Source organism: Streptomyces bugieae, assembly GCF_036352915.1.
GTDB classification, from domain to species: domain Bacteria; phylum Actinomycetota; class Actinomycetes; order Streptomycetales; family Streptomycetaceae; genus Streptomyces; species Streptomyces endophytica.
In genome coordinates, this window is the sequence record NZ_JAZBJP010000001.1 from 336,335 (window position 1) to 392,414 (window position 56,080).

Here is a 56,080-nt window from a genome sequence, read left to right on the forward strand (position 1 = left end):
CCGAGGACCTGCTGGAGATCTCCCGGCTGGACGCCCGGGTCGAGCAGGTAGACCTCGCCGTCCACCAACTGGGGCCGCTGGCCGAGCGCGCAGTCCAGGCCACGGGGCTGGAGGTCGACGTCGACGTCGTACGGGACGCGCAGGTCGAGACCGACCGGCGCCGTCTCGAACGCGTCCTGGGCAACCTGATCACCAATGCCCACAAGCACGGCCGCGCGCCGGTGGTGCTGACCGTCGACGGCCCGGTGGTCACCGTACGGGACCACGGCGACGGCTACCCGGAAGACCTCCTCGACCATGGCCCCCAACGGTTCAAGACCCGTTCGGGAAACGGCCGGAAGAGCGGCCACGGCCTGGGCCTGACCATCGCCGCCGGCCAGACCCACGTCCTCGGCGCCACCCTGCACTTCACCAACGCACCCGACGGCGGCGCGGTCGCCACCCTCCGCCTGGTGGACGGGCGGCAGCTACCGCAGGACTGAAACCTGTCCCGGGCACGCGGGGTCCGTGACCAACGGCGTGACGGTCGGCGGGACGAGCGCACACCCACGCACGGCACACGGCACACCCTGGCCACTGGTCGACTGGTCGACTGGTCGACTGGCCGACTGGCCGACTGGCCGACTGGCCGACTGGCCGACTGGCCGAAACGGAAGCGTCTAGCCCTTGTGCCGGTAGACGATCAGGTAGGGGACATTGCCCTCCGCGTGGTTGAAGATGCCGACACCCGCGAAGTCGGCGATCGGTACGTCGGAGTTGTCGGGGAGCGCCTTCGGCGCGCCCGTGGCCAGTGAGAGCTGGACCGGGGCCTTGGTACCGGTCAAGCTGCCCTTGGTGAGTGAGTTCCCGTAGGCGATACCGTCGTCGGTGACGGCGTCGAAGGTGAGGGGCTTGCTGCTGTCGGTCTCCTCGAAGCAGTAGCCCTTCTTCGACTCCAGGTCGAAGGCGAGGTGTTCCGAGACGAGGTAGCGGCCCTTCGGGGAAAGGGCGGAGTCGGGGTCACTGCCCGGCCCGATGAGCGGCTTGGCGCACAGCACCGACGCCCGGACCTGACCCGTCTTGCTGTCGAGGACGGCCCACACATTGTGGTCGCCCCCCTTCTTCTGCTCCCAACGGGCGATGAGGTTCCCGCCGGTGCTCGGCCACACCGCGCCGGTGGCGGGATCGGCCTCGGCCGGGGCGATCCGGCTGCTGTCCCAGGAACCGGGGACACCGAAGGAGCCGGCCCCCTCGTTGGACACCACCGGGTCCTGCGCTGTGAGGGCGACGATCTCGTTGCCGTAGGAGCACGACGAGCAGTGGTCGGGCGCCTTGACCGAATCGGTGTCGTAGGGGGTGATTTTGCCCGTGGTCACGTCGAGGGCGGCGATGCGCTTGTCCGTCTCGGGTATCAGCAGGCGCTCCCCGCCGTCGATGATCCGGCCCTTGCCGAAGTCGCTCGCCGGGAGCTCGATGTGGCGGGCGGGGGCGACCCCGCCGCCCGAGCCGTCCGCGGAATAGACATCTACCGCATAGACCAACTTGGCCTTGGTGACGGCATCCTCGCCCTTCTCTCCGCGAGACCACGTGACCAGGTATTCCTTGTCGCCTACGGTGGACACGAAGATCCCTGGTGCCTCGCCCTCGGCCAGGTCCTTGAAGGATTTGCCGGTCCAGCGGATCTCGCCCGTCGCCGCGTCACGAACGGTCACCCGGTAGCCGGACTTCGTGCCGGTCATCACGGCCACCGCGCCCGCCTTCGGCAGCACAGCGTACGTTCCGACCTGACGGCCGGAGAGCTGCCAGCCGTGTGACGTGTCGTACGTGGCAGGGACCTTGAGCTTGAGCGAGGGCGCCGGCGCCGAGTCGTGTCCGGACGGCTTCTTGCCACCGCCGGAGGTCTCCGGCGCCCCTTTCGACCCTCCGCCGCCGCACGCTGCGAGCGATCCGATGGCGATGACCGCGACGGCCGCCTTGGCCAGTCCCTTCCTCATACGCTGTCCCTCCGATGCTGGAGGACAGCCCGCACGTCGAACCGCCTCCCCCGATGGCGTGATCTTGGTCGTAAGGCTACCCGTTGACCGCGGCCGGCACGGCGATAGCCGAAGCGAATGCCACGCACTCGGCGCGTCAACTGCCGCCGTACGGCGGGCCGTAGTGGCCCGACCTCGGCGATCCGGATGGTGGAGGCCTGCTTCGCCACCGCCACCGACGTGGATGCAGGCATGGAGCTGGGCCACGCCCACCCATGGGCCCGGGCTCATCCCCGTGCGCCGCCCGGTCGGGCGCCCGATCCGGCACCCGATCCGACCGGCCGTTACGATCCGGCACGGGCAACCAGCCCGAACCGAGGAGGACAGGTGCCGCAGGAGCCGATGACCGCGGTGCTCGGCCGCGCCGCCGCCGTAGGGCCGTTCTTCTCCGTACGGACCGATGCCGGAGTACCCCGCGAACAGGGCTTCATCCCCCTCGCGGAGCTGTACCGAGAGGGCGACTCACCCGCACTGCGCAAGCGCCTGGAGACGGTGGCCACGCGGCTCGGCACGGCAGAGCGGCGGGTCGCCGCCTCGCTCGTCCAGCAGGGACTGGCCGGGCGCCTGTGGTCGGTCGCCCTCGGGCCGGCGGCGCTGGCCGGACGCGTCCCCGACCTGGGCGGCGACGCCCTGTGGTGGCATCCGGACCGGAGCACACCCGACGAACTCTGGCTTCCCTCCCCCTCCTCCCCGCGGTCGGCCTCCGGGGAAGACGTCACAAGCCTGCTACGGGCAGCGGTCCTGCGCGACCACCTGGTGCCGCTGCACCACGCCATCACCGCCGCATCACCGATCTCTCCCCGGGTGCTGTGGGGCAACGCGGCGTCGGCGCTGGTCGGCACCCTCCGTGTACTGCATGGCTGGTGCCGCAGCACGGGGAGGGGGGAAGCCGCGGAGCGCGCCGTGGCACTGACCGCATCCCTGCTCGACACCCCACCGCTGCGCGACTGCGGAACCCTGGACCCCACCGTCCCCGCATTCTCACGACGCAGCTGCTGCCTGTACTACCGCGTGCCGGGCGGTGGGCTGTGCGGAGACTGCGTGCTGAGGCGCATGTGATGGGGCGGATGCGATGGGACGGATGTGATGAGTCGGACCGGGCGATCGCGGACGGCCGGCACCACCTGGCCGTGAAAGGCTGGCCGGCATGGATTGGCAGTCCGAAAGCCCCGAACTCTGGGCATTCCTGGGGTCACTGCACCGCGGCGAAATCCTGTCCGGTGCGGTCGCGACGATAGAACGGTTCGGCGTATTCGTGGCTCTGGATGATGGCCCGGAACATCCGGTCTTCCCCGGCGTCGGATTCATCACGGTCCCCGAACTGTCCTGGCGGCGCTTCGAAGCGGCTTCCGACATCGTGCAGATCGGACAGCGCGTTTCTTGCGCGTTCCTCCAGTTCGACACCTGGAACGCAGAGGCCAGGCTGTCGTTGCGCGCAACGCAGCCCGACCCCTTCCCAGCGTTCGTCCAATGCACTGCCCCAGGCGAGGAACTACAGGGGAAGGTGACCAAGTTGGCGCCATTCGGCTTCTTCGTTCAAGTCGCCGACGGGATCGAGGGTCTGGTCCCTTTTCCAGAGCGCTCCTCGACGTCCACGGAAGCACCAGCTCCGGAAGGCTTCGTCCAGGTCGGTGACGACGTCACGGTCATCGTCACCGAAGTCGACCGCGAACGCCGCAGGCTCACCTTCTCCCAACGGCAGGGCACCCCCGACCGCTGAACCCGTGCGCTCGCCTGCACCGACGCGGCCCGACGGAAATCCTCCGAGCGTCACTGCCCTGAGCGTATCTGCCCTCCGCCGGCTTCGTTCCCGGTCAGCCCAACCCCCCTACGAGCGCCGGGACATCGGCGAATCCGGCGTCCGCCGGCTGTCCGCAGACCTTGCCCGCCGTCTCACCGGCGAAGCTGAACACTCCGGCCAGTTCCGGGCCGCGCCGTCCCCAGATGACCAGCGGACTGCCGCTGTCCCCGAAGCACATGGTCGTCCGGCCGCCGGGCACATCACGTGCGCAGAGGACCGACGCCTCGTCCACGACGGCCGGTGTCTGGGCGGCGCACTGCGCATGGGTGCGGACGGTGAGATCACCGCGCCTCAGGACATCACCGCGGATTTCCCGGCCCGGCCGGGACGGGTCCGGGGCCGCCGTGGTGCCGTGGCTGAAGATCGACACGTGAGTGCCGGGGCCCGGCCGATGCGGGGCGATCCGGAGCGGCGTGACACCGCGTACCGGGGCGCTGAGCCGGATCTCCGCGATGTCGGAGGCCGCCGACGACAGTGCGGGGTTATGGGGATCTGCGGGTGAGGGCAGCAGCTTGTACCCCGGGTGCAGGGTGACCGCGCGGATATCGCGCACCGTGCCGGCATCCCGTGACAGGACCGACGAGCCGATGTGCACCTCCGCCCGGCGGAAGTCCTGGCCGTCGAGGCAGTGGGCAGCGGTGAGCACCCGGTCCGGGGCGATGAGGGCCCCGCCGCACGAGGCGCGGTCCAGCAACGGGGCATCGCCCTTCACCGCGAGCGTGGCGAGCCACGGTGCCGCCCCACGCTGCGGCAGCTGCGTGCCACCCGACATGGCCTGTGCCGCACCGGCCGTGCTCATGACGGCGGCCACCCCGACCACTACCGCGCCGAAGACCGCCCCCGTATGCGACCGGCGGCGACGTCGCGCCCTTGGCCGCCGGGCCACCACGTCCGCCACGTCCGCCATGTCCGTCGCATCCGTCGCATCCGCCAGTTCGCTGCTCATACCGCTCCCGTACCTCTCGCCTGCCGCATGGATCTGTTACCAACGGCCGAAGGTAGCGGCGGGAGTTGGCGAGATCGTCAGACCACGGTCGCGTCAGCCGTCGTCCTGGGGGCTGATCGGACCCTGATGTCTCTCAGGGTCGGCCGGGCCGGTTGAGGTTCACTCCACGCACAGTTCGCGAGCGGAATCCCACCCTCGCATGGGCGCATCCAGTCGGAGAACACTCAACCACCCAAATAACGCCTTTCTTTAGCAAGCGCTTCCCGTGCTAGAAACGACTGCACTCGTTCGACGGGTTGGCGGCGCGGTGTACAGCGCCACAGCAGGGGGGATTTCACGATGGGTAGCTCGGCAAGGGGCACAGGCGGCCACCGTCGGCACCTCGATATTGACCGCCCTTCGCTTTAGCCCGAAGACCGGGTCGAATGCGATGTCGGCAGGAGCCGACGTATCAGCAGGTGCCAGCAGGTGTCGACAGCGGCGCGTCGGCATTCCCCGCGGCCGCATGCGGGCAGTACGGCCACTTCTGCTCTGCACCACTCCGGAAAGGAAACTCAGTGAAATCCAGCCGTATTTTAACGTCGGGAGCCGCCGTTCTGGCTTCCACCGCTGTCCTCCTGACTCTCGGGCAGGCCTCCGCATCGGCAGCCGGTGTCACGGCGGCGGGCGCGGCCGTCCCGTGGAAGGCCACGCACGGCACGGCCACGGCATCCGGCACCAGGTCGTTGCAGCCCAAGAACGGCTCCGTGTTCTCCAAGCTCGTCATCAAGGGCGACTTCAAGAACACCGGCAGTGACTGCTATTCGGTGTGGACCCAGTGGACCTATGACCTGGTGCCCAGGCCGCCCGTCAAGCAGGCGACCCTGTGCGGCAAGGGCACCAAGTCGGTCGACTTGAGCCTGGCCAGCTACACCTTCACCACCACTGGCTCGGTCTTCATCTGCCGCGGCGACAAGGACACCAAGGACTGCGGCGAGCAGGAGTCCCTGACCAGCTGGCCTGTCAACCACACCCGCTGACCGGACCGGCCCCCTCCGCGATTCGCGACACCTTCAGCACGTTGGGTTGTTGGGGCAGTTGGGATCGTTTGGGTCGTTGGTGCAGCCCAAGGAGTGGGCCTCGCAGACGGCTGCCGGTACGGCGGGCTCGCCGGCCGTACCGGCATCGCCCGGTCACGTCCTCGGAGACAGTCGCAACCCCGTGACCAAGTCCGGGCGGATGCGTAGCGCGTAGGACATCCGCCGGTCGGCCCAGGGATGCAGCAATGCCTGGTAGTGCGCCAGGTCGTCGGGGTCGGTCACCAGGTGGCAGTAGCCGGTCACCACCACGCTCCAGCCGCAGTGGGTGGCCGGGTCGATGGCGTCGGCCTCGTAGGCGACGACCACCCCCTCGGCATCCGCGTGTTGGGTCAAGCTCTTCAGCGCCGCGCCCTCGTGGGTGCGGATGATGACCTGGCCGTGGTGGAGGAGGTGGTTGACGGGGCGGATGGCCGGCAGGGCGTCCTGGGTGAAGACGATCCGGCCCAGCGAAACGCTGCCCAACAGGCGGAGGGCCTCGGCACGGTCCAATTCGGTGCCGCGGCGGGACGCCTCGCGATCCGCCCAGGTCACCAGCGCGGAGTCGGCGGCAGTGACAGTGGCAATGGCAGTCCGGGCGGAGTCGGTGGCGGCCCCGGAGTCGCTGGCGGCCCCTCTGGTGTGCCGGGCCGGGATGTCGTTCACGGCGTGCTCCCTCTCCTTTTGACGCTGCTGGGCACTGCTGGACTCTGCTTGACGCTGCTGCACCCTGCTCACGCACTGAGCTGCCGGCCAGTAGAAGGCCCTCGGCAGCCGCCCGCCAAGGGCCGTTCGGCCCGTCTCGGGACCGCACGGCCTGTTTCCGGGCTCGCTGGGCGTCACCCCGCCGCTCCGGTCATCCCGCCACCCCAGTCACCGCCCCCTCCGCTTACCGCGCCCCCGCCCTCCGCGCCTGCCGGGTACGCCGCTCAGCGACCGGCCGGCGGGGTCAGTGGGTCCGGCACCGGGTCGTGGCGGATCCGGTCGGCCTGCAAGCCGGCCGCGGTCAGCCGTGCGACGGTGGCGCCGACCATGGCCGCCGGACCGCTGACGAAGGCCAGGTGAGGCGTCCACTGCCCGTCCCGCGCCACCGCCTCGGCCAGCGGGCCGAATCCGGCCGACAGGTCGTCGCTTCCCGTGGCGTTTTCGCGTGCACCGAGCTCCGCCTGGCGGTCGTCGCTTCCCGGGACGATGTCCTCGTCCAGCACCCGGACCACCCGCAGCCGGTCGTAGCACGCCGCCAACCGGTCCAGTGCCGCGGCGTCGTACAGGTCGGCGCGGCTGCGGGCGCCGACGAAGAGGTGGACCCGGCCGGCCGGGCGCGGCGGAAGTCCGTCGGCTCCGCGGCGACGGCCCGCCCACTCCTCCAGCAGTGCCTTGATCGGCGCCCAGCCCGTGCCGCCCGCCACCATCAGCAGATCGCGGGTGCGGTCCTCGTCCTGGAGCGTCATCGTGCCGTGCGGCGGGCCCAGCCGCAGGAGGTCGCCGACCCGGGTGCCGTTGACCAGGGCCTCGCTGACCCCGCCGGGGCCGGTCCGCCGGACGTGGAACGCCACCTCGCCGTCGGGCCCCGGCGCCGACGCGAAGGAATAGTGCCGCCAGGCCTGGGGCATCAGCGGGGACTCGACGGCCGCGAACTGGCCGGCCCGGTACGGGTACGGCTCGTGCAGCCGGACCCGCAGTACCGCGAGGTCCGGGCGGCGCCGCTCGTGGGCGGTCACCGTGCCCTGCCAACACGGGGGTTCGGCGAGCGCGGCGTCGGCGCCTTCGACCATCGACGCGACGGCGAACCGCACCATTCGCACCCATGCCTCTTCCACCGCCTCGACCCAGCGCGGCCCGGCGGTGCGCCGCAGCGCCGCGCGCAACGCGGCCTCGAACGCCTCGTAGTGCGCGGGACGCACCCCGAGCTTGCGGTGGTCATGGCCGAGCTGCCGGAAGTAGGCGGCCACCTCGGCGGGGCGGTGCAGGTTCTCGATCAGGTACCAGAAGGCGCGGGCCAGATGCGCACGCTGGAAGTCCATGGACGCGGGGAACAGCGACCGCAGGTAGGGCCACCGGGCGAACATCTCGTCGTAGAGGCGGCCGATCAGGTCGCCGAAGGGGGTGACCAGGTCGAGGTACTGGGTGATCAGCCGCTGGTCCGCGGCGCCGTCGTAGGAGGCTGCCGTTAACTCCCGCGCGGGTGCCCGGCCCTGACCGAGGATGCGCCGCCGCAGCCGCATGGCGTCGTGCCGGGCAAGCAAGGCGTGGTACTCGCCGCCGACGGTACCCGCGACGGACCGCCCGGACGGCACAGGCAGTACGGACGGCACAGACGGTGCGGACGGCCCGGACCGCACGGACGGAGCGGGACGCGCGGGCTGGTAGGACTGCGGCATGGGATCGACCTCCTGAACGGGGGCGCCAGTATCGCAACGTGCTGCCCTGCCCGAAGGGCCCCGCTCCCCCAGGGCCGTTCGGCCCTTGCGCCGGCCGCCGGGCCCGACGAACCTCGTGGTCGGGACCGTTGCGCCCCGTCGATCCGCGAGAACCACAGAGCGAGAGTCCATGAACCACCAGCCCGTCCACCCTGCCCCCGGCACGCCCGCCGCCGCCCCGGACACGCCGCTGCGCGTCTTCATCCTCGACGACCACGAGGTCGTCCGCCGCGGTGTGCGGGACCTGTTGGAGGCGGAGGAGGACATCGTGGTCGTCGGGGAGGCGGGGGACGCCCGGCAGGCCCTCGCCCGGGTGCCGGCGGTCCGGCCGCAGGTCGCCGTCCTCGACGTCCGGCTGGGCGGCACCGACGGGCCCGACAGCGACCACGAAGGGATCGTGGTCTGCCGGGAATTACGGGCTCGCGTGCCGGATCTCGCCTGTCTGATGCTGACGTCCTTCGATGACGACGAGGCGCTGTTCGACGCCATCATGGCCGGGGCGGCCGGCTATGTGCTCAAGCAGATCGACGGCTCTGCGCTGGTGCATGCGGTCCGTACGGTCGCGGCGGGGCAGTCGATGTTGGATCCGCGCACCGCGACGCGGGTGATGGAGCGACTGCGCGACCCGGGCCGGGGCCAGTCGGCCGGCGCGGGAGCGGAGGCAGAGCCGTCCGAACTCGACCGGCTCTCGCCGCGCGAACGGGAGGTGCTGGACCTGATCGGCCTCGGGCTGACGAACCGTCAGATCGCGGACCGGCTGTTCCTGTCCGAGAAGACGGTCAAGAACCGGGTGTCCGCGATCCTGTCGAAGCTGGGGGTGGGCCGCCGGGTCCAGGCGGCGATGGTCGTCGAACGACTGAAGGGGCCACGGCCGTGACCGCGGCACCGGGAGCCCCGAGGCGCTGTCGGACGGTGAGCCCGCCACCCGCGCCGGCCGCGGCCGGCGCCGGAACCGTTCGGGTCAGTCGGACAGCGGCACCCGCCAGACGATGCGGGTGCCACCATCCTCCGGCCGTTCGACGGCGAGCCGACCACCGTGCATCTCCGCGCGGGCCCGCATGTTGGCCAGCCCTCCGGTGTGTGGTGCGTCCCCGACACCCGTCCCGTCGTCCGCCACCGTCAGCGTCACCGTGTCCGCGGTCACCGACAGCGTCACGTCCAGGTGGTGGGCATCGGCGTGCCGGGCGGCGTTGCTGAGGGCCTCGGCGGTCACTGCCAGGAGGTGCGGGGTCAGGTTCTCCGGGACCGCTGCGTCCACCGGGCCGTCGATCCGAAGCGCCGGGGTGAAGCCGAGCGGGCCGGCCGCCCGTTGCACGACCTCGGTCACGTCACGGCGCAGACCGCGGCCGTCCTTGCCGTCCCCGGTGGTGCGCAGTCCGAAGATGGTGGAGCGGATGATCTTGATGGTGGTGTCCAGGTCGTTGACCGCGCGGCCGACCCGTTCGGCGGCCTCCGGGCGGTCGATCAGCCGGGTCGCGCTCTGCAGGGTGATGCCGGTGGCGAACAGTCGCTGAATGGCGAGGTCGTGCAGGTCCCGGGCGATCCGGTCACGGTCATGAAGGACCGTCAGCTCCTCGGACTCCGCCCGCCGGCGGGCGAGTTCCAGGGCGATCACGGCCTGGTCGGCGAAGCCCGATATCAGGGTGACCTCGGCGTCGTCGAAGGCGGGCCGCCCGGCCAGGCGGCTCAGCCGCAGTGCACCACAGCCGGCGTCCACCTGCAGCGGAACCGCCACCGTCGGCCCGTCGACCTCACCACGGTCCCCACTCAGCGCGTCGCCGTTCACCTCCTCCCCCGCGGACGGCTTCTCCGCGGACGGCTTCACCGCCCCGTTCCCACCCGCGTCGGGGCCGAGCGGATACGCCCGTGGGTCGGACCGTAGGTCGGCGCTGACCACCGGCCGGCCGCCGCGGACGGCCATCCCGGGCAGGGAACCGTCAACCGGCACGGCCAGCCCGAGGATCCGGCTCGCGCCCGTACCGCACGCCACCGCCACCGTCAGCCGATCCGCGGACGCGGGCACGGACACGGACACGGACGACGCAGACGCAGACGCAGACGCAGACACAGGCACAGGCGCGGAGGCCGGGAGCAGGACCGCCGCACAGTCCGCGCCCGCGACCTCCTGCGCGCGCTCCGCGATCAGCCGCAGCACCTCGTCGGCATCGGTGCCGGACAGCAGACTGCGGGTGATCTCACCCAGCGCCTCGAGCCACCGTTCGCGGCGGCGGCTCTCGTGGTACATGCGGGCGTTGTCGATCGCCACTCCCGCCGCGGTGGACAGCGTGGTCAACACGGCCTCGTCGTCCGCGTCGAACGCGCCGCCGCCCCGCTTCTCGGTGAGGTAGAGATTGCCGAACACCTCGTCGCGCACCCGGACCGGCACCCCGAGGAAGGTCCTCATCGGCGGATGGTTGGCCGGAAAGCCATAGCTGTGCGGATGCCTGGTCAGGTCGGTGAGCCGCAGCGGCGCCGGGTTGCGGATCAGCTCCCCGAGGATGCCGCGGCCGCACGGCGTCCGGCCGATCAGCCCGATGAGCTCGTCGGACATCCCCACGGGCAGGAACTGCGACAGCTGACCGTCCCCGACGACGCCGAGCGCCCCGTATTCCGCGTCGGTGAGGGTGACCGCCGCCTCCACGATGCCCCTGAGCACCTGTGGGAGTTCGAGCCCCCGCCCCAGGCTCATCACGGCGTCGAGCAGGCTGCGCATCCGGTCCGGCTCGTGGAGCTGCGGCCCGCGCGGACCGCCGGCGACCGGTGCGTACTGCTGCGATTCGGACATGACCGTGCTGCTCCAAAGATCCCGTACGTCTGTGCGGCAGCGTACGTGATCAGCGCCGGAGCACCGGCGGGCACCGATGCCGTCCGGCCATCCGCAGGGGCCTGCACAGGGGCCGACCGTCCCGCCCCTGCGAGGGCCGGTTGCCGTGCGAAGGAGGGCCGTTCGGCCCTGAAGGCCGCAACGGGTCCCGGCTGACGATGTGTCCGCCGGGAAGGGCCGGTCTCCCCCGTGTCCATGGCTCTTCCCGGCTCCGGCCGTTCCCGCCCGGGTCACGGCCCCGATGCATGGCCCGGTTCGAGGCCCGGCTCACAGCCTGGCTGAGGGCCCAGCTGACGACCCGGCTGACGAAGCGGTTCGCGTTTCCGCGATGGAGGAGGACACAGCACCGTGGATGATGGGGAAGTACGTACGTCGGCGGTCAGGGAACCGCTGCGCCGCCGGGTCACGGTCCGGCCGCCGCGCCGGCGCAAGGTGGTGCAGTGGCTCACGACCACCGACCACAAGCAGATCGGCACGCTCTACCTCGTCTCGGCGTTCGCCTTCTTCCTCGTCGGCGGTCTGATGGCCCTGCTGATGCGTGCCGAACTGGCCCGCCCCGGCACCCAGATCCTCTCCAACGAGCAGTTCAACCAGGCGTTCACCATGCACGGTTCGGTGATGCTGCTGCTGTTCGCCATGCCGCTGTTCACCGGCTTCGCCAACTGGCTGATGCCGCTCCAGATCGGCGCCCCCGATGTGGCCTTCCCTCGGCTGAACATGCTCGCCTTCTGGCTGTTCCTGTTCGGCTCGCTGATCGCCGCGGCCGGCTTCCTCACCCCGCAGGGCGCCGCGGACTTCGGCTGGTTCGCCTATGCGCCCCTGTCCGACGCCGTCCACTCCCCCGGTGTGGGCGCCGACATGTGGATCATGGGAGTGGCACTCTCCGGATTCGGCTCGATCCTGGGCGCGGTCAACTTCATCACCACCATCGTCTGTATGCGCGCCCCCGGCCTGACGATGTTCCGGATGCCGATCTTCACCTGGAACGTGCTGCTGACCGCGGTGCTGATCCTGATGGTCTTCCCGGTCCTCGCCGCCGCGCTGTTCGCCCTGGAGATGGACCGCAAGTTCGGCTCCCACGTCTTCGACGCGGCCAACGGGGGCGCCCTGTTGTGGCAGCACCTGTTCTGGTTCTTCGGCCACCCCGAGGTGTACGTCCTCGCCCTGCCGTTCTTCGGCATCGTCTCCGAGGTCATCCCGGTCTTCGCCCGCAAGCCGATGTTCGGCTACCTCGGCCTGATCGCCGCGACGATCTCGATCGCGGGCCTCTCGGTGACGGTCTGGGCGCACCACATGTACGTCACCGGCGGCGTCCTGCTGCCGTTCTTCTCCTTCATGACCTTCTTGATCGCCGTCCCCACCGGGGTGAAGTTCTTCAACTGGGTCGGCACCATGTGGCGCGGCTCGCTGTCCTTCGAAACCCCGATGCTGTGGGCCACCGGATTCCTGGTCACCTTCGTCTTCGGCGGCCTGACCGGCGTCATCCTGGCCGCCCCGCCGCTGGACTTCCACGTCTCCGACACGTACTTCGTCGTCGCGCACTTCCACTACACGCTCTTCGGCACCGTGGTCTACGCGATGTTCGCCGGGTTCCACTTCTGGTGGCCCAAGTTCACCGGGAAACAGCTCGATGAACGCCTCGGCAAGATCACGTTCTGGACGCTGACCGTCGGCTTCCACCTCACCTTCCTCGTCCAGCACTGGCTCGGCGCCGCCGGCATGCCCCGCCGGTACGCGGACTACCTCGCCGCCGACGGCTTCACCACCCTCAACACCCTCTCCACCATCGGCTCCTTCCTCCTCGGTCTCTCCTTGCTCCCGTTCCTCCACAACGTCTGGAAGACCGCCAAATACGGCACCGAGGTCGGCTGCGACGATCCCTGGGGCTACGGCCGCTCCCTGGAATGGGCGACCTCCTGCCCGCCCCCGCGCCACAACTTCACCTCGCTGCCCCGGATCCGCAGCGAATCGCCCGCCTTCGACCTCCACCATCCCACCGCGGACGGGTCCGCCGCGGCCCCGTCCAGGAGGTGACGGCGGCCCCTGGGTCAATACACCTAGGCGAAGTCGACGGCCGCCAGCACGGGACCGGCGAAGGCCAGCGCGTACTGCAGCCGTACGGCTCCTCGTCGCGCTGCGTAGCTCACGACATCGCCGGGCAGGCAAAGCGCCGACAGCCCCACGATTGCGGACAGGCCCATCGCCCACTCGGCCACATCCAGCAGGGGCCCGCTCGCCCCGTCGCCGCTGTAGGCCTGGTGGAGGACGATGATGATGAACGCCCCGTAGGCGACGACGAGCAGCACGAGGCCGAGGGCGGCGAACCCGCGGAGTGCCGACGTGGACGGCGCGAACGGGTCGGTCTCCGCCACGGGCGCCTCAGGGACATGCGGATCGGGTGCGTTCATGCCCGCCATCCTGTCCCGCCCGGGCCACCCAGGCATCGTGGTTCGTACTCACCTCGAAGAGCGCAGGTACTCAAGGTCTCCGTAGCGCTCCACGTCCACAACCTCACTGTCTCCAGCCGAGCGGACGATACTGGCGTACGGCTTCCGCATCGTACGATCCGCCGCCGCGTCCCCAGGGCCTTCTGCCGCGCCGAGCAGTACGACGCAGCCCGGATCAGGAGTCGTACCAAAGCAAGCTTGGGCTTGCCATGGCATGCAGCGGCACAAGCGCGCAGCGAAAGCCCGCAATCCCAGGCCGCGCTGCTCATGTGCCATCGTGCTCGCCATGAAGTCTGAGTCGAGCGGTCCGGTACGTCACCTCGACCGGGGGCGGTGGCTGGCGCAGTTCGCCGGCCGGATTCTTGTGGTGTGCCCGCGGTGCGGGGGCCGTGCTCTCGTCGTGCCCAGGCCGGGCCTTGAGGCGCCTCGGTTCTTCAGTGAGCTGATGTTCATGCCGCGCCGTCTCGTGTGCGCGGCGTGCGGGGCCACCGACGAATGGCAAGCCGAGGTGCAGGGCGCCGCCCTGGTGGGGGCGGCGCTGGGCGGCACCGAGGATCCGTTCTTCCGGCGGCCGCTCTGGCTGCAGACCCGTTGCGTCGGGCACATCCTGTGGGCCTACAACGAGGAGCACATCGATGAGCTGGCCGCGTACGTCAGCGCCGTGCTGCGGCAACACCGCGCTTCGCCGACGATGGCGATGATCCCGAGGCTTCCCGTGTGGATGAAGCGGGCCGACAACCGCCCCGAAGTCCTGGTCGGCCTGGGGAGATTGCGGGCACTGGCCGAACGCTCCGCAGCGGGTGAGCGGTCTGATGCCGCGCATCGCAGGGACGACCGGCCGCGTCTGCGCGGGAGCAGCCTCTTTCGGGGCGGGCCCTACGAGTAGTGCTGCCGCGCACAACTCCGGTACACCGCAGGCGACTCTGCGGCGCGGGCCCCCGTCGCGCGCCCCTCGTACTGTCAGTGCCCGGCGCTACGGTCCGGAGTATGAATCGTGAGCACAAGCCGAAGCTGCCCCGCATGGACGCCGTTCCCGTCCTCCGGACCGACTTCTCCGACCCCGCCGGCTGGGACCGCCTGGTGCAGGTCCTGGAGACGCCCGTCACCTTCGACGAAGGCTCGGAGGACCCCTTCGCCTACGAGCGTGCGACCTCGTACGTCAACCCGGTCGGAAAGGAGAAGTACCGGGGCCTGCTCGCCGACATGGTGCTTGCTGCGGCTCCCTACACCGGGCACGACCTGCCTTACGACCACCTCTATCTGGCCGATGCCGAGACCTTCGCCTCCGACGATCTCCCGCTGCTGGGCATCGACATCCACCTGGACGAGGAGGACGACGAGCCGTGGCCGCGTGAAAAGCCCTTCCGCATACCGGCCCTCCATGTGGCCGGCGTCGAGATCAACGACAGCATCGCCAACCTGTTCTTCCGCGAGAACCACGACTTCGACTGGTCGGGCTTCGAGGTGTACGTGGCGAAGCCGGGCACGGCTGTCTATGAGGAGCTCCGTCGGATGGAGCTGGATCAGGAGGAGGACGAGGAGGGCGAGGAGGAGGACTGAAGGGGCCTCATGCCCGGCGGCGCGTCATTCGACAGCGGCGGCCGTCAGCTTCCGGATCGTCATCGGCTCGGCGAGGATCAGGTCCAGCACGTGCTTGACGTGGTGGAAGTGGGGCGTGGTGAAGTGTTCGGCGAGGGCCTGAGGGTCCGTCCATTCCTCGACGATCACCATGCGGGCGGGCTGGTTGAGGTCGGTGTAGGGCCGGTAGGCCAGGCAGCCGGGTTCCTCCAGGGAGGGTTCGATCATTGCTTCCAAGGCGGTGCGAAGGCGGTCCTCCTGGCCGGGTTCGGCCAGGCACTCGGCGACGACGATGAGGGACATAACGGGTCTCCTGGTATGAGGTGGACGGTTACGGGCGGGCGGGGCCGGTTCCCGCACCGGAGCGGCTGATCGCGGCGGTGATCGCGTCGAGGTCGGCCGGGGTCAGGTGGACGGCGCCCGCCCCGATCCAGCCGTCGACCTGGGCGGGTTGGCGGGCACCGACAATGGCCCCGGTGATACCGGGCCAGGCCAGTACCCAGGCGAGGGCCACCTCGGCAACGGAGGCACCGTGCCGCTCGGCGACGGGACGCAGGGCATCGGCCAGACGGAGGTTGGCCGCCAGCCCCGTGGTGAAGTCGTGGTGCGAAGAGCGCCAGTCATCGGCGGACAGGTTCGCGGCGCGTTCGGCGGAGAAGGCGCCGGTGAGCAGCCCGGACTGGAGCGGGGAGTAGACGATCACGCCGGTGCCGTGGGCGCGGGCCCAGGCGATCTCGGGTGCCGCGGAGCGGTTGATGGCCGAGAACGGCGGCTGGATGACGTCGACAGGGGCGATCTGCTCGGCGGCCTGAAGCTGCTCGGGCGAGTGGTTGGACAGTCCGATCGCTCGGACCTTGCCCTCCTTCTTCAGATCGGCCATGACCTGCCAGTACTCCTCCAGCGGAGTGGCGTTCGGCGAAACGGCGCCGCTGCCGTCACCGGCGTACTCCAGGGACGCGCCGGTGTCCGGCCAGTGCACCTGGTACAGGTCGATGCGCTCGACGCCGAGGCGCCGCAGTGAGTCCTCGATCTCCCGGCGCACACTGTCGGGCCTCATGCTCCGCCGGGGTGCGGCGTGCGGGTCGGCCGAATCCCAGACCAGCCCGACCTTGGTGAAGACGTACGGGCGCTCGGCGTCGGACAGGCCGGCGACGGCCTTGCCGACCAGTTCCTCGGCATGACCGAGTCCGTACACGGCGGCGGTGTCGATCCAGTTGACACCGGAATCGACGGCGTGGCGGATCGCGGCGATCGACTCGGCATCGTCGGTGGCACCCCAGCCGAAGTGCCATCCGGAACCCGCCACCGCCCACGAGCCGAAGCCGAGGCGGGTGATGTCCATGCCGGTGCTGCCGAGGGGAACGGTCGGCAGGTCGTGGTGGGTTGTCATGTCGGAGAACTCCCCGTGAGAGCGGATCACCAGGTGCCGCGGGGCAACCGGTGGACCGGAACCTTTCCGGTGCCCACCACTGTCGTCGCCCGCGGACGCCCCACCCAGGGCCTGCCGGTGCCTGGGCACGGCATGACCAGGCTTGCGGGGCCGCGGGCGGGAGCGGGGCGGGGATACTTGCCCCATGCCATTGGACAGACGTGCAGAACTGGGTGAGTTCCTGCGATCCCGCCGCGCCCGGCTGCAACCGGAGAGCCTGGGGCTGCCGCACTACGGAGGCCGTCGCCGGGTCCCCGGGCTCCGCAGGGAGGAACTGGCCCAGCTGGCCGGGGTGAGCGTGGACCACTACGTCCGGCTGGAGCAGGGCCGTACCCTCCACTTCTCCGAGGCGGTCCTGGACGCGGTCGCCCGCGCCCTGCGCCTGGACGCCGTGGAGCGCGAGCACCTCTACCGGCTGGCACGCCCCTGGTCCGAATCGGACCGCACGGAAGCAGCCGCCCAGCCCCAGCAGGTACGGCCCGGGCTGCGCCGGCTGCTGGATTCGGCAGCCGACGTCCCGGCCTACATCGTCGGGCGGAACACCGATGTCCTGGCCTGGAACCGCCTTGCCGCAGCGCTGATCACCGATTTCGGTGCCCTGCCACCGCGGCAGCGGAACCTGGCCCGCCTGGTGTTCCTGGACGAGGGGATGCGCAGCCTGTACGCCGACTGGCGCGGCAAGGCCGGCGATGTGGCCGCCTACCTCAGACTCGATGCGGGACGCCACCCCGATGACCCGCGCACGGCGGATCTGCTGGACGAACTCTGCGACGCCAGCCCAGAGTTCCGGGAGGCCTGGGCAGAACACGAGCTCAAGGACAAGACCCACGGGCGGTACACCTACCTCCATCCCGTGGTCGGCAAGCTGGACCTCGGCTTCGAAACCCTGCGCCTCCCCGACGACCCGGACCAGGCCCTGATCGCCCACACGGTCGAGGAGGGCTCCCCCTCCGAGACCGCCCTCCATCTGCTGTCTGCCTGGGCTCAGGAAGGTTCACCGGTGGGTTGATCCACGATCGGCAAGCGCCGGTCCACTGGGACAACTCCCCGTACGGGCAGGGTCATTGGCGGCTGACCGTGCGGGTCACGCCCGCGACGATCGTCGTCGCCAGGATCCATCCGGTGATGATCAGGGCGTACGACAGCCACTGGTGCCAGCCGGCAGGGGCGAACGCCGACTCCTGGCCGAAGTTGATGATCGGCAGGAGCAGGTCGAGGGTGTAGAAGACGGGATTGAAGTCGGGGGCCTCGTCCGCCTTGACGGGGCGCGGATGGTCCAGGCCGTACGCGATCGATCCGATGGCCATGAGGGACAGCAGCCAGACCGCAGCCCGCAACGGGCGGAAGCCGTAGCCGACGGTGGCGTCCTGGACGTACCCCCACAGGCGTCCGTACCAGGTGAGCGTGGTGCGTCGGCGGCGCTGCTTGGCGAGTTGGACGAGCCGGGCCGCGTCGTCGTCACCGACGTGGCGGTAGGCCGCCAGCAACTGCTCGTAGCCGTGCGGATCATACGGCTCGCCGTCCCGCTCCAGCATCGGCAGGCGGCGCTCGGCCGGCTCGTGCGGGGTGAGCACGGTGTACGTGAGATTGCTGAGGAACACCTGGTCCGGCAGCATCTCCGGTTCAAGGGTCAGGATCTCTATATGGGAACGCCGCAAGTTCAGGGCGCCCTCGATGCGATCGCCCCTGCGCAGCCAGAGTTCGCCGATGACACAACTGCTCGCCCGCAGTGCCGTGTCGCCCGGATGCGACAGGTGGGCGTGGAGCAGGTCGAGACGGCCCGAGATGCGGGAGCCGCGGAGTTCGACCCGGCCCTGCGCCCGTATACACCGCGCCCGTACATGGCCTCCCACATTGAGGTTCTGCGCGTCCAGCGCGGTGCCATGGGAAGTGGTGAACTCCGCGTCCTGCACGTTGATCCGCCCGGCGACGGAGGCCCCGGTGAGCCGTACCTGTCCGTGTGCGCGGATCTCCGGCGCCCACAAGTCGTCCCCGATCGAGGCCTGGTTGAGCTGCAGCACCGGTTCGGAGTCGTCCGGCGCCGTGAATTCCGCCCGTTCCATGAACAGCGCCCCGGAGATCTGCGCCCCGCCGAGCCGCACCGGCCCCCGCATACGGCAATCCGTCATCCGCAGCACCCCCTCGACCCGCAAGGTCGCCGAGGTCAGGCCCGGCAGAACGGAGGCACTCAGATTGAGCTGCCGCAGCTGGGCGCCGTACAGGTCGGGAACGTCGTCGAAGTGGCAGTGGCTCAACCGGATCGCCGCGTCGATCGTGGCGTACTTCAGGTCCAGTACGCCGGTGATCCGCGCCCCCGTGATCTTGAGCGCGGCAATCTCCCCGTCCTCCCGAGGCGCCTTGAGCAGCAGCGCCCGCAGCACACTCGCCCGTACGGTCCGCTCGGCGCCCCAGGCATCGCCGAGGGCCGGATCCTCGTTCTCGGCGGCACGGAAGTCGACGGACTCGCCTCGCGGAAAGGCCCGCCGGATACGTTCCTCGGCCGGCGTCAGATCGTTGGTCGCATTCACGCCGGGACTGTGACGTGCCGGGTTCCGGCTGTCAACTGCCGTACGGAGAAGACGTCATGGCACGATCCGATGGTCTTCCCGCTCCGCCTGGAGCCATAGCCCCCGGAGGTACCGTTCCGGGACTTTCCCCGTGGCAGCGCGGAAGAATTGCGTGAGAGGTCGAGACGAGAGGCAGGGGACGGCAGGGTGACGGCGTCGAGGGCCGCGATCGGGCGGCACGACCTGCGGGTGAAGATCGCTGTGCAGCGGGTGCGGCTGGGCGGCGAGGAATTCCGGGTGATCCGCCCGGCGGCGCCGCTGAACAACGGGGCGCTGTACGAGACCAATCATCGGGACGAGATGTATGTGGACCGGACGGACGGTCGGCGCATCGGAACGCTGTGGCTGCTCGCGGCGCGGTCCCCGCGGTCGTTGGTGTATCTGCCGATGCGCACCACCCCGAGCGCGCCCGGAACCGGCTGGCAGGACGAGAAGCCGCTCGATCTCGTGCTGGCCCACCGGTCGTTGCAGTTCCGGCCGTCCCGCTGGAAGCGGCTGCGCGAGCGCATCACCGCGGGGAATGCGCCGCGGGAGCTACGGACCGCGAGCGTCCCGGAGCAGGACGTACTGCCGGACAGGAGGATCGCTCACGCGGCCACGGGCGGCCGGCGGAACGGGGACCCGCTCCGCCGGTGCCTCCATGCCGAGACGCTGTTCCTGACCGGCGCCACGAGCGCGTTCAGGGAATCGGCCCGACATGTCTTCACCGTGACGAAGGAGGGTCCGCCCGCTGCCGCGACCGAGCTGTACCTTCCGGGGCCCGGCTGCAACTACCACGCCTGCCGGAGCTTTTACACCTCGCAGGGCCTGCCTGGGCACGATCAGGCGGAGTTCCATGTGGCGTTCACTCCGCGCTGGGTGACATGAGCGGCACGCCGATCGTTCCGCAGACCGCTTCAGCCCTCCTGCTCGCCTGCATGCGGCGTGGCGCCCTCCACGTCCTCCACCTCCTCCAGCAGGTCGGAGATGATGGAGTCCTCGTCATCGAAGGTCAGCCACCAGTCGCAGAAGGCACGGCCGTACTCCGAGAGCGCTGCGTCGTATTCCGCGCCGGGATCCCCGGCAGGGGTCAGGTCGAAGGTGTGCTTGAGCCAGCGGACATAGGCGTCCCGGGCGGGCACGTCGTCCGCGTCATCGGCGTCGTCGACGGCGAGCAGGCGAAAGAGCTCACGCAGACTGCGCGCGGCGATGAACAGGTCGCCCTCGTCCCCGCAGAAGATCACCGGCAGTGCGGCGAGGTCCGTACGGTCGTCGCACTTCCACAGGGCGTAGAAGGAGCCGGAGTGCGTGGCCTGCGCGAAGGGAATGAGACGGGCCCGCATTTCGGCGGGTGGGTTCGGCCCAAGGGCGGAAACCCTGCCGTAGGCGAAGAGCTCGAATCCGTCGGAGAAGGACTTGCCCTCGACGTGCTCCTCGAATTCCTTGAGACGGTTGAGTTCCGGTATGGGGGAATAGGCGCTGGTGCTCACGAAATCTCCGCGGGTGCCGGTCGGATGGACGCGAAGCCATGAGCGTATCGACGGGGTCTGACAGTGCCGGGACGCTGTCGGGGGCGAGGGGCCGGGGCCGCTAGGCGGGATTCTTGCCGTCCTGGGCGGTGTGCCAGGGCACGAACGCGTTGTGCAGACCTGCGAGGGCGGTGCGGAGCTCGGGGTAGTGACGCAGGAGGACGGTGACCATGGAGTTGTCGTCGATCCAGGCCATACCTGCCTTGGAGTACACCTCGGGCGTGTAGTACTCGGTGAAGAAGCGGTCGCTGTTCAGCCGTCGGGAAGCCATCAGGATGAAGATGCGGAATGCCGTGTCGCTGAAGGCGAACCCCTTGGGGAGCTTCTCCGCGTACATCCCGACCGTCAGGTCGACCTTTTCGATGTCGTCACCGTAGACCTGCTTGATCTCCCTCGCCCACGCCGGGTTGTCCGTCAGCTCCTCGAAGCTCTCCGCGGGCTTCAACCGCAGCAGCCGGCGGAATTCGTTGTAGCGGGGGACGCCCAGTTCCCGGCTGCGCAGGATGTCGGTGGCGGCCAGGTCCTGCAGATGCCCGTCGGGACGCTCGTATTCCTGCAGGAACTTGGGGAAGTTGTGCAGGGTCACCAGACCGGGATGGAGCGTTCCGAAGCTGTAGAGGAGATCGGCCATGGGCACGGTTTCGAGGACCTTCAGCGCCTCCGGGCCGGCGATCTCCCGGAAGGTCCGTTCACCCAGTGTGGCGTCGTCCGCGGCGGAGCGCAGATGCCATTCGTCCCGGACGAGGGGGTGCATGCGGTAGACGGCCACGAACTCCTCGGTGAGCGCGTACGGGACGCCGTAGTGGTCGGTCTCGCCGCCGGGGATGCCGCTGAGCACCTCGCTGCCGCTGATCCGGCCGAAGAGGTCGTGAACCCGCTCGCCGGCCAGGCCCCACCAGTTCGCCCGTAGCGCCTTGACGGTGGTGGGGTGGCTGATCACGGCGGGTGTCCACTCCACGGTGTGGATCTTGGCGAGCAGCGCGGCGTTGACCAGCCGGGCACGCTGGAACAGCTCCTCGTCACCCCAGGACGGATAGGCGGCGTGCAGATGGTCGCAGATCGCGTTGTGCTCGTGGGCGAACAGGTTCTGCATCATGGCCAGGCCCAGCCAGAACCCCGGGACGAGGGACGGGTCGGTGGCCGGATCCAGGGAGGACGGGGACTTCCCGTTGTTCCAGAGGTGCAGTTTGCCCAACTCGCCGGTGCGCAGCCGCTGTTGCTCCTCCGCGCTGGACCCGTAGATCTGCGACGCGTCCCACCAGTGGGAGTTGACATTGACGCGGGTGTCGGGCGTCCCGGCGGGGGCTTGGGGGTCCCGGGTCGGGTCGTCCGGTGTCCGCATGATCCGCATCGGGTGTTCCGGCCAGGGGTCGTCGTCCACGAGCGGCACTTCCCAGGGGCGTTCCGTGGGGCTCGTGCCGTGGCTGAACCAGTCGCGGACCATGAACTGGAGCCAGGCGGTGACCAGGGAGTTGACCGAGTCGGCGGGGGTCATCTCGTGGCGGGTGAGGAGGGCCCGGCTGACCTCTCGGGGGTTCGGCCGGGCCAGGACCGACTCGGGCGTGGTCGGCGCGATGCGGTCCAGCGGGATGTTGCGGCCGAAGCGGCTTCCCGCCATGCCCATGCGCGGCGCGCCGAGGTCGTTGTGGCTGCCGTCGGCGGTGCGGTTGACCCGCTGGCTCGGTGACGGTGGTGCGGGGTCGGGGCGATGGGCGAACGGCAGTCCGGTGGTGTCGTGCAGGTTCTTCTGCCGGAGCTTGACACGCAGCCCGAAGAGCGTCAACAGGCCGGGCAGGACGGGCAGTTTGTCCCAGCCGATGCGTCGGTCGACGGCGGTGGCAATGCCGGTGACGACCCGCCACGGGAGGGACGTACGGTATCCGGCGGAGGGGCGCCGGGAGGTGGTGCGTCGTTGCATACCCATCGCAGTGCTCCTTGCTCGGTACTGGTCAGGTGGCACGGGTCGCCGGGGCGTAGCGGTGGTCGCTCGTCACGGCAGCGATCGCGTCGCGCACGTCGCGCGACAGGTCGATCGGAGAAGCACCGGGCCCCTCGGTCACTTCCGCTTCCTCTGCCCGGCGCACCCGTCGGTGGCGGCGCACTCGCCGGTGGCGGCCAGGTACGTGTTGGTGGCCGAGATGAGCGTGGTCAGGGCGGCGGTGCGCGGTGGTACCTGGCCGCGGATGCCGAGCATCGCGGCGGTCACGGTGTCACTGGCGTGGATGAGGACGCCCTCGCGCAGGTCCGCACGCAGCCGGGCGCCGTCGTGGGTCAGCAGAGCGAGCCCGAGCAGGATCGTACGGATCCCGAAGAGCCGGAAGGCGTAGACGGCCGCCGGGCTGGGCTCATGGTCCGGGTCGAGGCGCCGGATGAGCACGGACGGTGTCAGGAGCCCGGTGACGCCGTTGAAGAGCCGGATTCCGGCGAGTGCGTAAACCGAGGCCGGACGGTGGGCCGGTCGCTTGACCATGGTGGATCTCCCTGCGGGACGCCGTGGCTTCGGCGACTGCCAGGCACGAGAGCCTGCGACGGAGCACGGAGCCACACTCAGCATCCGGACGCATCGAAGCGAGATGCACATCGAAGCACCCTGCACATCGACGTGCCGTTGATGCCAGCGTAGGAGGAGGGGCATGAGGCCGCACCTCGAAGGCGGGGCAAGGAAGTTGATTCCCGTTTGAACGACATCAGGAGGGCGTCGATCAGGCTCCGGAAGCGGTACCGCGCCCGTCCGATGCCGCCCCCCGGCTTTCCTCGGGCGTCGCGGACGGCGGCATGAGCGGGGCGGTGCTGGCCCGGGGGATGAGATGCGTGGGCAGGACGATGTGCCGCTCCCGGTCGGCGTCGGGGGTCTCGATGAGCGCGCAGGCCAGCTCGCCGGCGGCCCGGCCGATGTCCGTGGGTGACTGGGCGATCGTGGACAGCCCCGCCCAGCGGGCGATGTCGTGGTCGTCGAAGCCGAGCACGGACAGCCGCTCGGGGACGTCGAAGCCGCTCGTGCGCAGGGTCGACAGGACCGCCACGGCGAGCTCGTCCTGTTCGACGAAGAGTGCGGTCGGCGGTTGCTGCAGGCTGAGCAGCCGGCCGACCGCCTCGACGACCGTGCGGTCCTGCCCCAGTACGGCACCGACCACCAGATCGTCGTCCAGGGGGACGCCCGCCTCGGTGAGCGCCTGCCGGTAGCCGGTCAGCCGTTCGTTGGAGCTGAAGGTGAAACCGCTGACGCCGATCGCCCGCAGGAAGCCGATCCGGCGGTGTCCGAGGTTGAGCAGATGCCGGGTTCCGCCGAGCGCCCCGGCCACATCGTCGACGTACACGCTCGCCCGGCCTTCGGCGTGCTGGCTGACGTATATGACCGGCATCTGCAGATCGTCCAGGCGGGCGCTCTCCTCCTCGGTGAGGTCGAAGGAGAACACCAGCAGCGCATCGGCGTTCCGGCGGGCGGGCAGGCGCTCGAAGAAGTCGGCCCGGGCGGCCATGTCGGGCACGTAGTAGACCACCAGCTCCAGGCCCGCCGCGCGCAGCACCGGCCCGAGTCCTTCCAGTGCCGAGCCGACGAACCAGGAGTTGAGTATCGGCACGAGCACGGCCACCACCCCGGTCTTGCCGGTGACCAGGCTGGCCGCCTGTCGCGAGATGGCGAAGTTCAGCTCTCGGGCCGCGCGCTCGACCCGCTCCCGGACCTCGGCCGAGACGGAGGCGTAGCCGCGCAGGGTGCGCGAGACGGTGGAGGCGGAGACGCCGGCGCGTTCGGCGACGTCGGCCATCGTGGGGTGCCGTTGAGCTGGTGACATGCACGGACGGTAGCACGGTGAGCACGAGCTCCCGGGGATTCATGACAGCGCTGTCACGCACTCAATCCCCGGTCGGTATCGGGTGATTTTCCCTTATAGAAGCTGCACGGTACAGCCGGATGACCTGCGGATTACCAGGGCGTAACGCATTGACTTCCCCTGGGTGCCCTCTTAGCTTGAAAGCGCTGTCTCGGCGGTGTCACCGTTATTCCCAGGAGCGATCCTCCACCTTCCCTGACCTGCCAGCTCATCCACTTGATGACGGAGACAGCGCAATCAGTAACGCTCTGCACGCCCCTGTCCATGCCATCCGGCGACCGCTGCCGGGAAGGGTTGAGCTTCCGCATGACCACAGTGAGTTTCGAAAAGGTCACCCGGCGCTATCCGGGTGCCGACCGCCCCGCGGTCGACGCACTCCATCTGGACATCGCCGACGGCGAGTTCCTGGTCCTCGTCGGCCCTTCCGGGTGCGGCAAGTCCACCAGCCTGCGGATGCTGGCCGGTCTGGAGGACGTGGACGACGGCGTGATCCGCATCGGCGACCGGGACGTGACCCACCTGCCACCCAAGGACCGGGACATCGCCATGGTGTTCCAGAACTACGCGCTCTACCCGCACATGAGCGTCGCCGACAACATGGGGTTCGCCCTGAAGGTCGCCGGTACGCCGAAGGACGAGATCCGCCGCCGGGTGCAGGAAGCGGCCAGGATCCTCGACCTGGAGGCGTACCTCGGCCGCAGGCCGAAGGCGCTGTCCGGCGGGCAGCGGCAGCGGGTCGCGATGGGCCGCGCCATCGTGCGGGAGCCGCAGGTGTTCCTGATGGACGAGCCGCTGTCCAACCTGGACGCCAAGCTGCGCACCCAGACCCGCACCCAGATCGCCGCGCTCCAACGCCGGCTGGGCGTCACCACCGTCTACGTCACGCACGACCAGATCGAGGCGATGACGATGGGCGACCGGGTCGCCGTGCTGAAGGACGGGGTGCTCCAGCAGTGCGCCGCCCCGCGCGTCCTCTACGACGCGCCGGCCAATGTGTTCGTGGCCTCGTTCATCGGCTCGCCGGCCATGAACCTCCAGGAGGCCCGGATAGCCGACGACGGAGTCCCGCTCGGCGGCGGCCGGGTGCCGTTGCCCCGCGGTGTGCTCGCCGCGGTCGCGGCCGAGGGAGGCGACCGCGTCGTGGTGGGCTTCAGGCCCGAGGCGCTGGACACCGTCGCACCGGGCGAGCCGGGACTCGGCATGGCGGTGTCGATGGTGGAGGAGCTCGGCTCCGAGGCGTACGCCTACGGAACCCTCCAGGGTGACCACGACGGCGGCACGGGCGCCGGCAGCGGCACCGGGAGCCTGGCCGCCGGAACCGGGGCCGGCGTCGTCGCCCGGGTCGACCCGCGGACCCCGCCCCGGAAGGGCGAACGGATCACCCTGCGGCTCCGGCCCGACGGCACGTACTTCTTCTCGGCCACGACCGGCGAGCGGCTTCCCAACGAGTGACCGGCCACCGCCCCGGTTCGCACCCCCAGGAGAGACAGTGAAGAGCAGAACCATCAGAGCGCTGCAGGGCGCGGGCGCGGCCTGCGCGGGGCTCGCCGCCCTCGCCGCCTGCGGCCCCGGCGGCGCCACCACGGCCGGCGGCCGGCCCACGTTCGAGGGACGCGGCCCCATCACCTACGTCGCCGGCAAGGACGCCTCCGGGTCCATTCAGGCGGTGATCGACCGCTGGAACAAGCGACACCCCAAGGAGAAGGTCACCTTCGTCCAGCTGCCCACGGACCCCGACGCGCAGCGCGAGCAGATGATCCAGAACGCCCAGACGAAGTCCGATGCCTATACGGTACTGGCGCTCGACGCCGTGTGGACCTCGGAGTTCGCCGCGCACCGCTGGGTCGACCGGCTGCCCGAAGAGCAGTTTCCGTTGCGGCAGATGCTCAAGCCGATCGTCGAGACCGGGAAGTACCGCGGCGGTCTGTACGCCCTGCCGTTCAGTTCCGACGGCGGCATGCTCTACTACCGCACCGACCTGCTCAAGAAGGCCGGCATCGCCGGACCGCCGGCCACTTGGGCGGAGATGAAGGCGGACTGCGCGAAGGTGAAGCGACTGCCCGAGGCGCGGGGGATGTCCTGCTACGCGGGGCAGTTCCAGAAGTACGAGGGCCTGACCGTCAACTTCGCCGAAGCCGTGAACTCCGCCGGCGGTGTCGTCACCGACGCCAAGGGCAACCCGCACGTGGACACCCCGCAGGCCAAGCGGGGCCTGGACTTCCTGGTCAACTCCTTCAAGGACGGCACGATCCCTAGGGACGCCGTCACCTACCAGGAGGAGGACGGCCGCCGCGACTTCCAGGCCGGAAAGCTGGTCTTCCTGCGGAACTGGCCCTACGCCTACCCCCTGATGGCCCAGAAGGACGACGCCAACAAGGTCGCCGGCCACTTCCGTGCCGCACCGCTGCCCGGTCTGAACGGCCCCGGCGCCTCCAGCCTGGGCGGCCACAACCTGGCCCTGTCCGCGTCGGCGGAGAACAAGGCGACGGCGATCGACTTCATGAAGTTCCTCGCCAGTCAGGAGATCCAGCGCTTCACGCTGTCCCGCGCACCGGGCGCGCCGACCTACGACGCGCTGTACAAGGACCCGAAGCTGGTCAAGCAGTACCCGTACCTCCCCACCCTCAAGCAGTCGATCCTGCACGCCGTGCCGCGGCCCCGGGTCTTCCGGTACGGCGATGTCACGGCGGCGATCCAGCAGCAGGCGTACGCGGCCCTGACCGGCAGCACGAGCAGCGCGCAGGCCCTCAAGGACCTTCAGCAGACCCTTCGGCAGCAGGCTGCGGGAGAGTGAGGAGCACACCATGGTGACGACGCAGAACCCGGCCGCGCCACCCGCGCTGTCCCTACCGGCCACGCCCCCGCGGCGCCGGCCCCGGGCCACCTCCGGTTCCGGCCGGCTCGCGGCCCTGCTGGTCTCCCCCACGCTGCTGGTGCTGGCGGTCGTGGTGCTCTACCCGACGATCGTGGCGCTCAAGGACTCGCTCTACGGCACGCCAGGCCTCAACCCGAAGACCGGATTCGTCAACGAGACCGACCCGTTCGTCGGGCTGCAGAACTACGGCGCGATCTTCGGTGCGGCCGGCGCACGCTTCTGGAACGCCTTCTGGAACACCACGTTCCTGACCGCCACCACGGTCGCACTGGAGACGGTGATCGGCATCGCGATGGCGCTGATCATGCACCGTGCGTTCCAGGGACGGGCTCTCGTACGGGCCAGCATCCTGGTGCCGTGGGCCATCCCCACCGCGGTGAGCGGTCTGCTCTGGCGCTGGATCTTCAACAGCAACGGCGTGGCCAACGCCCTCACCGGGCAGCACATCCTGTGGACCACCGAGGGGTTCCACGCCAAGCTCGCGGTCATCATCGCCGATGTCTGGAAGACCGCACCGTTCATCGGCCTGCTCGTCCTCGCGGGACTGCAGGTGATCGACAAGGAGGTCTACGAGGCCGCCAGGATCGACGGGGCGGGCGCGCTGCGGCAGTTCTGGAACATCACCCTGCCGCTGGTGAAGCCCGCACTGCTGGTGGCCGTGCTGTTCCGGACGCTGGACGCGCTGCGGATGTTCGACCTGCCGTACATCCTCATCGGCGCGCAGAAGACCTCGGTGGAGACGCTGTCCATGCTCGCCCAGGACCAGGCGGCCAACGTGCGCTTCGGTCCCGCCGCGGCCTACGCGGTGATCCTCTTCGTCTATGTCTTCCTGATCGCGCTGGCCTTCGTCCGGCTGCTGGGCGCCGACGTCGTCGGTGACGACGGCCCGGCCCGCCCGCGCCGCCGGTGGCGCTCGCACCGACGCACGGAGGTGGCGGCATGAACACCCTCTCCCCGAAACTGCGCAAGGGGCTGCTGTACGCGGGGGTCGCCGCGGTCGTCGCCTACTGCCTGGCACCGTTCTACTGGATGCTGGTCTCCAGCCTGCGGCGGACCTCCGACATCTTCGCCAACTCGCCCTTCCCGACCCGCCTTTCGTTCGAGAACTACCTCGCCGTCCTCGACCCGTCCGAGTCCTTCACCCGGGCGCTGCTCAACAGTGTCGTGGTGGCCGGCATCACCACCGCCGTGGCGCTGGTCCTGGCCACCTTCACCGCCTACGCGATGGCGCGGCTGGAGTTCCGGTTCAAGCGGCTGGTGCTCACCCTGATCATCGCCACCTCCATGTTCCCCGTGGTGTCGATCGTCGTCCCGCTGCTGAAGATGTTCGTCGACTTCGGCTGGATCAACAGCTACCAGGCGATGATCGTGCCCAGCATGTCCTTCACGCTGCCGCTCGCGGTGTGGAACCTGACCGCCTTCTTCCGGCAGATGCCGCAGGAGCTGGAGCACGCCGCCATGGTCGACGGCTGCACCCGCGGCCAGGCGTTCCGCAGGATCATCGTCCCGCTCGCCGCGCCGGGCATGTTCACCACCGCGATCATCACCTTCATCGCCGCCTGGAACGAATTCCTCATCGCCCTGTCGATGACGAACAAGCCGGAGATGCAGACGGCACCCGTGGCCATCTCCAAATTCTCCGGAGCGAGCCAGTTCGAGACCCCGTTCGGCAGCCAGATGGCGGCGGGCGTACTGGTCACCATCCCGCTCGTGATCATGGTGCTGGTCTTCCAGCGCCGGATCGTCGCCGGCCTCACCGCCGGTGCGGCGAAGTAGTCCCGCACCGCACACCGATGCCCCAAGAACCCCGAGGAGCACGCAGCAGCATGCCCAGCAACCCCAACCCCGCACCGTGGTGGCGCAGCGCCGTCATCTACCAGGTCTACGTCCGCAGCTTCGCCGACGGGAACGGTGACGGAGTCGGTGACATCGCCGGCATCCGCTCCCGGCTGCCCTACCTGAAGTCGCTCGGGATCGACGCCATCTGGATCAACCCGTGGTACAAGTCACCGATGGCCGACCACGGTTACGACGTGGCGGACTACCGCGCGATCGACCCGCTCTTCGGGACCCTGGCCGACGCCGAGGCGCTGATCGAGGAGGCACACCGGCACGGCATCCGCGTCATCCCCGACATCGTGCCCAACCACACCTCCGACCAGCACGCCTGGTTCCGGGCGGCGCTGGCCGCGGGGCCCGGCAGCCCGGAGCGGGCGCGCTACCACTTCCGCGACGGCCGCGGACCCGACGGGTCCGAGCCGCCCAACAACTGGCGGTCCGTCTTCGGCGGCCCGGCCTGGACCCGGCTTCCCGACGGCCAGTGGTACCTGCACCTCTTCGCGCCCGAGCAGCCGGACCTCAACTGGCAACACCCGGACGTCCAGGCCGAGTTCGAGGACGTCCTGCGGTTCTGGTTCCGCCGCGGCGTCGACGGCTTCCGCATCGACGTGGCGCACGGCCTGGTCAAGGATCCAAAGCTGCCCGACCTGCCGGCCCACGGCGCGACGGACGCGCCGGCGCCCGGGGAGGACACGGACCACCCGTACTGGAACCGCGACGAGGTGCACGCGATCTACCAGGCCTGGCGCCGGGTCGCCGACGAGTTCCCCGGCGACCGGTCGTTCGTCGCCGAGGCGTGGGCCGACACCCCCGAGCGGCTCGCCGCCTACGTGCGGCCGGACGCGCTGCACACCGCCTTCAACTTCGACTTCCTGATGACCAGTTGGGAAGCCGCGGACCTGCGCGAGGTCATCGACCGCTCGCTGGGCACGCTCGGCTCCGTGGGCGCCCCCGCCACCTGGGTGCTCTCCAACCACGACGTGGTGCGCCACCCCAGCCGCTTCGGCCGCACGGTGGCGAAGAAGTGGGTTGCCAACACGCCCTACCGGCCCGAAGGCCCCCTCGACCTCGAACTCGGCGTCCGGCGGGCCCGCGCGGCCGCCCTGCTGATGCTCTCCCTCCCGGGCGGCGCCTACGTCTACCAGGGCGAGGAGCTGGGGCTCGCGGAGGTCGAGGACCTCCCCGAGGACGTCCTGCAGGACCCGATCTGGGAACGCTCCGGCCACACCGACCCCGGACGCGACGGCTGCCGCGTCCCGATCCCGTGGTCCGGGCAGAGCACCCCGTACGGCTTCAGCCCCGAGGACGCCACCGGACGGCCCTGGCTGCCGCAGCCCGCGCACTGGAAGGACCTCAGCGTCGCGGCCCAGACCGGCGACCCGGCCTCCATGCTGGAGCTCTACCGGCGCGCCCTGCACCTGCGCCGGGACCACCCCGCCCTCGGCGAGGGCGACCTGACCTGGTTCGACGCGCCGGCCGGCGTGCTCGCCTACCACCGCGAACCGGGCTTCGCCTGCATCGTCAACCTCTCCTCCGAGCCGTACGAACTGCCCGCGCACGAGGCGGTACTGCTGGCAAGCGGCGTGGTCGAGGACGGCCGGCTGGCCCCGGACCAGGCGGTGTGGCTGGCGATGTAGCGGTACGGCATGACGGGCGATGCGGCGGCCCGGGGCCACTCCACGCTCCTCCGCCGGCACCGCCCAACCGGCCGGCTGACTGCCCTCCCTCTCGTCCTTCAGACGGACGCGCGGTTCGCCCGCTCGGCGGAGTGGGTGGTTCCAGGGCAGGAAGTGGGCGGTGGGGGTGCCGGGCCAGCATCGACTCCATGAGAGTTGACGCAATCACCCGCATTGCCGAGGTCCGCCGCACACTGCTCCGGCCGGCCCGGCCGGCGCCCGCCGGGATCCGCGTCCGGGTCGCGGTGTGGCTGACGGTGGCCTGCTCGCTGGTGTACGTGGGGCAGAAGGTGTACATGGCGGCGCGCGGGGAGGTCGGTATGCCCGGCCACCCCGCGCCCGCCCCTGTGCAGGCGCAGTTCGCACACCCGGGATGGGCGCAAGCGGGCAACGCTTCGCTCGGTCTCCTCGCGGCGTTGGTGGCTTGGGCGACCACCGCGCGCTGGGCAGCGCGCATCCCTCGCTGGGCGCTGCTCTGCGCGCTCGCACCCACCGTGGTGCTGCAGTCGCTGGGCGCGGCGATCACCATCCAGCGCGCGGACCTCGACCTGGCACACCTTGGCTGGGGCCCCGTCGACGAGGTCGTCATGGGCAGCGTCGGGATCGCGGCGTGGATCGTGGTGGCGGTGTCGTACGTCCTGCGCAGCCGTCCGCACGCCGGCGTGGTGGCCGGGGCGCACCCGTGACCGCGGGCGGTGCCCGGACCGAACGCCGTGACCCGACGGCGGCCGCCGCCCACATCGCCTTCTGGTGCGCCTGCGCCTACGGTGCGATGAAGCTCGAATGGGCGCTGGGCGGGGAGCTGCTGATGCGCCAGACCCCGCTGCCGAGGGGCGTCCGGGACGATTTGTTGAACGCCGCTCCGGGAGCGGTTGCCGGAAGCTGGGCGTCCGTCGCGCTGGCGCTGGTCGGCATGGCGGCGGCGCTGCATCTGTCCGGTCGCTTCGGACCGCACGGGAGGTTCCGTCGCGGATTGCTGCTCGCCGGCTCCTGGGCGGGGTGCGCGTTCATGGTGGTGCGTGCGCTCGGCCTGCTGGGCTACGGATTCGCCGGTGACCTGCGGGTGCTGGCCGGTTGGGCTTCCGTTCCGCCCGATGACGCCGGCCTCGCGCACCTCCAGGCGCAGTGGGACCTGTTGCTGTGGTCGCCGTACTGGCTGCTCTTCGGCACGTGTTGGGGCATCGCGGCCCGGCGCTACCGGAGGCTGGGCGGTGGTGGGAGGGCTCAGGCGCGGTAGGCGGCGATCGCGGTCCGGACGAACGAGCTGATCAGTGGGTTCGTGTCACCTGCGTGCCATGCCACCACCACGCGGCTCGGTGGCATGTCGATCAGCGGCACCACGGTGAGCCCCGTTGCCGGCTCGTGGTCCAGGAGGGTCATGCCGACCGTGCCGTTCCAGAGAACGGCTTGCCGGCATTCCTGGACCGCGCGCACCACCGGACCCTCACGAGATTCCCCGCCGTTCCAGTAGGACTGCCAGAGGGGGTCGGTGCCCTCCGGGAACCGGAACCAGCGGCGGTCGGCCAGGTCGGCCAGCTTCAGGCCGTCGCGGCGGGCCAGCGGATCGTCGGCACGCAGCAGGGCGCCCACCGGGTCGGCACGCAACTCGTGCACGCACAGGCCGGTCTCGTCGAACGGCCCGCGGGTCAGGGCGACATCGACCGCTCCGGCGTGCAACCCGCAGGTGGGGTCGGTCAGGTCCGTGTCGCGGATGCGTACCTCGACGTGCGGGTGCCGCCGGTGGTACGCGCGGGCCAGCCGGGTCGCGCCCGGGTCGCTGCTGTCGCCCAGGATGCCGACGGTGAGGGTGGCGGTGCCGGCCGCCGCGGCCACCCGGACGCGTACCCGGTCGGCCTGGTCGAGCAGGGCGCGCGCCTCGTCGAGCAGCACCGCCCCCACCGGGGTGAGCCTGACACCGGCGGACGATCGGTCGAACAGCGCCGCGCCGGCTTCGGTCTCCAGCTGCTTGATCGCCCGGCTGAGGGGCGGCTGACTCATGTGCAGCCGGGCGGCGGCCCGGCCGAAGTGGAGTTCCTCGGCGACCGCCACGAAATAGCGCAGCGTGCGTAGCTCCATGGCGCGACGATACCCGTACGGTATCGACCGCACGGAACCGGTCTTGGACAGGTGCGGTGCCCTGGCGGTGGGATCGCAGCATGACTGAGGAACCGAAGGCCTTCGAGCCGATCGCCGCCCCCGCCGTGTCCGTGGTCGGCCCGGACGACGGGGAGACGATCCTCCTGGGCACCACGCGCATGCGCGTCCTCGAGGACGGCAGCAACACCGGACACCGTCTCGGGATGGCCGAGTCCGTCCTCGCGCCGCACACCCCCGGACCGCCGCAGCACCGCCACGCCCAGCACGACGAGGGCTTCTACGTCATCTCCGGCACGGTGCGGTTCACGGTCGGGGACACGGACCATGACGCGACCGCGGGCACGCTCGTGATGGTCCCGCACGGCGCCCCGCACACGTTCGCCAATGTGACCGACCAACCGGCCGTCATGCTCAGCACGTTCACGCCGGACCTGTACGTGCAGTACTTCCGGGACCTGCAAGACCTGATCGCCGACGGCCGGCCATTGACTCCCCAGGCGAACATCCGGGCAATGAGCCGCTATGCCACCGAGCCCGCAACTGACGTGTCCTGACGGCCGGGAGGACGACACCGCCCGGCCGGCCGTGCCGGATCCGCAACCGCCGGCCGACCGCGCCCCGTGCGCCGCCTCGGCAACCTGAGGAGTGGGGAAAGCGTCCCCGGTGGGGGAACCACCGGGGACGCGGGCTTCCGACCGGTGACGACGGTGGCGGGCCGGGAGGAGCGACAAGGACGATGCGGCAATTCACGGTGCACCACGACGGTGTCACGATCCCGGTGTCCCGTGGCGGCCGGGGACGCCCGCTGGTCCTGTGCCCCGGGCTGAGCTCGACACAGGCCGATCTGCACGAACTGATCGCGCTGCTGCGGCGCGACCACGACGTGGTGACCTTCGACCTCAGGGGCCATGGCCTCGCCTCGGCGGCCGACCGGTACTCCTTCGGGGCCTTCCTCGGCGATCTCGCCGCCGTGATGGCGGACTGCGCACGTCTCGACCTGCCCGAAGCGCCCGTCCTCGTGGGCTACTCCCTGGGCGCGGACCTGGCCCTCCACTACGCCTCCGAGCGCCCGGACACCGTCGCCGGGCTTGTGCTCATCGACGGGGCGAACCCGGTGCCGGAACCGTTCATCACCGAGACCGACCTGCCGCTGTTCCGCGCCATGTGGGAGGACCAGGCGGCACGGCAAGAGACCGAGCGGGCCAACGGCACCACGCGGCAGGTGGTGCTCACCGGACGGGACATCCTCGACCTCAATGTCGAGCTCGATGTGCTGCGGACCCACCTCCTCGACCGGTACCGAAAGGTCGTCTGCCCCATCAGCATGATCATGTCGACCTCGATGGCCGGTGACAGCGGCGAAGGGCGTGCGCCGCACTACAACCAGCTCTGGCGCGCCGGCATCGACCGGCTCGTCCGCGAGCGGCCGCACATCGCCACGTCCTGGCTCGATGCCGATCACGGGCTGGTCTTCACCCATGCCCCGGAAATCGCCCGGATCATACGGAGTGCACCAGGCCCAACGGCCAGTCCGACGACGTGAACCGCCGCGCCACGTCATCGGGCGACAGCGGTCACGTCGTCGGACGGAAAGGGCCGGTCGGTCACCTCTGGTGCACGATGTCACCACCGACGACGACCGTCTCCGCGATCGTGCCGGGGATGTCCTGAGGAGCGGCCCGCAGGATGTCCCGGGAGAGGACGACGAAGTCGGCGAGCTTGCCCACGGTCAGTGAACCGCGTTCCTTGCGGCGCACGCTGCTGACCCGCCGGCTGATCGCCGAGCGCAAACTCGACCTGTTCCTGGAGCTGTATCTGCCGCGCGGTCCGCGCGACGCCCGCTGGACGTTGTGGATCGAGCTCTGGGCCCGTACGCCGTCGAACGAGTCGCTGCACCAGGCCCAGGGGGAGTTGGACCAGGCCTGGCAGGACGACCTGGAGACGCTGCTGTCCAAGGGCGTGGAACGCGGCCGGTTCGCACCGCTGGACGTGGCGGCGCACGCCTCCGAACTCCTGGCGCTGCTCGACGGGTTGAGCACCCGGGTCGTCCTCGGCCAGCGCGGCACCGACCACCGCCGGGCGCTGGCCTCGGCCCGCTCCGCCGCGGAACGTCTCATCCCCCGGACCGCCCTCTCCTAGTCCGGAGCGCCCCCTCCGGGCCGCCGTCGCACCAGCTCACCGGCGGCCCCAACCTCGTCCATCCGACCGGGAGTTCAGGCGCGCCCTCCTGCCGGTTCACCGCGCGCGGCCACGAACCCTTGTGCTTGTTTCTGTTCTATACAACACTCTCAACACACAGAAACGCGCACTCCTGAACATGTTCGAGTCTTGGGCGACGACCGGTCGAGTCGAGGAGAGCAGAGATGACGCAGTTCAGCCGACGGAGATTCCTGAGCTCGGCCATGGTGGGGGCCGCGTCCGTGGGTATCGCCCTGGGCGGTTGCCGTACGCCCCTGGCACAGGCCGCAAGCCCGCGGGGACTGACCCTCCGCGGGAAGGAATTCCTGCTGGACGGCAAGCCGTTCCGGATCCTCTCGGGTGCCTTCCACTACTTCAGGACGCACCCCAAGGACTGGCGCGACCGGTTGCTCCGGATACGGGCCATGGGCCTGAACACGGTCGAGACCTATGTCGCCTGGAACTTCCACCAACCGTACGAGAGGAAGGCCGACTTCACCGGATGGCGCGACGTCGCCGCCTTCGTGCGCACCGCGGACGCGGTGGGGCTGAAGGTGATCGTGCGACCGGGGCCGTACATCTGCGCGGAATGGGACTTCGGCGGCCTGCCCGCCTGGCTCCTCAAGAAGAAGGACGCGCCGCTGCGCCGCTCCGACCCCGCCTACGAGCGAGCGGTCGACGCCTGGTTCGCGGAACTGCTTCCCCGGTTCGTCGACCTGCAGGCCACCCGCGGCGGGCCCATCATCGCCATGCAGGTCGAGAACGAGTACGGCAGTTACGGCGACGACCACGCATACCTGGAACACCTGCGGGACACCATGCGGGCGCAGGGCATCGACAGCCTGCTGTTCTGCTCCAACGGGGCGACCCAGGAGGCGCTGAAGGCAGGCAGCCTTCCGGATCTCCTCTCCACCGTGAATTTCGACGGTGATCCCACCGGCCCGTTCGCGGAACTGCGCAAGTTCCAGCCGGACAAGCCACTGTTCTGCACGGAGTTCTGGGACGGCTGGTTCGACCACTGGGGCGAGCGGCACCACACCTCCGACCCCGCGCAGACGGCCGCCAATGTGGAGAAGATGCTCGCAGCGGGAGCATCGATCAATTTCTACATGGCGGTGGGCGGAACGAACTTCGGCTGGTACGCGGGTGCCAATCAGAGCGGCACCGCCTATGAACCCACCGTCACCAGCTACGACTACGACGCACCGATCAGCGAATCCGGCGAACTCACGGAGAAGTTCCACGCGGTGCGCGACGTACTCGCCAAATACACCACCGTGCCCCACACTCCCCTGCCGGCCACGCCGCGCCGGATGCCGGCCCAGCGGGTCGCCGTCCGCGAGTCGGTGCCGCTGATGGACGCCCTCGACGCGCTGAGCAGCGCCCCGGTCCGGCGTACCGCTCCCGTCCATATGGAGGCGCTCGGGCAGCCGCACGGACTCATCCACTACCGCACACGGGTGCGCGGGCCGCAGGGGACCAAGGGCCTGCGGATCACGGGGCTGGGCGACCGTGCGCTGGTGTTCGGCGACGGCAAGCGGATCGGCACCTTCGACCGCAACCAGCCGCTCCACACCGTCGACTTCACCGTGGCCGACGCGTCCAGCACCCTCGACCTCCTGGTGGACCCCACCGGGCGGGTCAACTTCGGCCAGGGCCTCAACGATCCCAAGGGAATCAGCGGCCAGGTACTCCTCGGCGACGAGGAACTGCACGACTGGGAAATCCGCCGCCTCCCCCTGGACAACCTCTCGGCTCTGACATTCCGCAACCACGACACCCCGACCGGCCCCGCCTTCCACCGGGCCCAGGTCCATGTCGACACCCCCGCGGACGGCTTCCTCGCCTTCCCGGGATGGGACAAGGGCATGGTCTGGCTCAACGGGTTCGCGCTCGGCCGCTACTGGTCCCTCGGGCCACAGGTCACCCTGTACGCGCCCAGCCATCTGTGGCGGAAGGGCCGCAACGAGCTCGTGGTGCTGGAAATGGAACGGCGGGGCGACCGGATCGACGTACGGTCCGAGCCCGACATCGGTGAGGAAGCATGAGGAACCGCCGGCCGTGCAGCGGTGGGCGATTGTTAGGGTCGCGCATATGAACCCGGCGCAATCGCTCACCCTCCCCGAGTGGACCGTCCGCAACGCCGTCCGCCTCGCGACGGAGCCGAATGCCCCGCTCGGCGACCTGGAGCCGCTGCGCCGCCTCGTCGGCGACGCGCGCGTGGTCGCCCTGGGCGAAAACTCCCACCAGATACGGGAGTTCGGGCTGCTGCGCGACCGGATGGTGCGTTTTCTCGTCGCGGAATGCGGATTCACCGTGTACGCCGCGGAGTTCGGTGCCGCCTCCGGCCGTGCCGTCGATGCCTGGATTCGGGGCGGCGAAGGCGACCTCGACGCACTGCTGACGCCCCGGGCCGATGGGTATCCCGGGCAGTCCGCCGAGGGCCGCGACACCCTCCGATGGCTGCGCGCCCACAACGCCGGCGCCCCGCATCCGGTGCGGTTCGCCGGGCTCGACGTCCCTGCGGCCGGCGGCTCACTGGCTCCCGCACTGGAGCCGGTCGCCAGGTATCTGGCCGAGGTCGACCCCGGCGCGGTGCGCTATGCCCGCACCGCCCTGGACCTGGCGGAGCCGCTGGCAGGCGGCTCCGGCCTGGTCCCTGCCCACGCCCGCCTCAGCCTCGCCCCCACGGTCCAGGACCGGCTCTCCGGCACGCTCGGCCGACTCCTCAACCGGGTCACCGTCATGCGCGAGATCTACGTCGAGCAGAGCGGCCGCCAGGCATACGAGGAGGCCCTCACGGATGTCTGGGCGGCCTGGCGCACCGACCAGATGCAGCGCGCGATGTCCGAACTGCTCGGTGGCACACCGGACGCCGCCGACCTCGCCGCCCGCGACCGCTACCTGGCCGACAGCCTGCTGGGACTCCTCGACCGGTCCGCACCCGGCACCCGCATCGTGATCGCCGCGCACAACGCCCACATCCAGCGCACCGCCAACCCCCCAGGCAGCCCGCTCGCCCGCACACCCATGGGCCATGCCCTCGCCCAGACACTCGGGACGGACTACGTGTCCGTGGCGCTCACCAACGGCGGCGGCCGCACCGTGGCGAACGTACCCGACCCGGCGCACCCCGCCGGGATGCGCCAGTCCGCAACCAACGCGCCCCGAGCGACACCCGACAGCGTGGAGGCGCTGTTCGCAGGCGTGCCGGAAGCGCCGGCTCTGGTGGACACCCGCGCGCTGCGCGCGCACGCCCGGCAGCACGGCCTCCCCGAACCGGCACGCATCCGCATGGACGACGGCTTTCTGCCCGTGCCGGCCCTGGACGCGTACGACGCGGTGATCAGCGTGCCGTGCACCACGCTCACTGCCGACCTTGCCGACCTCGCGTAACTGCAGGTAAGTGATCAGTTTCACTGCGTATGGGACGCTGCGCGCGGTCCAACCCCATCTCCCAACTGCCATGATCCCTACCGATGCGGAATTCGGTTGGCTCCGCACGGACCCAAATGACGGCAAGGACAGGGGTGTTGGTGTGAGATCGGCGTGGTCGCGGTGGGTTACACGGAGGCGGTCGGGCACCGGCACAGACACCGGCTCCGCGCCGATCGAGCCAGGGGCGGTGGCCCGCCGCTCGTCGGCAGCGAGGCGCGTCGGGGCGGTCGGCGCGGCCGCCGTGCTGTTGGGCCAACTCGTCAGCGGACTCCCCGCTGCGGCGCAGCCCCTGGCCTTACCCGGATCGGCGTTCCCCCTCGTCCTCGATGTGGATCTGACGCCCGATCCGGTGTGCACGGGACCTGTGCGCGGCCGGGTGGAGGTCTATGACCCCGCCGCGGCGAAGGCCGGGGCCACCGTGGAGTGGCGGGTACGCGCCGGGGAGAAGCAACTGGCCGGCGGCCGCCTCGACATGACCGCCCATGTCGGCACGGCGGAGTTCAGCATCCCCTTCGACCGGGTGCCCTCGACCGAGACCGCCCTCCAGGTCGACGCCCGTATCGCCCCCTCGTCCGACGGCCAGGCGCCCGGCCGCTACGGGAAGGTCTGGCGGGACACGCTGCGCCGCGGGTGCCACCCGGTGCGGGTGGCGTCCGTCGGTGATTCGGTGGTCTGGGGCCAGGGTCTGGACCACGACCAGAAGTTCTCCCATCTGACCGGGCAGTCGCTCGGCCGGGCGACCGGCCGGGGCTTCCAGCTCAAGGACTACTCGATCTCCGGCGCGGTGCTCGACGCTCCCGATCTGCCCGCGGGCAACCATGACGCGGACTGCCTGCGCACGACGGAGAAGCAGGACCCGGACGGCGACGGGGAGATGGAGTTCGGCGAGGTCACCCAGCAAACGCCGGATGTGTTCTGCCAGTTGGAAAGAGCGGGCGCGCAGGCACGGTCGGGCGGCTACGGACTCGATCTGGTCGTGATCAACGGGTGCATCAACGACCTCGATCCCTTCTTCGGTATCGGCGTCGGCATCACTCCCGGCTCGGAAGACCTGCCCAAAGCGGTGAAGCGCGAGTGCTCCGGCATCGGCGCGGCAGCGGAGAACCCGGCCAAGGACGTGCCCTACTTCAGCGGCGCGAAGGTCGGCTACGGCGGACGCGGGATGCGGGCGGCGATCGAGAAGGCCCACTCCCTGCCGGGCCGGCCGAAGGTGATCGTGGCCGACTTCTACTACGCGCTGAGCCGCAGCAGCTCTCCGATCCCGGTGAAGACCTGTTCGGTCCCCGGCGTGGCCGGGGCGCGGCTGGCCTCCTGCAAGGCCGCCCTCGGCAACGTGGCCGAACGCTACGAGCAGTACACGCAACTCGCCAACGCCGCCTACCGCCAGGCAGCGGCCGCCGCCAACAAGGCGTCCCACGACGGCCCGTACGCCGTGGCGGCCGACGGGCTGTTCACCGTGGACAATGCCCTGCTCACCCCGGACTCCAAGGTCTGGAACACTCCGGTGACCGACCCGGCGTTCCCCCTGCGCACACGGGCCTGCCCCGAGCTGAGCGCGACTCCGGTGCAGTGCCTGAGCGCGGCCGTCGGCCACCCCGACATCGAGGGCGCCCGCCAGTACGCCGATGCCTTCCTCCTCAACCCACATGTGCGCGAGTGGTTCCACCTCCCCCGGCAGGGCCCCCAGGCTCAGCTGAACGTCCCGGAGCACGCCCCCGTCGGCAGCGAGGTGCGCATGTCGGTGACGGTGAACGGAGCGCCGCCCGCCGCCGGCTACCGCTACCACTGGTACTTCGGCGACGGCACCCAACAGGAAACCGGCGAGCCGGCCCTCACCCATGCCTACGACCGCAAGGGGCCCTGGCTGCCCCGCCTGGTGATGACCGGCCCGGGCGGCGGGAAGGTCCTGGTCGAGGCCGCCCGGGGCCTCACCGCTGACTGAGTCGCCCGCAGGTCATGGAGGTGGTACCAGTACCACCTCCAGGACGGATACTGGCGGGATCGAGCGACCGCGTGCCCGGCGGAAGGATCTGTACCGGCAGAGAAGGAACACGTCCGGGAGGGTTCGATGGCGGGGTTGTCGGTTTCGGGGAGGGTGCCGCGTACGCGGTGGTGGGGCGCGTCCGCGTTGGCGGGCGTGGCCGCAGTGGTCGTGGCCGCGACGCTGCTGCCGGCGGGCGGGGCACAGGCCAACGGGGCGGGATTGCGGGTGCCCGCCCGGTACGCGCAGCAGCGGCTGGACTGGCAGCCCTGCGGGGGCGGTTCGTCGCTGGAGTGCGCGAGGATGACGGTGCCGCGCGATTGGCACCGGCCGGATGCCGGGGTGGACCTCACCGTGGCGGTCTCCCGGCACCGGGCGAGCAGCCCCGCCGAGCGGCGCGGGGTGCTGATGATGGCGGCGGGCGGGCCGGGTGCCTCGGGGCTGAACCGGCCGGAGGGCTTCGTCAAGGACGAGCCCGCGGTGGGCGCCGCGTACGACGTGGTCAGTTTCGACCAGCGCGGCGTCGGCCGCAGCACGCACCCGGTGTGCCAGACGGACGAGGAGTTCCAGGAGTTCTTCGCGCACGACTTCCGGGACCGCTCCCCCGCCGCCGTCCAAGGCGTGCTGGCGCGGTCGCGCAAACTGGCGCGGGACTGCCAGGCACGCAGCGGCGGACTGCTGCCGTACCTGACCACCGAACAGACGGCCCGGGACATGGACCTGTTCCGCTCACTGCTCGGGGCGAAGAAGATCTCCTACTACGGGCCCTCCTACGCCACGATGCTCGGCGCGTACTACGCGACGCTGTACCCGCGGCGCGTCGAGCGGACCGTACTGGACAGCAACGTCGGCTGGTCGGGTTCCTGGGAGGATTTCGAGACGGGACAGCCGAAGAGTTTCCAGCGCCGCTTCGAGCAGGACTTCCTGCCCTGGCTGGCGAAATACGACGCCGTCTACCACTACGGGCGGACGGTCGCGCAGACCAAGGCCAGGTGGGAGGCGCGCCGGCGGGCGCTGGCGGAGCACCCGGTGACCGTCGGCTCGGTCGTCATCGGCCCGAACCAACTGGACAACGGCACGATCCAAGCCGTGTACAACGCGAAGGAGGGCTTCCCCGCGCTGGCGTCGGCGCTCGTCGCGCTCGACCACGGGGACGGGGCGGGGGCTCCGGAGCGGCAGCTCGTGGAAAAGGTCTTCGGCTCGTATCTCAGCCCGGCCTTCCTGGCCGAGTTCTTCTCGGTCACCTGCAACGACACCGCCTGGAACCGCGATGTCGGGCACTGGGTCCGGCAGAGCGCGAAGGACGCGGCGGCCCAACCGCTCGTCGGGGCCCGCGAGTTGGCCTTCTCCTCGGTGTGCGCGTACTGGCCCGCGGCCACCGCGCCGAAGGTGAAGGTCACCGGGTCCGGACTGCCGACGACCCTGATGCTCAACTCGGTGCACGACCCGGCCACGTACTACGAGGCCGCACTCCGGGACCACCGGGCCCTGCGCGGCTCCCGCCTGGTCACCGTCACCGGCGGCGGCGACCACGGGCAGTACCGCAACGGCAACGCGTGCGTGGACGGCATCGTCAGCACATACCTGCTGACCGGCGCGGCACCGAAGCACGACACCACGTGTGCGGCCGGCCCGCTCCCCGTCCCCGCCGGACCGGGCGCGAAGTAGCGCGGCACGCGCCGGGCCCGACCCTCGCCACCGCCGCCGAGCAGATGCGACTGGAGCGCAGCGCGGCCTGGTGTCGCTGGCGCTGCTACGAAACGCAACACGGCATCATCCGGGCGGACCTCACCCTCGTACCGGCCGACGTGGGACGCCGGCAGACACCCTTCTCGGGAGCCGGGGTCCTTCGGCCGATGTGGAACATCGGGAATCGAACCCCCGCCGGCGAGCCGGCACTCAACATCGCCGGCCTGTGGGTGGAGTTCGCGCCTCACCTGGAGCCCGGCGGACGGGCCACGGTGCGCCTGGCCCCCCTCACCCCGCCCCAGTGGCAGCACCTGCAGCCCGGCCAAGTGATCACCATGCACGAAGACCGGACCGTCGCCGGAACGGCGGTCGTGCTGAGCGTCCCACGCCCCTGAGCGGCGACGCAGCCGGCACGGTCTGCGTTTACCATGTTCCGGTCAAATGATCAGAGCGGGGGAACGGGGGAGTGCATGGCTTTCTTTGCCTTTCGGCAGCCGATGCACCGTCACAGCCGTTCGGTGCTCGTCTCGAAGCCACCACTGCAAAGGGACTCATGCGTTTCCATCGAATACTCGCCGCGGCCGGCACCGTAGTTGCCCTGGCATCGGTTTCCGCTTGCAGCAGCCTGCCCTCCGGCGGGTCACCCCAGGAGACCGCGGAACTCCTCAGAACGGCACTCCACTGCGAGAAGGTCGACATCGCCACGCCGCCGGAGGTGGCGCGGGTCGAGGCCATGGGCATGAAGGGCATCAACGGCGGCGGCGAGTGCGACGACCCGGCGGTCGGCGGCGGTGATGCCGACTTCCTCACCATCGAGGACATGGAGGCGTTCCAGACCGCCGTCAAGGCGGACAAGAGCGAGCAGGACGACCTGATGATCGGGGACGACTTCGCCGTCGACCCGGGCAGTGACGACCAACGACGGAAGCTGCTCGATGCCGGGCTGCTGTTCCTCAACTGCAAGCCGGGCTTCCACGCACCCGAGGGCAAGACCGCCGACGACGGTGAAGTGGACGGCTGCGCCACCACCGACTACTCGGAAGATCTGGACTGACGCGACCGGATCGGCTGACGGATCCACGCGGCTTCGGGCTGCGTGGATCCGTCGTGTGCGCCTGTAATGGCCCGGTGGAATGCTTTGTTCCGGGGGGAAGCCTTCCAGCTGCCTTCCAGCGGCCGCGCCCCGCCCCTTTCCCTACCGGCCCCTCACTTCCTCACCGCGAGTCCTCGGCCGCGTCGGCGTCGGCCGCGTCCGCTGCCTTCTCGGCCTCCTGGACCTTCTTCGCCATCTCCTGTTCCTCGGTGGACGAACCGGAGGACGTGTCTGAGGTCGGGGCGGCGGTCGGTGTGGGCGACGTCGAGGACGCACCGCTCTCCACGGAGCCTCCCGAGGGTGCCTGCCGGCCGGAGTCCTGCGAACAACCGGTGACCGCCAGGAGGGGCACCGCGAGTGCCGCGGTCAGCAGCAGTGTGGCGCGCCGGGCACGTTGCTTCATGAGCCGGTGCCCTGGTTACCACCGTTCTTCTTGGCGCACCACGCCGCGACGGCCTTCAGGTCGGTGCGCTCGCGGGTGAGGGTGGGCTTGAGCTCCTTGCGGTGGGTGAGCCGGTCCTGGAGGAACGTGGCGACCGCGTCGCGGTGCTTGGCCCGGGCGTTCTTCACCCGCTGTTCCATGCGCGCGATCGAACCACGGGTGTGGGCGTCGCCGTTGAGCCGGTCGAGCGCCTTGTCGATGCGCTTCTCCAACTTGGGCACGCGGTGGCAGATGCCCTTGCCGTGACCGTTGCCCTGCCCCTTGCCGTGGTGCGGGGCGGTCGCCGAGGCCTCGGAGGACGACGGGCTGCCGGAGTCCGCGGCGTTCGCCGACGCTGCCCTGGTCAGCAGACAACCGGTGAGCGCGAGGGTGGACAGGGCTCCCGCCACAACGATCTTGGGACGCTGCATGGTGGTGCTCCCTTCAGGAAGGAATGGGTTTCTTGGAATGACTGGAGTGTCTGGGGGTGTCCGGGAATGGATGAGCGCGGCCGCCGTACGGGGCTCACACGAGGCGGGCGGGGCCGTGCTGCAGAACATAGGAGCGTTTTTTGTGGGGACCTTGTGAGCCGCCGGCCGGCCAGGACGGGGGCGGTGCGGCACAAGGAATCCACAAGGAACGTCCTTATGCTCCGGGCCGGTTGAGCGTCAGTGACGGTCACGCACATCGAGCCTCGAACCCGGGAGAGACTGTGGACTCTGATGGTTTCCTCGTGACGGACGAGCCCTCCCCTGCGGGCTCCACCGTCCTCGCCGCCCCTGGACCCCGTGAGATCCGGCTGCCCCTGAGCGGCTGGCTGCTGCGCGTCGGCCGGGGCTCCGAGGAGCGTCCGGCGCTGGAGGTGCACAGCGGCGCCGGACTGATCGATGTGTCCGTCGTGAGTACGCTCTGCGTCTCCCCGCTCCGAGGTGGCCGGTACGGCGGCCGGGCGGGAGCGCACTGGACGCTGGCGTGGGGGCAGCTGCCACCCGGCGCCGATGTCGTCCAGGCTTGTTTCGGGGGATGGCGGCGCGACCGGTGTGTCCAGGCGCTCACGGTGGCCGACGCCTTCTGGGTCGCGGAGGTCGGCGGCCGGTTCCGCTCGGTGAGGTGCGCCGCGGGGGCGGTCCGGGCAACCACGCGGGTGGTCAAGGAGTCCCGGCCGCGTACGGGATGACGGGCTCAGGCCCGGGTCGGCAGCTCGTGCGGGCCCTCCCCCGGGACCTCGCTCAGCCAGGTGCGGTGCAGCGGCAGTTCCAGGGTGCGGGTGTCGGCCGCCGGGTCGCCGGGGCGGGGCAGGTGGACCTCGAAGCGGACGCCGGTCCCCGCCGGCCGGTCCAGGATGCGTACGGTGCCGCGGTGCAGGGCGACCTGCTGGGCCACGAGGGTCAATCCCAACCCCGACCCCGGGCTGCCGGCGCGTCGATGGAACCGTTGGAAGACCTGGTGGCGCTCCTCGGGTGCGATGCCCGGGCCGTCGTCGTCCACGGTGAGCACGGCCATCGGATCCGCCGGCCGACCGCCCGGCCGTAGTGCCACCTCGATCCGCGCCGGCAGGCCCGCCCGGCTCCCGTGCACCACCGCGTTGCGGAGCAGGTTGTCGACGGCCATCCGCAGCCCCGGCTCCCAGGCGCTCAAGTGCAGCCCGGGGGTGAGCCGGAGGGTCAGCCGGACGCCGGGGTGGTGGCGTGCCACGTGCCGTTCCACATCCGCCACCGCCGCAGCCACCAGCTCGGAGAGGTCCACGACACCGAAGGCGTCGGCCTCCACCAAGTCGCCCTGGGCCAGCGCCCTCAGCGCGATCAGCGTGGCCATCAGCCGCTGCTGTCCGGAGCGCAGGTCGTCGAGGACGTCGGCGCGGTCGGCCGGATCGAGGTCGGGGTGGTCGGTGAGGACGTCCAGATTGGTCTGCATGCCCATCAGCGGCGTGCGCAGTTCATGGGACGCGGTCGCGGAGAAGGCCCGTGCGGTCGCCAGGGCCTCCTGGGTACGCGCCGCCTGCTCGTCGTACCGGGACAGCACGGTCTGCAGGGTGCGGGCCAGGTCGTCCACCTCGGTGATCCGCGACGGGGCGTGGTCCAGGCGCGCCGCGCTGGTGCCGGGGTCGAGGCCGCCGGCCCGCCGTTGCAGGCGGCGCAGCGGCCGGGTGGCACGTTCGGCGATGGCCCAGGAGAGCAGCCCGGCCAGTGGGGCGGCGATCAGCGCCACCACCAGGATGCGGTGCTGTACGGCGGTGATCTCGGCGCTCCCGGCCGCTCCGCGGGAGAACACCCACAGCGTGCCGCGCGGGCCCTTTCGGGCGTTCGCGCCGCCCACCTCCACCGACAGCGCCCGCCAGGCGTGGCCGCGGGCCCGTACGGTCACCGGGTCGGGTGCGGCGACCGGCAACGGCGCGGTGGCGGCCGGCTGAGGACCTGCCGCGGCCACCACCCGGTACTCCTGCCGGCCATCGCCCGTGGTCGCGTTCCGACCGGGCACGACCGCGGTGCCGCCGTCGTTCCCGGCCACCGCCGATCCGCCTCCGGCGGTGAGGAGACGCACGCCGACGTCGAGGCCCGCGTCGAGCAGCTGCCGCTCCCGGTTCGCGGCCTTCCGCGGCTGTCCGCTGTCCTCGGTCCGCAGCAGTCCCCTGGCCATCGGCAGCAGCACCGCGGCCCGTTCCCGCAGATGGGCGTCCTGCTCGGCGTGCACGTCGCGGGTGACCAGGCGCAGCAGCAGCGCCCCCGAGCCGAGCACGAGCAGGGGCATGGCGAGGCCCATGACGAGGGCGATACGGGTGGTGAGCCTCATCGCGCGGTGTCCGTTCCGGATGCCCGCAGGACGAAGCCGACGCCGCGGACCGTGTGCACCAGGCGCGGCCGGCCCCCGGCTTCCGTCTTGCGCCGGAGATAGCTCACGAACGTGTCGACGGCGTCGGTGCGCACCTCGAAGTCGTAGCCCCACACCCGGTCCAGGAGCTGGTCGCGGGTGAGGACGACGCCCGCGTTGCGGGCGAGGACCTCCAGCAGCTCGAACTCCCGCCGGGTGAGCCCGACCGCCACGCCCCCGTACGTCACCTCGCGCGCGGCCGTGTCGAGGACCAGGTCACCGACCTGCACGAGGTCCCGGTCACCGGCCGGGCGGCGGCGAAGCAGGGCCTGCAGCCGCAGGACCAGTTCCTTCAGGGCGAAGGGTTTGACCAGGTAGTCATCGGCCCCGGCCTGGAGGCCCGCGACCCGGTCCGCCAGCTCGTCCAGTGCGGACAGCATCAGCACCGGCACCTCGTCACCGTTGGCCCGCAGCGTGCTGCACACCTCGATGCCGCTGATCCCCGGCAGCGACACGTCGAGGACGATCACGTCCGGCGGTGTCTCCGCCAGTTCCGCGAGAGCCGTCGGACCGTCCTCGGCGAGCGTGACGGCGAAGCCGTTCAGCCGCAGGCCGCGCCCGAGGGACCGCAGGATCATCGCGTCGTCGTCGACGACCAGGACTCGGTCGAGGCGCTTGGCCGCGCACATGGAGGGCTCCACTCTCGTCTCATCGGGCGCCTCGGCTCATCCGCTCGCCCCGCAGTTGCCGCAGCACCATCGGCCGTCCGGCCCCTGGACCACCGCGCCACCGCATCGTGTGCAGTTCACTGTCCATGCCGTCCCGGTTTCCCGACCCACCCGCCGGCGGCATCCGTGCACGGTAGCCGCATCGGGAAAGTAGGAGGCAATCTTGTGGGTTTCCTGTGGAGGGAAACCCTCACGCTCTCGCGGCGTGGTCAGCAGACGTCGAGGCTCCCCCGCGGCGTCGTCAGCAGGCGCCGCCTTCCGAGGAGCGGCGGCCCCAGGCCGAGACCATCGGGGAGGTGGCGAGGTCGAGGCGGCCCGCCGCGATGTGGGCGAGGTGCCGGTCGATCTCCTCGTCGGTGGCGAGGCCCGCGGCGGTGAGCTTGTCACGTACCTGGTGGACGGTGGCGGTCTCAAGGACGTCACACGCGGGTGAGGCGATCGGGAAGTAGGCGTCGGCCGCGACGTCGACGAGGCCGGCCTCGCGCAGCAGTCGCGGCAGTTTGCGGCCGTAGGCGAGGTCGGCACCGCGCTGCTGCAGCAGGTGACGGAAGCCGCGGCGCAGCCGGTTGGCGAGCTCCTGTTCGGGGCCGTACTCGTCGGGGCAGATCAGCGGCTGCAGCGCGGGGTCGGCGTCCTCCAGCAGCAGCCACCCGCCGGGGCGCAGCGCCCGGACCATGGAGCGCAGCGCCGCCGCACGGTCGGGGACGTGGACGAGGACCAGACGAGCGTGGATCAGGTCGAAGGGGCCGGCCGGGGGTTCGTCGCGGGCGACGTCGTGGCGGAGCACCTCGACGCCCTCGGCGGCGGTCCCGGTCCAGGAGACGTCGATGTCGGTGGCCAGTACGCGGCCGCGGGGACCGACCCGGTCGGCGAGCCACGCGGCGACGGTCGGCCCACCGGCACCGACCTCCCAGCACCGCCACCCCTCGTCGATCCCGACCGTCTCGAAGTGCCGGAACGTCGAGGCGTCGAAGAGGGCCGACAGCGCGTCGAAGCGGGTACCCGCCTCGACCTGCCGGTTGTCCAGAAGGTAGCCCTTGCCCTCAGGTACCTCGCCCTGAGATCCCTCGTCCCGAGATCCCTTGTCCTGGCCCATGTGCCGATCATGACACAGAGGAGCTGGTGGGTGGTTGCGTGAGGGCGCGCCAGCGTGCCCGCGCCTTGCCTCGCCACACCTCGCATCGCGACAACTACGGCTGCCCGAGCGGGAGTTGGGACAGAACCTAGGTCCTCAGCCGGCTCGCCCTGGACTCCAGGTAGCGTTGCTCGGCGATGCTGGCGGTGGCCTTCGCGGCGCGCCGGTAGTGCTCGTACGCCGCGGCCGGGTCACCGGTCTTCTCCAGCAGGTGCGCGCGTACGGACAGCAGGCGGTGATGCCCGGCCATCCGCTCGTCGCCGTCCAAGGTGGCCAGCAGGGCCAGACCGGCCGGCGGGCCCTCGGTCTCGGCGAGTGCGATGGCCCGGTTGAGGGTGACCATGGGGTTGGGCGCGATGCGTTCCAGGATCAGGTAAAGGGCGTGTACCTGCGGCCAGTTGGTCTCCTCGGCCGTGGCCGCGTCCGCGTGCGTGGCGGCGATGGCGGCCTGCAGCTGGTAGAGGCCGAGGGCCGGGGCGGCCAGCGCGGCCTTGATCAGTTCGGTGCCCTCGTCGATCAGGGCGCGGTCCCACGTCGTACGGTCCTGCTCGTCCAGCGGCACCAGATCGCCGGCCGCCGTCGTACGTGCCTCCCGGCGGGCGTGGGTCAGCAGCATCAGCGCGAGCAGCCCGGTCACCTCGCCGTCCTCGGGCAGTTGCGTGTGCACCGTCCTGGTCAGCCGGATCGCCTCGTGCGCGAGGTCGGCGCGGTGCAGTTCGCTGCCCGACGAGGCGGTGTAGCCCTCGTTGAAGATCAGGTAGAGGACGTGCAGGACGACCCGTAGCCGCTCCTCGCGCTCCGCGCCGTCCGGCAGGCTGAACGAGCTGCCGGCCGCCTTGATGCGCTGCTTGGCCCGGCTGATCCTGGCCGCCATCGTGGCCTCCGGCACCAGGAAGGCGCGGGCGATCTCGGCCGTGGTCAGGCCGCCGACCGCCCGGAGCGTCAGGGCGGTCTGGGAGGCCGCGGTCAGCGTCGGATGGCAGCAGAGGAACAGCAGGACGAGCGTGTCGTCGGTGTCCGGAACGTCCTCGGGCACCAGCTCGGTGGCCACCGCGGACTCCCGCTCGCGGCGCGCGTGGTCGCTGCGCATCTGGTCGATGAGCCGCCGGGACGCGACGGTCATCAGCCAGCCGCGCGGGTTGTCCGGCACCCCCTCGGCCGGCCACTGCACGGTGGCGGCGAGGACGGCCTCCTGTACGGCGTCCTCACACCCTTCGAACTGGCCGTACCGGCGTACCAATGCGCCGAGGACCTGCGGCGTGAGCTCACGCAGCAGGTCCTCCATGGCTCGTGCGGTCATGCCTCCAATTGTCCGTCAGCGAACATCACCTGCCGCACCTCGACCCCCAGGCCCTCGATCGCGGTGTCCGGGATCTGCGCCGCCAGCTCGATCGCCCGCTCCTTGTGCTCGCAGTCGATCAGGTAGAAGCCGCCCAGGTACTCCTTGGCCTCCAGGAAAGGACCGTCGGTCACCACCGGCTGACCGTTGCGCACGCGCACCACCGCGGCCTGGGACGGGTCGACCAGCGCCTGCGTGGTGATCAGCTCGCCGGACTTCTTCAGCGACTCGATGAACGTGGCGTGGCCGTCGCCGATGGCCGCCTTCTCCTCGTCGGTCAGCGCGTCCAGCACGGCCGGGTTGATGTGCAGGCTGATCAGGAACTTCATGTCGTACTCCTGGTGCTTCTCGTGGTTCGCGGGCCCTGGCCGGGCCCTTCGACCGGTGGTCGGAGCCGCCGCCGTCGCCTTGACATCCCCGGCACCTCCCCCGCCAGAAATTTCGCATGGGTTTTTCGCCGCCGCATCCGTCCGCCGCGACGTCAAGAAGCTCCCGGCGGCTCCGACCGACCGGCGACACGTCGAGAGATGACGTGGCGAGAACACGTCGAGAGAACAGGGGCCTTTGGTGCTTTCGGATCTGCGAGTCAACCGGGCATGGCTGGGGCTGATCGTCCTCATGCTGCCGACACTGCTCGTCGCGATGGACATGACGGCGTTGCTCCTCGCGCTCCCGCGGCTGAGCGCCGACCTGGGTGCCACCGGCGTCCAGCAGCTGTGGATCAGTGACAGCTACGGCCTCATGGTGGCCGGGCTGGTCATCACGATGGGTACGCTCGGCGACCGGATCGGCCGCCGACGGCTGCTGATGATCGGCGGAGCGGCCTTCGCGGTGCTGTCGGTGGTGGCCGCCTTCGCGGTCGGCCCGCTGATGCTGATCGTCGCGCGTGCGCTGCTGGGCGTCGCCGGCGCGACCCTGGCACCGTCCACCCTGGCCTTGATCACCAACATGTTCCGCGACGAGCGACCTCGTGGGCAGGCCATCGCGGTCTGGGCGACCTGCGTCGCGCTGGTCTTCGCCGGCCTCGCCATGGCCGGTACGGGTCTGCTGGTGACGCAGTACCTGCAGAGCGTGCTGGGCTTCTCGCCGGTCGCGTCGGCGGTGCTGTTCGCGCCCATGGGCCTGGGCGTGGCGGTCGGCACCATGGCCGCGCCGGCGCTGGCCCGGCGGATGCGGCAGACCACCGCGATCGCCGGCGGGCTGGTGGGGTCGGCGCTGGGCAGCCTGCTGCTGGTCGGCGTCGGTATCGGCGGGGCGAGCGCCCTGCCGCTGGTGATGACCGGCATCGCCGTACTGGCGCTGGGCACCGGCCCGCTGTTCGCGCTGGGCACCGGGCTCGTCGTCGGATCCGTGCCGCCGGAGCGCGCCGGTTCGGCGGCGTCGATGTCGGAGACCGGCAACTACTTCGGCGGCTCGCTCGGCTTCGCGCTGCTCGGTTTGGTGGCCGCGGTGATCTACCGCGGCCGGATGCACGGCACGTCCGACTCGCTGGCCGGCGCGGTCGCCACCAGCCGGCACCTTCCCGCCGGCCGGCGCGCGGAACTGCTGCACACCGCGCGGGAGGCGTTCACCTCCAGCCTGCATGTCACCGGTCTCACCGCCGCGGTCCTCTTCGCCGGCCTGGCGGTACTGACCCTGACCATGCGCCCGGCCGCCCGAACCACCCCGGCCGCACTCCCCGACTACGAGACGACGGGCGCATAACACCCTGCGGAGGTCATGGAACGGCTCAGCCCAGGTCGATGTCCGTCCCGACGGACCGTTCCCGGGCGGCCTTGACGACGAGGGCTGCCGCCGCGGCGTCCTGGACCGCGACGCCGACGGACTTGTAGAGCGTGATCTGTGCGGGTGCGGTGCGGCCGGGTCGGCTGCCGGTGAGGAGTTCGCCGAGGTCGGCGTGTACGTGGTCCGCGGTGATGATGCCGTCGCGGATCGGGTGCAGCAGGTCGTTGCTCCCGGCGGGGAAGGGGGCCAGGGCCGCCTGCCGGGATTCGACGCAGACCAGGGCGTCGGCGACCGTGGCGTCATCGACCTCGCGGCCGGCGGGATTGAAGCCCACCGAGGTCACGTGCACGCCCGGGGTCAGCCAGGGGCGGCGGACGACGGGGTCGACGGCGTGGGTGGTGGCCGCGGCGATGTCCGCACCGTCGAGCGCCTGGGCGTAGGTGGCCACCGCCTCGGCGGGGAGGCCGAGTTCGGCCGAGAGTTCGGCGGCGAGGGCGGTGGCGTGGGCCGGGTTGCGGCCGGCGACCCGGATGTGGCGGATGGGGCGGACCCGGCACATCGCCCGGGCATGGGAACGGGCCTGGGCGCCGGTCCCCAGCAGGGCCAGCACCGACGCGTCCGCACGGGCGAGCAGCCGCGCCGAGAGCGCCGAACAGGCGGCGGTCCGCGCGGCGGTGATCGCCGTACCGTCCAGCAGGGCCGTGGGCTCGCCGGTGTCCGGGTCGAAGGCGACGATGAGCGCCTGATGGGTCGGCAGCGGCGTGCCGGCGTTGTGCGGGAAGACGGAGACGAGTTTGGTCGTCAGCGCCCCGGCGGAGGGCACATGGCCCGGCATGGCGGCGACGAAGCCCTCCCGCTCCGGCACCATCGCCGCCACCCGGTCCGGCGCCGAGGCCCGTCCGGCGCTGAGGTCGGCCATCGCCGACGCCAGCGCATCGATCAGCGCCGCCATGTCCAGCAGCGCCTCCACCTCCGAGCGCCCCACCACCAGCATCCGGTTCGACCTCCGGTCACGTCGCATCACGACGGATCTCGTCGTGCCTCGTCGCATCTCGCTGCATCACCACGTACGGCCGGTGCGGCACCGGCCGAGGAGTTCGACCGTAACGCCGACCGGGGCAGGGCGGAGCGCGCCGGGCCGAGGGGGACGGTCGGTGACGGCCGTGCGCGGACGGTGACGGCCCGGCCGTGCCGCGGGGCGGATACGGGCGCACCCTGGAGGTATGGTCCGCGCCAATGAGGAGGTCGAGGCGCTGCTGCAGGAGTACGCCGACCTCATCGCGATCAGTGGTGGCGACGCCTTCAAGGCCCGTGCCTACGAGAAGGCCGCCCGCGCCGTCGGCGGCTACCCCGTCGACGTCACCCAGCTCGACGTGCCGGGACTGCGGGAGATTCCGCACGTCGGCGCCTCGATCGCGGAGAAGATCGTCGAGTATCTGCGGTCCGGGCGGGTGGCCACCATCGAGGAGACCAGGGCGTCGGTCCCCGCCGGCGTACGGGAGTTGATCAGCATCCCCACCCTGGGGCCGCGGAAGGCAATGGTCCTCTACGAGGTGCTGGGCATCACCTCCGTGGACCAGCTGCTCGACGCCGTCCACGAGGAGCGGCTGCGGGAGCTGAAGGGGTTCGGTGAGAAGACCGAGGAGAACATCCTGCACGGCATCTCGCTGATGCAGAAGGCCGGGGAAGGCCGGATCCTGCTGGGTGCCGCCATGGAGCTGGCGGAGCAGATCGTCGCCGAGCTGTCGGGGATCCGGGGGTGCAAGCGGTGCACGTACGCGGGGTCGCTGCGCCGGATGCGGGAGACGATCGGGGACATCGACATCCTGGTCGCGGCGGAGCGGTCCGCGCCGTTCATGACGGCGCTCACCGGGCTTCCGTACACCGCCGAGGTCATCGCGCACGGCGAGAAGAAGACGTCGATCCGCACCACCAAGGGGCTGCAGGTGGACCTGCGGGTGCTGCCGCCGGTGTCCTGGGGTGCGGGACTGCAGTACTTCACCGGGTCGAAGGCGCACAACATCCGCACCCGGGCGATCGCGGTGCGCCACAAGCTCAAGCTGTCCGAGTACGGGCTGTTCCACGCCAAGAGCGGCGAGATGGTCACTTCGGAGACGGAGGAGGGGATCTACGACCGGCTCGGGCTGCCGTGGATCCCGCCGACCCTGCGGGAGGACCGCGGCGAGGTCGCGGCCGGGCTCCGCGGAGAACTGCCCGACCTCGTCACCGAGCACGACATCCGGGGCGATCTGCACACCCATACCGACCTCACCGACGGGCTCTCCTCCCTGGACGACATGGTCGCCGCGGCCGCCGAACGCGGTTATGCCTATTACGCCGTCACCGACCACGCCCCGAACCTCTACATGCAGCGCATGACGGACGAGAAGATGCTCGCGCAGCGGGAGGAGGTGCGTGCGATGGACCGCCGGTACCGCGGTATGCGACTGCTGCACGGCACCGAACTCAATATCGGCCCGGACGGTGATGTCGACTGGCCGGATGACTTCCTGGCGGGCTTCGACCTCTGTGTGGCCTCCATCCACTCGCACTTCAACCAGAGCCGGCAGGCCCTCACCCGCCGCCTGATCCGCGCCTGTGAGAATCCGTACGTGGGCGTGATCGGTCACCCCACGACGCGCCGGATCGGTAAACGCCCGGGAATCGACGCCGATTTCGACGCGGTCTTCGCGGCCTGCGCCAGGACGGGCACCGCGCTGGAGATCAATGCCCATCCCGAACGGCTCGACCTCTGCGACGAGGACATCCTCCGGGCCAAGCGCCACGGCGTGAAGTTCGCGGTGAATTCCGATGCGCACTCCACCACGCATCTGCCCTATCTGCGGTACGGCGTGGGCACGGCGCAGCGCGGCTGGCTCACGAAGGACGACGTCATCAACACCTGGCCGCTGACGAAACTCCGGCGCTTTCTGCGGAAAGCCGGTTCACCGCGCTGAGGACGGCTTGCAGGGTGGCGGTGGTGGCATCGGGGGCGACCCCGGCGCCCCAGGCGGAGCGCTGGTGGTGGTCGAGGCGGGCGTAGGCGGCGAACCGCGGGGCCTGGTCGCCGTCCGGTGGAAGGGGGTGCTGGGTGAGCTCCCCGAGTACGAGGGTGGTGGGGTCGAGGGTGTCGGGGTGCGCAAGCGTCGCGAGGCCGTGGAGGAGGGCGTCGGCGAGTGCGGTTCCGGTGCCGTCGAGCGTCAGTGTGTCGCCGGTGCCGGTCAGCAGGGTGCAGGTGAGGGACCGGGTGGCGCCGTCGTCGGAGCTCGCCGCGGTGTGGTCGAGGAGGGCGAGCGGCCGGGTGGCTTCCAGGTAGGTGCGGCGGAATACCGACCAGACTTCGTCGGCGGACAGTTCCCCCTCCGTGCCGTCGGTGTGCTCCTGGATGATCCGGGCGAATTCCGCCTGCAGCGGGCGCGGCAGGTCCAGATGGCATGCGGTTTTCAGCAGGTAGGCCGAACCGGCCTTGCCCGACTGGGAATTGACGCGGATCACCGCTTCGTAGTCCCGGCCGATGTCCTTGGGGTCGATCGGGAGGTACGGCACGGCCCAGGGCAGTTGGTCGAGCGGGGTGCCGGTGCCGGCGGCCCGGTGTTCCAGGGCCTCGAAACCCTTTTTGATGGCGTCCTGGTGGGAGCCCGAGAAGGCACTGTGGACGAGTTCGCCGCCGTAGGGGTGCCGGGGGTGCACCGGGAGCCGGTTGCAGTATTCGACCGTGGCGGCGACCTCGGCGAGATCCGAGTAGTCGATCTCCGGGTCGACGCCCTGGGTGAAGAGGTTGAGTCCGAGGGTGACGAGATCGACGTTGCCGGTCCGCTCGCCGTTGCCGAAGAGGCAGCCCTCGATGCGTTCCGCACCGGCCATGCAGGCGAGTTCGGCGGCGGCGACGGCGGTGCCGCGGTCGTTGTGCGGGTGGATGGAGAGGATGAGGGAGTCCCGCCGGTCGAGGTGGCGGTGCATCCATTCGATCTGGTCGGCGTAGATGTTCGGGGTCGACATCTCGACGGTGGCGGGGAGGTTGAGGATCATCTTGTGATCCGGGCTCGGGTCCCACACCTCGGCGACCGCGTCGCTGATCTCCAGCGCGAAGTCCAGCTCGGTGCCGGTGAAGGACTCCGGGGTGTATTCGTAACGGATGCCGGGGATTCCCAGGTCCTCGGTGAGCTTCTTGCACAGCCGGGTGCTGCGCACCGCCAGGTCCTTGATCTGTGCGCGGTCCATCCCGAACACCACCTCCCGCTGCAGACAGGACGTGGAGTTGTACAGATGGGCTATCGCGCGGTGGGCGCCGGCCAGGGACTCGAAGGTGCGGTGGATGAGTTCCTCGCGGGCCGGCATGATGACCTGGATCGCGACGTCGTCCGGTATCAGGTCCTCTTCGATGAGCAGCCGGATGAAATCGAAGTCGGTCTTGCTGGCCGCCGGGAAACCGACCTCGATCTCCTTGAATCCCATCCGGACCTGGAGTTCGAAGAGTTTCCGCTTGCGGGCGAGGTCCATGGGGACGGCCAGCGCCTGGTTTCCGTCCCGCAGGTCCACCGCGCACCACTGCGGGGCCCGGGTGAGGGAGGCCGCCGGCCAGGAGCGGTCCGGGAGGTCGACGCGGGGATAGGCGGTGTATCTCCGTATGGGCATGCC

51 protein-coding genes and 3 pseudogenes (2 of these 54 cut by a window edge) are annotated in these 56,080 nt (G+C 70.6%); 30 read left to right on the plus strand and 24 right to left on the minus strand.

Annotated elements, in window-relative coordinates; genetic code table 11:
• Positions 1 to 482, plus strand: partial view of a sensor histidine kinase gene (locus V2J85_RS01715; protein ID WP_330820402.1) — the 3' portion only. It extends 811 nt beyond the left edge of the window; the window shows 482 of its 1,293 coding nt (coding positions 812-1,293); its start codon lies beyond the left edge, outside the window; its stop codon occupies positions 480 to 482.
• A gap of 177 nt (positions 483 to 659) precedes the next feature.
• Here V2J85_RS01715 and V2J85_RS01720 read toward each other — a convergent pair whose 3' ends face one another.
• Entirely contained in the window at positions 660 to 1,973 is a 1,314-nt protein-coding gene (locus V2J85_RS01720; RefSeq protein WP_330820404.1) for a hypothetical protein, read from the minus strand.
• A gap of 366 nt (positions 1,974 to 2,339) precedes the next feature.
• Here V2J85_RS01720 and V2J85_RS01725 point away from each other — a divergent pair, with 366 nt between their 5' ends.
• Positions 2,340 to 3,071 (plus strand): (2Fe-2S)-binding protein, encoded by a 732-nt coding sequence (locus V2J85_RS01725; protein ID WP_330820405.1) that lies wholly within the window; start codon positions 2,340 to 2,342, stop codon positions 3,069 to 3,071.
• An 88-nt stretch (positions 3,072 to 3,159) separates the two neighbouring features.
• Entirely contained in the window at positions 3,160 to 3,732 is a 573-nt protein-coding gene (locus V2J85_RS01730) for a S1 RNA-binding domain-containing protein (protein ID WP_330820406.1), read from the plus strand.
• 94 nt (positions 3,733 to 3,826) lie between these two features.
• Here the strand turns inward: V2J85_RS01730 and V2J85_RS01735 are convergent, their stop codons facing one another.
• On the minus strand, positions 3,827 to 4,759 hold the full coding sequence (locus V2J85_RS01735; RefSeq protein WP_261953468.1) for a S1 family peptidase: 933 nt from the start codon (positions 4,757 to 4,759) through the stop codon (positions 3,827 to 3,829).
• Positions 4,760 to 5,505: 746 nt separating this feature from the next.
• Between V2J85_RS01735 and V2J85_RS01740 the strand changes: the two genes are divergently transcribed.
• Positions 5,506 to 5,778, plus strand: coding sequence for a hypothetical protein (locus V2J85_RS01740; RefSeq protein WP_261953467.1), 273 nt, complete (start codon positions 5,506 to 5,508; stop codon positions 5,776 to 5,778).
• A gap of 153 nt (positions 5,779 to 5,931) precedes the next feature.
• Here the strand turns inward: V2J85_RS01740 and V2J85_RS01745 are convergent, their stop codons facing one another.
• Both V2J85_RS01745 and V2J85_RS01750 read right to left on the minus strand, forming a co-directional pair.
• Positions 5,932 to 6,480, minus strand: a complete 549-nt coding sequence (locus V2J85_RS01745; RefSeq protein ID WP_419836724.1) for a pyridoxamine 5'-phosphate oxidase family protein — start codon at positions 6,478 to 6,480, stop codon at positions 5,932 to 5,934.
• Positions 6,481 to 6,743: 263 nt separating this feature from the next.
• Positions 6,744 to 8,195 carry a globin domain-containing protein gene (locus V2J85_RS01750; RefSeq protein WP_330820407.1) on the minus strand — a complete coding sequence of 484 codons (1,452 nt, stop codon included), beginning with the start codon at positions 8,193 to 8,195 and terminating at the stop codon, positions 6,744 to 6,746.
• A gap of 169 nt (positions 8,196 to 8,364) precedes the next feature.
• Here V2J85_RS01750 and V2J85_RS01755 point away from each other — a divergent pair, with 169 nt between their 5' ends.
• A complete protein-coding gene (locus tag V2J85_RS01755; RefSeq protein ID WP_330820408.1) occupies positions 8,365 to 9,111 on the plus strand; it encodes a response regulator transcription factor in 747 nt (248 codons plus the stop codon).
• Between the two features lie 84 nt (positions 9,112 to 9,195).
• Here the strand turns inward: V2J85_RS01755 and V2J85_RS01760 are convergent, their stop codons facing one another.
• The gene (locus tag V2J85_RS01760; RefSeq protein WP_330820744.1) at positions 9,196 to 10,947 is read right to left on the minus strand and encodes a sensor histidine kinase; all 1,752 of its coding nucleotides are present in this window, start codon (positions 10,945 to 10,947) and stop codon (positions 9,196 to 9,198) included.
• 501 nt (positions 10,948 to 11,448) lie between these two features.
• Here V2J85_RS01760 and ctaD point away from each other — a divergent pair.
• Complete coding sequence (gene ctaD, locus V2J85_RS01765) at positions 11,449 to 13,092, plus strand: aa3-type cytochrome oxidase subunit I (RefSeq protein WP_330820745.1); 1,644 nt, start codon at positions 11,449 to 11,451, stop codon at positions 13,090 to 13,092.
• A 23-nt stretch (positions 13,093 to 13,115) separates the two neighbouring features.
• Here the strand turns inward: ctaD and V2J85_RS01770 are convergent, their stop codons facing one another.
• Positions 13,116 to 13,466, minus strand: coding sequence for a hypothetical protein (locus V2J85_RS01770; RefSeq protein ID WP_261953464.1), 351 nt, complete (start codon positions 13,464 to 13,466; stop codon positions 13,116 to 13,118).
• Positions 13,467 to 13,791: 325 nt separating this feature from the next.
• Here V2J85_RS01770 and V2J85_RS01775 point away from each other — a divergent pair, with 325 nt between their 5' ends.
• Both V2J85_RS01775 and V2J85_RS01780 read left to right on the plus strand, forming a co-directional pair.
• Positions 13,792 to 14,391 (plus strand): hypothetical protein, encoded by a 600-nt coding sequence (locus V2J85_RS01775; protein WP_330820746.1) that lies wholly within the window; start codon positions 13,792 to 13,794, stop codon positions 14,389 to 14,391.
• A 101-nt stretch (positions 14,392 to 14,492) separates the two neighbouring features.
• Positions 14,493 to 15,065, plus strand: a complete 573-nt coding sequence (locus V2J85_RS01780; RefSeq protein WP_330820409.1) for a DUF6924 domain-containing protein — start codon at positions 14,493 to 14,495, stop codon at positions 15,063 to 15,065.
• Positions 15,066 to 15,089: 24 nt separating this feature from the next.
• Here the strand turns inward: V2J85_RS01780 and V2J85_RS01785 are convergent, their stop codons facing one another.
• Together V2J85_RS01785 and V2J85_RS01790 are read right to left on the minus strand one after the other, a co-directional pair.
• Positions 15,090 to 15,386, minus strand: coding sequence for a putative quinol monooxygenase (locus tag V2J85_RS01785; RefSeq protein ID WP_261953462.1), 297 nt, complete (start codon positions 15,384 to 15,386; stop codon positions 15,090 to 15,092).
• Positions 15,387 to 15,414: 28 nt separating this feature from the next.
• Positions 15,415 to 16,473 carry an aldo/keto reductase gene (locus V2J85_RS01790; protein WP_330820410.1) on the minus strand — a complete coding sequence of 353 codons (1,059 nt, stop codon included), beginning with the start codon at positions 16,471 to 16,473 and terminating at the stop codon, positions 15,415 to 15,417.
• Between the two features lie 184 nt (positions 16,474 to 16,657).
• Here V2J85_RS01790 and V2J85_RS01795 point away from each other — a divergent pair, with 184 nt between their 5' ends.
• A complete protein-coding gene (locus tag V2J85_RS01795; protein WP_330820411.1) occupies positions 16,658 to 17,521 on the plus strand; it encodes a helix-turn-helix transcriptional regulator in 864 nt (287 codons plus the stop codon).
• Positions 17,522 to 17,573: 52 nt separating this feature from the next.
• On the opposite strand, the gene V2J85_RS01800 is transcribed toward V2J85_RS01795, so the two are convergent.
• A complete protein-coding gene (locus V2J85_RS01800; protein WP_261953459.1) occupies positions 17,574 to 19,040 on the minus strand; it encodes a membrane-associated oxidoreductase in 1,467 nt (488 codons plus the stop codon).
• A 186-nt stretch (positions 19,041 to 19,226) separates the two neighbouring features.
• On the opposite strand from V2J85_RS01800, the gene V2J85_RS01805 reads away from it, so the two are divergent.
• Positions 19,227 to 19,946, plus strand: a complete 720-nt coding sequence (locus tag V2J85_RS01805) for a hypothetical protein (protein WP_330820413.1) — start codon at positions 19,227 to 19,229, stop codon at positions 19,944 to 19,946.
• A gap of 29 nt (positions 19,947 to 19,975) precedes the next feature.
• Here the strand turns inward: V2J85_RS01805 and V2J85_RS01810 are convergent, their stop codons facing one another.
• The 4 genes from V2J85_RS01810 to V2J85_RS01825 all read right to left on the minus strand — a co-directional run bounded on the left by V2J85_RS01810 (position 19,976) and on the right by V2J85_RS01825 (position 24,381).
• Entirely contained in the window at positions 19,976 to 20,548 is a 573-nt protein-coding gene (locus V2J85_RS01810) for a hypothetical protein (RefSeq protein WP_261953457.1), read from the minus strand.
• Between the two features lie 100 nt (positions 20,549 to 20,648).
• Positions 20,649 to 22,511 (minus strand): peroxidase family protein, encoded by a 1,863-nt coding sequence (locus tag V2J85_RS01815; protein WP_330820415.1) that lies wholly within the window; start codon positions 22,509 to 22,511, stop codon positions 20,649 to 20,651.
• A 132-nt stretch (positions 22,512 to 22,643) separates the two neighbouring features.
• A complete protein-coding gene (locus V2J85_RS01820) occupies positions 22,644 to 23,057 on the minus strand; it encodes a hypothetical protein (protein WP_330820417.1) in 414 nt (137 codons plus the stop codon).
• 232 nt (positions 23,058 to 23,289) lie between these two features.
• A complete protein-coding gene (locus tag V2J85_RS01825) occupies positions 23,290 to 24,381 on the minus strand; it encodes a LacI family DNA-binding transcriptional regulator (protein ID WP_330820418.1) in 1,092 nt (363 codons plus the stop codon).
• 345 nt (positions 24,382 to 24,726) lie between these two features.
• Between V2J85_RS01825 and V2J85_RS01830 the strand changes: the two genes are divergently transcribed.
• The 7 genes from V2J85_RS01830 to V2J85_RS01860 all read left to right on the plus strand — a co-directional run bounded on the left by V2J85_RS01830 (position 24,727) and on the right by V2J85_RS01860 (position 32,047).
• On the plus strand, positions 24,727 to 25,872 hold the full coding sequence (locus tag V2J85_RS01830; protein WP_330820419.1) for an ABC transporter ATP-binding protein: 1,146 nt from the start codon (positions 24,727 to 24,729) through the stop codon (positions 25,870 to 25,872).
• Between the two features lie 37 nt (positions 25,873 to 25,909).
• Positions 25,910 to 27,214 (plus strand): ABC transporter substrate-binding protein, encoded by a 1,305-nt coding sequence (locus tag V2J85_RS01835; protein WP_330820420.1) that lies wholly within the window; start codon positions 25,910 to 25,912, stop codon positions 27,212 to 27,214.
• Between the two features lie 10 nt (positions 27,215 to 27,224).
• Positions 27,225 to 28,238 carry a carbohydrate ABC transporter permease gene (locus V2J85_RS01840; protein WP_261953452.1) on the plus strand — a complete coding sequence of 338 codons (1,014 nt, stop codon included), beginning with the start codon at positions 27,225 to 27,227 and terminating at the stop codon, positions 28,236 to 28,238.
• On the plus strand, positions 28,235 to 29,071 hold the full coding sequence (locus V2J85_RS01845) for a carbohydrate ABC transporter permease (RefSeq protein WP_261953451.1): 837 nt from the start codon (positions 28,235 to 28,237) through the stop codon (positions 29,069 to 29,071). The genes V2J85_RS01840 and V2J85_RS01845 overlap by 4 nt, the downstream gene beginning before the upstream one ends.
• Before the next feature lie 50 nt (positions 29,072 to 29,121).
• Positions 29,122 to 30,771 (plus strand): glycoside hydrolase family 13 protein, encoded by a 1,650-nt coding sequence (locus tag V2J85_RS01850; RefSeq protein WP_330820422.1) that lies wholly within the window; start codon positions 29,122 to 29,124, stop codon positions 30,769 to 30,771.
• A 188-nt stretch (positions 30,772 to 30,959) separates the two neighbouring features.
• Positions 30,960 to 31,496 carry a hypothetical protein gene (locus V2J85_RS01855; protein ID WP_261953449.1) on the plus strand — a complete coding sequence of 179 codons (537 nt, stop codon included), beginning with the start codon at positions 30,960 to 30,962 and terminating at the stop codon, positions 31,494 to 31,496.
• The gene (locus V2J85_RS01860; protein WP_330820424.1) at positions 31,493 to 32,047 is read left to right on the plus strand and encodes a DUF3995 domain-containing protein; all 555 of its coding nucleotides are present in this window, start codon (positions 31,493 to 31,495) and stop codon (positions 32,045 to 32,047) included. The genes V2J85_RS01855 and V2J85_RS01860 overlap by 4 nt, the downstream gene beginning before the upstream one ends.
• Here the strand turns inward: V2J85_RS01860 and V2J85_RS01865 are convergent.
• Complete coding sequence (locus V2J85_RS01865) at positions 32,035 to 32,886, minus strand: LysR family transcriptional regulator (RefSeq protein WP_261953447.1); 852 nt, start codon at positions 32,884 to 32,886, stop codon at positions 32,035 to 32,037. The two genes, V2J85_RS01860 and V2J85_RS01865, sit on opposite strands and share 13 nt — an antisense overlap.
• A gap of 80 nt (positions 32,887 to 32,966) precedes the next feature.
• Between V2J85_RS01865 and V2J85_RS01870 the strand changes: the two genes are divergently transcribed.
• Positions 32,967 to 33,461, plus strand: coding sequence for a cupin domain-containing protein (locus V2J85_RS01870; protein WP_330820426.1), 495 nt, complete (start codon positions 32,967 to 32,969; stop codon positions 33,459 to 33,461).
• Between the two features lie 182 nt (positions 33,462 to 33,643).
• Positions 33,644 to 34,450 (plus strand): alpha/beta hydrolase, encoded by an 807-nt coding sequence (locus V2J85_RS01875; RefSeq protein WP_330820427.1) that lies wholly within the window; start codon positions 33,644 to 33,646, stop codon positions 34,448 to 34,450.
• 61 nt (positions 34,451 to 34,511) lie between these two features.
• Here V2J85_RS01875 and V2J85_RS01880 read toward each other — a convergent pair whose 3' ends face one another.
• Positions 34,512 to 34,664 carry an amidohydrolase family protein gene (locus V2J85_RS01880; RefSeq protein ID WP_261953444.1) on the minus strand — a complete coding sequence of 51 codons (153 nt, stop codon included), beginning with the start codon at positions 34,662 to 34,664 and terminating at the stop codon, positions 34,512 to 34,514.
• On the opposite strand from V2J85_RS01880, the gene V2J85_RS01885 reads away from it, so the two are divergent.
• The 7 genes and pseudogenes from V2J85_RS01885 (at position 34,654) to V2J85_RS01915 (ending at position 43,247) form a co-directional block, all read left to right on the plus strand.
• Positions 34,654 to 35,046, plus strand: coding sequence for a TetR family transcriptional regulator C-terminal domain-containing protein (locus V2J85_RS01885; RefSeq protein WP_330820430.1), 393 nt, complete (start codon positions 34,654 to 34,656; stop codon positions 35,044 to 35,046). The genes V2J85_RS01880 and V2J85_RS01885 overlap by 11 nt on opposite strands.
• 224 nt (positions 35,047 to 35,270) lie before the next feature.
• Positions 35,271 to 37,133, plus strand: a complete 1,863-nt coding sequence (locus tag V2J85_RS01890; RefSeq protein ID WP_330820431.1) for a glycoside hydrolase family 35 protein — start codon at positions 35,271 to 35,273, stop codon at positions 37,131 to 37,133.
• A 46-nt stretch (positions 37,134 to 37,179) separates the two neighbouring features.
• Positions 37,180 to 38,481 (plus strand): erythromycin esterase family protein, encoded by a 1,302-nt coding sequence (locus V2J85_RS01895; RefSeq protein ID WP_330820433.1) that lies wholly within the window; start codon positions 37,180 to 37,182, stop codon positions 38,479 to 38,481.
• 229 nt (positions 38,482 to 38,710) lie between these two features.
• A complete protein-coding gene (locus V2J85_RS01900) occupies positions 38,711 to 40,465 on the plus strand; it encodes a PKD domain-containing protein (RefSeq protein WP_330820434.1) in 1,755 nt (584 codons plus the stop codon).
• A 195-nt stretch (positions 40,466 to 40,660) separates the two neighbouring features.
• On the plus strand, positions 40,661 to 42,172 hold the full coding sequence (locus tag V2J85_RS01905) for an alpha/beta hydrolase (protein ID WP_330820435.1): 1,512 nt from the start codon (positions 40,661 to 40,663) through the stop codon (positions 42,170 to 42,172).
• 23 nt (positions 42,173 to 42,195) lie between these two features.
• A pseudogene (locus V2J85_RS01910) lies at positions 42,196 to 42,588 on the plus strand (hypothetical protein); the annotation flags it as partial.
• Between the two features lie 158 nt (positions 42,589 to 42,746).
• Complete coding sequence (locus V2J85_RS01915; protein ID WP_330820437.1) at positions 42,747 to 43,247, plus strand: hypothetical protein; 501 nt, start codon at positions 42,747 to 42,749, stop codon at positions 43,245 to 43,247.
• A gap of 160 nt (positions 43,248 to 43,407) precedes the next feature.
• Here V2J85_RS01915 and V2J85_RS01920 read toward each other — a convergent pair whose 3' ends face one another.
• Entirely contained in the window at positions 43,408 to 43,689 is a 282-nt protein-coding gene (locus tag V2J85_RS01920; RefSeq protein ID WP_330820438.1) for a hypothetical protein, read from the minus strand.
• Complete coding sequence (locus V2J85_RS01925; protein ID WP_330820439.1) at positions 43,686 to 44,138, minus strand: hypothetical protein; 453 nt, start codon at positions 44,136 to 44,138, stop codon at positions 43,686 to 43,688. Before V2J85_RS01925 ends, V2J85_RS01920 begins: the two co-directional genes overlap by 4 nt.
• Positions 44,139 to 44,440: 302 nt before the next feature.
• Here V2J85_RS01925 and V2J85_RS01930 point away from each other — a divergent pair, with 302 nt between their 5' ends.
• Positions 44,441 to 44,884: a hypothetical protein gene (locus V2J85_RS01930; RefSeq protein WP_261953434.1), complete on the plus strand. Its 444-nt coding sequence runs from the start codon at positions 44,441 to 44,443 to the stop codon at positions 44,882 to 44,884.
• Positions 44,885 to 44,889: 5 nt separating this feature from the next.
• On the opposite strand, the gene V2J85_RS01935 is transcribed toward V2J85_RS01930, so the two are convergent.
• From V2J85_RS01935 to V2J85_RS01955, 5 genes are all read right to left on the minus strand, one after another.
• On the minus strand, positions 44,890 to 46,497 hold the full coding sequence (locus V2J85_RS01935) for a sensor histidine kinase (RefSeq protein ID WP_330820440.1): 1,608 nt from the start codon (positions 46,495 to 46,497) through the stop codon (positions 44,890 to 44,892).
• Positions 46,494 to 47,204 carry a response regulator transcription factor gene (locus tag V2J85_RS01940; protein WP_261953432.1) on the minus strand — a complete coding sequence of 237 codons (711 nt, stop codon included), beginning with the start codon at positions 47,202 to 47,204 and terminating at the stop codon, positions 46,494 to 46,496. Before V2J85_RS01940 ends, V2J85_RS01935 begins: the two co-directional genes overlap by 4 nt.
• Positions 47,205 to 47,484: 280 nt before the next feature.
• Positions 47,485 to 48,339, minus strand: a complete 855-nt coding sequence (locus V2J85_RS01945; protein WP_330820441.1) for a methyltransferase domain-containing protein — start codon at positions 48,337 to 48,339, stop codon at positions 47,485 to 47,487.
• Positions 48,340 to 48,466: 127 nt separating this feature from the next.
• A complete protein-coding gene (locus V2J85_RS01950; RefSeq protein ID WP_330820442.1) occupies positions 48,467 to 49,678 on the minus strand; it encodes an RNA polymerase sigma factor in 1,212 nt (403 codons plus the stop codon).
• Positions 49,675 to 50,046: a YciI family protein gene (locus V2J85_RS01955; RefSeq protein WP_261953429.1), complete on the minus strand. Its 372-nt coding sequence runs from the start codon at positions 50,044 to 50,046 to the stop codon at positions 49,675 to 49,677. Before V2J85_RS01955 ends, V2J85_RS01950 begins: the two co-directional genes overlap by 4 nt.
• Positions 50,047 to 50,335: 289 nt before the next feature.
• Here V2J85_RS01955 and V2J85_RS41580 point away from each other — a divergent pair.
• Positions 50,336 to 50,719: pseudogene (locus V2J85_RS41580) on the plus strand (MFS transporter); the annotation flags it as partial.
• A 48-nt stretch (positions 50,720 to 50,767) separates the two neighbouring features.
• Positions 50,768 to 51,421: pseudogene (locus V2J85_RS41595) on the plus strand (MFS transporter); the annotation flags it as partial.
• Positions 51,422 to 51,446: 25 nt separating this feature from the next.
• On the opposite strand, the gene V2J85_RS01965 reads toward V2J85_RS41595, so the two are convergent.
• Positions 51,447 to 52,436, minus strand: a complete 990-nt coding sequence (locus V2J85_RS01965) for an ornithine cyclodeaminase family protein (protein WP_330820747.1) — start codon at positions 52,434 to 52,436, stop codon at positions 51,447 to 51,449.
• Positions 52,437 to 52,665: 229 nt separating this feature from the next.
• On the opposite strand from V2J85_RS01965, the gene polX reads away from it, so the two are divergent.
• Entirely contained in the window at positions 52,666 to 54,399 is a 1,734-nt protein-coding gene (gene polX / locus V2J85_RS01970; RefSeq protein WP_261953427.1) for a DNA polymerase/3'-5' exonuclease PolX, read from the plus strand.
• On the opposite strand, the gene leuA is transcribed toward polX, so the two are convergent.
• Positions 54,338 to 56,080, minus strand: partial view of a 2-isopropylmalate synthase gene (gene leuA / locus V2J85_RS01975; RefSeq protein ID WP_419836725.1) — the 3' portion only. It continues 99 nt past the right edge of the window; only the last 1,743 of its 1,842 coding nucleotides appear in the window; its start codon lies beyond the right edge, outside the window; its stop codon occupies positions 54,338 to 54,340. The two genes, polX and leuA, sit on opposite strands and share 62 nt — an antisense overlap.

What these genes read in the sequence shown, in the direction of transcription:
- V2J85_RS01720 (WP_330820404.1), bottom strand. Translation starts at nt 1,973, where the DNA reads ATGAGGAAGGGACTGGCCAAGGCGGCCGTCGCGGTCATCGCCATCGGA.
- V2J85_RS01730 (WP_330820406.1), top strand. Translation starts at nt 3,160, where the DNA reads ATGGATTGGCAGTCCGAAAGCCCCGAACTCTGGGCATTCCTGGGGTCA.
- V2J85_RS01735 (WP_261953468.1), bottom strand. Translation starts at nt 4,759, where the DNA reads ATGAGCAGCGAACTGGCGGATGCGACGGATGCGACGGACATGGCGGAC.
- V2J85_RS01750 (WP_330820407.1), bottom strand. Translation starts at nt 8,195, where the DNA reads ATGCCGCAGTCCTACCAGCCCGCGCGTCCCGCTCCGTCCGTGCGGTCC.
- V2J85_RS01755 (WP_330820408.1), top strand. Translation starts at nt 8,365, where the DNA reads ATGAACCACCAGCCCGTCCACCCTGCCCCCGGCACGCCCGCCGCCGCC.
- V2J85_RS01760 (WP_330820744.1), bottom strand. Translation starts at nt 10,947, where the DNA reads ATGCGCAGCCTGCTCGACGCCGTGATGAGCCTGGGGCGGGGGCTCGAA.
- V2J85_RS01770 (WP_261953464.1), bottom strand. Translation starts at nt 13,466, where the DNA reads ATGAACGCACCCGATCCGCATGTCCCTGAGGCGCCCGTGGCGGAGACC.
- V2J85_RS01775 (WP_330820746.1), top strand. Translation starts at nt 13,792, where the DNA reads ATGAAGTCTGAGTCGAGCGGTCCGGTACGTCACCTCGACCGGGGGCGG.
- V2J85_RS01780 (WP_330820409.1), top strand. Translation starts at nt 14,493, where the DNA reads ATGAATCGTGAGCACAAGCCGAAGCTGCCCCGCATGGACGCCGTTCCC.
- V2J85_RS01785 (WP_261953462.1), bottom strand. Translation starts at nt 15,386, where the DNA reads ATGTCCCTCATCGTCGTCGCCGAGTGCCTGGCCGAACCCGGCCAGGAG.
- V2J85_RS01790 (WP_330820410.1), bottom strand. Translation starts at nt 16,473, where the DNA reads ATGACAACCCACCACGACCTGCCGACCGTTCCCCTCGGCAGCACCGGC.
- V2J85_RS01795 (WP_330820411.1), top strand. Translation starts at nt 16,658, where the DNA reads ATGCCATTGGACAGACGTGCAGAACTGGGTGAGTTCCTGCGATCCCGC.
- V2J85_RS01815 (WP_330820415.1), bottom strand. Translation starts at nt 22,511, where the DNA reads ATGGGTATGCAACGACGCACCACCTCCCGGCGCCCCTCCGCCGGATAC.
- V2J85_RS01820 (WP_330820417.1), bottom strand. Translation starts at nt 23,057, where the DNA reads ATGGTCAAGCGACCGGCCCACCGTCCGGCCTCGGTTTACGCACTCGCC.
- V2J85_RS01825 (WP_330820418.1), bottom strand. Translation starts at nt 24,381, where the DNA reads ATGTCACCAGCTCAACGGCACCCCACGATGGCCGACGTCGCCGAACGC.
- V2J85_RS01830 (WP_330820419.1), top strand. Translation starts at nt 24,727, where the DNA reads ATGACCACAGTGAGTTTCGAAAAGGTCACCCGGCGCTATCCGGGTGCC.
- V2J85_RS01840 (WP_261953452.1), top strand. Translation starts at nt 27,225, where the DNA reads ATGGTGACGACGCAGAACCCGGCCGCGCCACCCGCGCTGTCCCTACCG.
- V2J85_RS01845 (WP_261953451.1), top strand. Translation starts at nt 28,235, where the DNA reads ATGAACACCCTCTCCCCGAAACTGCGCAAGGGGCTGCTGTACGCGGGG.
- V2J85_RS01850 (WP_330820422.1), top strand. Translation starts at nt 29,122, where the DNA reads ATGCCCAGCAACCCCAACCCCGCACCGTGGTGGCGCAGCGCCGTCATC.
- V2J85_RS01855 (WP_261953449.1), top strand. Translation starts at nt 30,960, where the DNA reads ATGAGAGTTGACGCAATCACCCGCATTGCCGAGGTCCGCCGCACACTG.
- V2J85_RS01865 (WP_261953447.1), bottom strand. Translation starts at nt 32,886, where the DNA reads ATGGAGCTACGCACGCTGCGCTATTTCGTGGCGGTCGCCGAGGAACTC.
- V2J85_RS01870 (WP_330820426.1), top strand. Translation starts at nt 32,967, where the DNA reads ATGACTGAGGAACCGAAGGCCTTCGAGCCGATCGCCGCCCCCGCCGTG.
- V2J85_RS01875 (WP_330820427.1), top strand. Translation starts at nt 33,644, where the DNA reads ATGCGGCAATTCACGGTGCACCACGACGGTGTCACGATCCCGGTGTCC.
- V2J85_RS01890 (WP_330820431.1), top strand. Translation starts at nt 35,271, where the DNA reads ATGACGCAGTTCAGCCGACGGAGATTCCTGAGCTCGGCCATGGTGGGG.
- V2J85_RS01895 (WP_330820433.1), top strand. Translation starts at nt 37,180, where the DNA reads ATGAACCCGGCGCAATCGCTCACCCTCCCCGAGTGGACCGTCCGCAAC.
- V2J85_RS01915 (WP_330820437.1), top strand. Translation starts at nt 42,747, where the DNA reads ATGCGTTTCCATCGAATACTCGCCGCGGCCGGCACCGTAGTTGCCCTG.
- V2J85_RS01920 (WP_330820438.1), bottom strand. Translation starts at nt 43,689, where the DNA reads ATGAAGCAACGTGCCCGGCGCGCCACACTGCTGCTGACCGCGGCACTC.
- V2J85_RS01925 (WP_330820439.1), bottom strand. Translation starts at nt 44,138, where the DNA reads ATGCAGCGTCCCAAGATCGTTGTGGCGGGAGCCCTGTCCACCCTCGCG.
- V2J85_RS01935 (WP_330820440.1), bottom strand. Translation starts at nt 46,497, where the DNA reads ATGAGGCTCACCACCCGTATCGCCCTCGTCATGGGCCTCGCCATGCCC.
- V2J85_RS01940 (WP_261953432.1), bottom strand. Translation starts at nt 47,204, where the DNA reads ATGTGCGCGGCCAAGCGCCTCGACCGAGTCCTGGTCGTCGACGACGAC.
- V2J85_RS01945 (WP_330820441.1), bottom strand. Translation starts at nt 48,339, where the DNA reads ATGGGCCAGGACAAGGGATCTCGGGACGAGGGATCTCAGGGCGAGGTA.
- V2J85_RS01950 (WP_330820442.1), bottom strand. Translation starts at nt 49,678, where the DNA reads ATGACCGCACGAGCCATGGAGGACCTGCTGCGTGAGCTCACGCCGCAG.
- V2J85_RS01955 (WP_261953429.1), bottom strand. Translation starts at nt 50,046, where the DNA reads ATGAAGTTCCTGATCAGCCTGCACATCAACCCGGCCGTGCTGGACGCG.
- V2J85_RS01965 (WP_330820747.1), bottom strand. Translation starts at nt 52,436, where the DNA reads ATGCTGGTGGTGGGGCGCTCGGAGGTGGAGGCGCTGCTGGACATGGCG.
- polX (WP_261953427.1), top strand. Translation starts at nt 52,666, where the DNA reads ATGGTCCGCGCCAATGAGGAGGTCGAGGCGCTGCTGCAGGAGTACGCC.